This window comes from Amycolatopsis jejuensis (genome assembly GCF_000717335.1).
Taxonomy (GTDB): domain Bacteria; phylum Actinomycetota; class Actinomycetes; order Mycobacteriales; family Pseudonocardiaceae; genus Amycolatopsis; species Amycolatopsis jejuensis.
The window spans coordinates 453582-510383 of sequence record NZ_JNYZ01000012.1; the positions used below are offsets into that span (position 1 = coordinate 453582).

At 69.3% G+C, this 56802-nt stretch carries 58 protein-coding genes (2 of these 58 running past the window's edge); 35 read left to right on the forward strand and 23 right to left on the reverse strand.

Going from position 1 to position 56802, the window contains the following annotated elements; all coding sequences use genetic code 11:
* Both OO71_RS19665 and OO71_RS19670 read left to right on the forward strand, forming a co-directional pair.
* On the forward strand, positions 1 to 176 hold the 3' portion of the coding sequence (locus OO71_RS19665; protein WP_051791709.1) for a WXG100 family type VII secretion target. The gene continues 145 nt to the left of window position 1, outside the view; 176 of the gene's 321 nt are visible here — the last part of the coding sequence; the start codon falls outside the window, past its left edge; the stop codon is at positions 174 to 176.
* Between the two features lie 54 nt (positions 177 to 230).
* Positions 231 to 521: a WXG100 family type VII secretion target gene (locus OO71_RS19670; protein ID WP_033291216.1), complete on the forward strand. Its 291-nt coding sequence runs from the start codon at positions 231 to 233 to the stop codon at positions 519 to 521.
* Positions 522 to 953: 432 nt separating this feature from the next.
* On the opposite strand, the gene OO71_RS51660 is transcribed toward OO71_RS19670, so the two are convergent.
* Both OO71_RS51660 and OO71_RS19680 read right to left on the reverse strand, forming a co-directional pair.
* Positions 954 to 1436, reverse strand: a complete 483-nt coding sequence (locus OO71_RS51660) for a DUF4333 domain-containing protein (RefSeq protein ID WP_051791710.1) — start codon at positions 1434 to 1436, stop codon at positions 954 to 956.
* A gap of 640 nt (positions 1437 to 2076) precedes the next feature.
* The gene (locus OO71_RS19680; RefSeq protein ID WP_051791711.1) at positions 2077 to 2970 is read right to left on the reverse strand and encodes a hypothetical protein; all 894 of its coding nucleotides are present in this window, start codon (positions 2968 to 2970) and stop codon (positions 2077 to 2079) included.
* Between the two features lie 234 nt (positions 2971 to 3204).
* Here OO71_RS19680 and rplM point away from each other — a divergent pair, with 234 nt between their 5' ends.
* The 6 genes from rplM (at position 3205) to OO71_RS19710 (ending at position 8955) form a co-directional block, all read left to right on the forward strand.
* Positions 3205 to 3657 (forward strand): 50S ribosomal protein L13, encoded by a 453-nt coding sequence (gene rplM / locus OO71_RS19685; protein WP_009072361.1) that lies wholly within the window; start codon positions 3205 to 3207, stop codon positions 3655 to 3657.
* An 11-nt stretch (positions 3658 to 3668) separates the two neighbouring features.
* Positions 3669 to 4307 (forward strand): 30S ribosomal protein S9, encoded by a 639-nt coding sequence (gene rpsI / locus OO71_RS52955; RefSeq protein ID WP_033291347.1) that lies wholly within the window; start codon positions 3669 to 3671, stop codon positions 4305 to 4307.
* Positions 4308 to 4500: 193 nt separating this feature from the next.
* Positions 4501 to 5838, forward strand: coding sequence for a phosphoglucosamine mutase (gene glmM, locus OO71_RS19695; protein WP_033291217.1), 1338 nt, complete (start codon positions 4501 to 4503; stop codon positions 5836 to 5838).
* 103 nt (positions 5839 to 5941) lie between these two features.
* Complete coding sequence (locus tag OO71_RS19700) at positions 5942 to 6256, forward strand: hypothetical protein (protein ID WP_051791712.1); 315 nt, start codon at positions 5942 to 5944, stop codon at positions 6254 to 6256.
* On the forward strand, positions 6256 to 8556 hold the full coding sequence (locus tag OO71_RS19705) for a hypothetical protein (protein WP_033291218.1): 2301 nt from the start codon (positions 6256 to 6258) through the stop codon (positions 8554 to 8556). The genes OO71_RS19700 and OO71_RS19705 overlap by 1 nt, the downstream gene beginning before the upstream one ends.
* 18 nt (positions 8557 to 8574) lie before the next feature.
* Positions 8575 to 8955, forward strand: a complete 381-nt coding sequence (locus OO71_RS19710) for a hypothetical protein (protein WP_033291219.1) — start codon at positions 8575 to 8577, stop codon at positions 8953 to 8955.
* A gap of 4 nt (positions 8956 to 8959) precedes the next feature.
* On the opposite strand, the gene OO71_RS19715 is transcribed toward OO71_RS19710, so the two are convergent.
* Positions 8960 to 9790 (reverse strand): alpha/beta hydrolase family protein, encoded by an 831-nt coding sequence (locus OO71_RS19715; protein WP_033291220.1) that lies wholly within the window; start codon positions 9788 to 9790, stop codon positions 8960 to 8962.
* A 194-nt stretch (positions 9791 to 9984) separates the two neighbouring features.
* On the opposite strand from OO71_RS19715, the gene glmS reads away from it, so the two are divergent.
* A complete protein-coding gene (glmS, locus tag OO71_RS19720) occupies positions 9985 to 11847 on the forward strand; it encodes a glutamine--fructose-6-phosphate transaminase (isomerizing) (protein ID WP_033291221.1) in 1863 nt (620 codons plus the stop codon).
* Positions 11848 to 11864: 17 nt separating this feature from the next.
* Positions 11865 to 13340 (forward strand): bifunctional ADP-dependent NAD(P)H-hydrate dehydratase/NAD(P)H-hydrate epimerase, encoded by a 1476-nt coding sequence (locus tag OO71_RS19725; RefSeq protein WP_033291222.1) that lies wholly within the window; start codon positions 11865 to 11867, stop codon positions 13338 to 13340.
* A gap of 91 nt (positions 13341 to 13431) precedes the next feature.
* Here OO71_RS19725 and OO71_RS19730 read toward each other — a convergent pair whose 3' ends face one another.
* Positions 13432 to 14952, reverse strand: a complete 1521-nt coding sequence (locus OO71_RS19730; protein ID WP_051791713.1) for an MFS transporter — start codon at positions 14950 to 14952, stop codon at positions 13432 to 13434.
* A gap of 58 nt (positions 14953 to 15010) precedes the next feature.
* Between OO71_RS19730 and OO71_RS19735 the strand changes: the two genes are divergently transcribed.
* The 7 genes from OO71_RS19735 to tsaE are packed head-to-tail and all read left to right on the forward strand — an operon-like array spanning position 15011 to position 21711.
* Positions 15011 to 15634 (forward strand): TetR/AcrR family transcriptional regulator C-terminal domain-containing protein, encoded by a 624-nt coding sequence (locus OO71_RS19735; RefSeq protein ID WP_051791714.1) that lies wholly within the window; start codon positions 15011 to 15013, stop codon positions 15632 to 15634.
* A 51-nt stretch (positions 15635 to 15685) separates the two neighbouring features.
* Positions 15686 to 16489 carry a DeoR/GlpR family DNA-binding transcription regulator gene (locus OO71_RS19740; RefSeq protein ID WP_033291223.1) on the forward strand — a complete coding sequence of 268 codons (804 nt, stop codon included), beginning with the start codon at positions 15686 to 15688 and terminating at the stop codon, positions 16487 to 16489.
* The gene (gene xylB / locus OO71_RS19745) at positions 16479 to 17912 is read left to right on the forward strand and encodes a xylulokinase (RefSeq protein WP_033291224.1); all 1434 of its coding nucleotides are present in this window, start codon (positions 16479 to 16481) and stop codon (positions 17910 to 17912) included. Before OO71_RS19740 ends, xylB begins: the two co-directional genes overlap by 11 nt.
* Before the next feature lie 4 nt (positions 17913 to 17916).
* Entirely contained in the window at positions 17917 to 19026 is a 1110-nt protein-coding gene (locus OO71_RS19750; protein WP_033291225.1) for an ABC transporter ATP-binding protein, read from the forward strand.
* Between the two features lie 29 nt (positions 19027 to 19055).
* The gene (gene alr, locus OO71_RS19755) at positions 19056 to 20174 is read left to right on the forward strand and encodes an alanine racemase (protein WP_033291226.1); all 1119 of its coding nucleotides are present in this window, start codon (positions 19056 to 19058) and stop codon (positions 20172 to 20174) included.
* Complete coding sequence (locus OO71_RS19760) at positions 20171 to 21259, forward strand: alpha/beta fold hydrolase (RefSeq protein WP_033291227.1); 1089 nt, start codon at positions 20171 to 20173, stop codon at positions 21257 to 21259. The genes alr and OO71_RS19760 overlap by 4 nt, the downstream gene beginning before the upstream one ends.
* Positions 21247 to 21711, forward strand: a complete 465-nt coding sequence (gene tsaE, locus OO71_RS19765) for a tRNA (adenosine(37)-N6)-threonylcarbamoyltransferase complex ATPase subunit type 1 TsaE (RefSeq protein WP_425388688.1) — start codon at positions 21247 to 21249, stop codon at positions 21709 to 21711. The genes OO71_RS19760 and tsaE overlap by 13 nt, the downstream gene beginning before the upstream one ends.
* Positions 21712 to 21760: 49 nt before the next feature.
* On the opposite strand, the gene OO71_RS19770 is transcribed toward tsaE, so the two are convergent.
* The 7 genes from OO71_RS19770 to OO71_RS19800 all read right to left on the reverse strand — a co-directional run bounded on the left by OO71_RS19770 (position 21761) and on the right by OO71_RS19800 (position 29327).
* Positions 21761 to 23143, reverse strand: a complete 1383-nt coding sequence (locus OO71_RS19770; RefSeq protein WP_033291352.1) for an MFS transporter — start codon at positions 23141 to 23143, stop codon at positions 21761 to 21763.
* A gap of 283 nt (positions 23144 to 23426) precedes the next feature.
* The gene (locus OO71_RS19775) at positions 23427 to 24743 is read right to left on the reverse strand and encodes a carboxyl transferase domain-containing protein (RefSeq protein ID WP_033291228.1); all 1317 of its coding nucleotides are present in this window, start codon (positions 24741 to 24743) and stop codon (positions 23427 to 23429) included.
* Positions 24740 to 26161 carry an acyl-CoA synthetase gene (locus OO71_RS19780; protein WP_033291353.1) on the reverse strand — a complete coding sequence of 474 codons (1422 nt, stop codon included), beginning with the start codon at positions 26159 to 26161 and terminating at the stop codon, positions 24740 to 24742. The genes OO71_RS19775 and OO71_RS19780 overlap by 4 nt, the downstream gene beginning before the upstream one ends.
* A gap of 97 nt (positions 26162 to 26258) precedes the next feature.
* Positions 26259 to 27005 (reverse strand): ESX secretion-associated protein EspG, encoded by a 747-nt coding sequence (locus OO71_RS19785; protein WP_033291229.1) that lies wholly within the window; start codon positions 27003 to 27005, stop codon positions 26259 to 26261.
* A 3-nt stretch (positions 27006 to 27008) separates the two neighbouring features.
* On the reverse strand, positions 27009 to 28253 hold the full coding sequence (locus tag OO71_RS19790; protein ID WP_033291230.1) for a hypothetical protein: 1245 nt from the start codon (positions 28251 to 28253) through the stop codon (positions 27009 to 27011).
* On the reverse strand, positions 28253 to 28840 hold the full coding sequence (locus OO71_RS19795; protein ID WP_033291231.1) for a DUF3558 domain-containing protein: 588 nt from the start codon (positions 28838 to 28840) through the stop codon (positions 28253 to 28255). Before OO71_RS19795 ends, OO71_RS19790 begins: the two co-directional genes overlap by 1 nt.
* A gap of 4 nt (positions 28841 to 28844) precedes the next feature.
* Positions 28845 to 29327: a hypothetical protein gene (locus OO71_RS19800; protein WP_211260557.1), complete on the reverse strand. Its 483-nt coding sequence runs from the start codon at positions 29325 to 29327 to the stop codon at positions 28845 to 28847.
* Positions 29328 to 29509: 182 nt separating this feature from the next.
* On the opposite strand from OO71_RS19800, the gene tsaB reads away from it, so the two are divergent.
* The 3 genes from tsaB to tsaD are packed head-to-tail and all read left to right on the forward strand — an operon-like array spanning position 29510 to position 31700.
* Entirely contained in the window at positions 29510 to 30175 is a 666-nt protein-coding gene (gene tsaB / locus OO71_RS19805) for a tRNA (adenosine(37)-N6)-threonylcarbamoyltransferase complex dimerization subunit type 1 TsaB (protein ID WP_033291232.1), read from the forward strand.
* Entirely contained in the window at positions 30172 to 30654 is a 483-nt protein-coding gene (gene rimI, locus OO71_RS19810) for a ribosomal protein S18-alanine N-acetyltransferase (protein ID WP_033291233.1), read from the forward strand. Before tsaB ends, rimI begins: the two co-directional genes overlap by 4 nt.
* Positions 30654 to 31700 (forward strand): tRNA (adenosine(37)-N6)-threonylcarbamoyltransferase complex transferase subunit TsaD, encoded by a 1047-nt coding sequence (gene tsaD, locus OO71_RS19815; protein WP_033291234.1) that lies wholly within the window; start codon positions 30654 to 30656, stop codon positions 31698 to 31700. The genes rimI and tsaD overlap by 1 nt, the downstream gene beginning before the upstream one ends.
* On the opposite strand, the gene wecB is transcribed toward tsaD, so the two are convergent.
* The 3 genes from wecB to OO71_RS19830 all read right to left on the reverse strand — a co-directional run bounded on the left by wecB (position 31697) and on the right by OO71_RS19830 (position 33882).
* Positions 31697 to 32845, reverse strand: coding sequence for a non-hydrolyzing UDP-N-acetylglucosamine 2-epimerase (gene wecB, locus OO71_RS19820; protein ID WP_033291235.1), 1149 nt, complete (start codon positions 32843 to 32845; stop codon positions 31697 to 31699). The two genes, tsaD and wecB, sit on opposite strands and share 4 nt — an antisense overlap.
* Before the next feature lie 69 nt (positions 32846 to 32914).
* Complete coding sequence (locus OO71_RS19825) at positions 32915 to 33094, reverse strand: LPXTG cell wall anchor domain-containing protein (RefSeq protein ID WP_033291236.1); 180 nt, start codon at positions 33092 to 33094, stop codon at positions 32915 to 32917.
* A gap of 20 nt (positions 33095 to 33114) precedes the next feature.
* Positions 33115 to 33882 carry a choice-of-anchor protein CoaP gene (locus tag OO71_RS19830; protein ID WP_033291237.1) on the reverse strand — a complete coding sequence of 256 codons (768 nt, stop codon included), beginning with the start codon at positions 33880 to 33882 and terminating at the stop codon, positions 33115 to 33117.
* A 378-nt stretch (positions 33883 to 34260) separates the two neighbouring features.
* Between OO71_RS19830 and xrtP the strand changes: the two genes are divergently transcribed.
* Entirely contained in the window at positions 34261 to 34767 is a 507-nt protein-coding gene (gene xrtP / locus OO71_RS19835) for an exosortase P (protein ID WP_033291238.1), read from the forward strand.
* Positions 34764 to 36149: an XrtP-associated glycosyltransferase gene (locus OO71_RS19840; RefSeq protein WP_033291239.1), complete on the forward strand. Its 1386-nt coding sequence runs from the start codon at positions 34764 to 34766 to the stop codon at positions 36147 to 36149. Before xrtP ends, OO71_RS19840 begins: the two co-directional genes overlap by 4 nt.
* A gap of 39 nt (positions 36150 to 36188) precedes the next feature.
* Here the strand turns inward: OO71_RS19840 and OO71_RS19845 are convergent, their stop codons facing one another.
* The 5 genes from OO71_RS19845 to OO71_RS19865 form a co-directional block, all read right to left on the reverse strand.
* The gene (locus OO71_RS19845; protein ID WP_033291240.1) at positions 36189 to 38102 is read right to left on the reverse strand and encodes an N-acetylmuramoyl-L-alanine amidase; all 1914 of its coding nucleotides are present in this window, start codon (positions 38100 to 38102) and stop codon (positions 36189 to 36191) included.
* A gap of 159 nt (positions 38103 to 38261) precedes the next feature.
* Positions 38262 to 40211, reverse strand: a complete 1950-nt coding sequence (locus tag OO71_RS19850; protein ID WP_033291241.1) for an N-acetylmuramoyl-L-alanine amidase — start codon at positions 40209 to 40211, stop codon at positions 38262 to 38264.
* Positions 40212 to 40449: 238 nt separating this feature from the next.
* The gene (locus tag OO71_RS19855; RefSeq protein WP_051791727.1) at positions 40450 to 40788 is read right to left on the reverse strand and encodes an arsenate reductase/protein-tyrosine-phosphatase family protein; all 339 of its coding nucleotides are present in this window, start codon (positions 40786 to 40788) and stop codon (positions 40450 to 40452) included.
* 44 nt (positions 40789 to 40832) lie between these two features.
* Positions 40833 to 41906, reverse strand: coding sequence for an ACR3 family arsenite efflux transporter (gene arsB / locus OO71_RS19860; protein WP_033291243.1), 1074 nt, complete (start codon positions 41904 to 41906; stop codon positions 40833 to 40835).
* Positions 41903 to 42238, reverse strand: coding sequence for an ArsR/SmtB family transcription factor (locus tag OO71_RS19865; RefSeq protein WP_033291244.1), 336 nt, complete (start codon positions 42236 to 42238; stop codon positions 41903 to 41905). The genes arsB and OO71_RS19865 overlap by 4 nt, the downstream gene beginning before the upstream one ends.
* Positions 42239 to 42302: 64 nt before the next feature.
* Between OO71_RS19865 and OO71_RS19870 the strand changes: the two genes are divergently transcribed.
* On the forward strand, positions 42303 to 42710 hold the full coding sequence (locus tag OO71_RS19870; protein ID WP_033291245.1) for an ArsI/CadI family heavy metal resistance metalloenzyme: 408 nt from the start codon (positions 42303 to 42305) through the stop codon (positions 42708 to 42710).
* On the opposite strand, the gene OO71_RS19875 is transcribed toward OO71_RS19870, so the two are convergent.
* Entirely contained in the window at positions 42686 to 43219 is a 534-nt protein-coding gene (locus tag OO71_RS19875; protein WP_342669935.1) for a DinB family protein, read from the reverse strand. The genes OO71_RS19870 and OO71_RS19875 overlap by 25 nt on opposite strands.
* Positions 43220 to 43696: 477 nt before the next feature.
* Here OO71_RS19875 and groES point away from each other — a divergent pair, with 477 nt between their 5' ends.
* Together groES and groL are read left to right on the forward strand one after the other, a co-directional pair.
* On the forward strand, positions 43697 to 43990 hold the full coding sequence (groES, locus tag OO71_RS19880; RefSeq protein WP_033291355.1) for a co-chaperone GroES: 294 nt from the start codon (positions 43697 to 43699) through the stop codon (positions 43988 to 43990).
* A 100-nt stretch (positions 43991 to 44090) separates the two neighbouring features.
* The gene (gene groL, locus OO71_RS19885; protein ID WP_033291247.1) at positions 44091 to 45707 is read left to right on the forward strand and encodes a chaperonin GroEL; all 1617 of its coding nucleotides are present in this window, start codon (positions 44091 to 44093) and stop codon (positions 45705 to 45707) included.
* Positions 45708 to 45835: 128 nt separating this feature from the next.
* On the opposite strand, the gene OO71_RS19890 is transcribed toward groL, so the two are convergent.
* Entirely contained in the window at positions 45836 to 46138 is a 303-nt protein-coding gene (locus tag OO71_RS19890) for a WhiB family transcriptional regulator (RefSeq protein WP_033291356.1), read from the reverse strand.
* A 208-nt stretch (positions 46139 to 46346) separates the two neighbouring features.
* Here OO71_RS19890 and OO71_RS19895 point away from each other — a divergent pair, with 208 nt between their 5' ends.
* The 6 genes from OO71_RS19895 (at position 46347) to OO71_RS19925 (ending at position 51405) form a co-directional block, all read left to right on the forward strand.
* Positions 46347 to 47291 carry a MerR family transcriptional regulator gene (locus OO71_RS19895; protein ID WP_033291248.1) on the forward strand — a complete coding sequence of 315 codons (945 nt, stop codon included), beginning with the start codon at positions 46347 to 46349 and terminating at the stop codon, positions 47289 to 47291.
* 9 nt (positions 47292 to 47300) lie between these two features.
* Positions 47301 to 48476 (forward strand): hypothetical protein, encoded by a 1176-nt coding sequence (locus OO71_RS52270; RefSeq protein ID WP_425388689.1) that lies wholly within the window; start codon positions 47301 to 47303, stop codon positions 48474 to 48476.
* 131 nt (positions 48477 to 48607) lie between these two features.
* Complete coding sequence (locus OO71_RS19910; protein ID WP_020662719.1) at positions 48608 to 49204, forward strand: response regulator transcription factor; 597 nt, start codon at positions 48608 to 48610, stop codon at positions 49202 to 49204.
* Positions 49205 to 49534: 330 nt separating this feature from the next.
* Positions 49535 to 50107 (forward strand): sigma-70 family RNA polymerase sigma factor, encoded by a 573-nt coding sequence (locus OO71_RS19915; RefSeq protein WP_033291249.1) that lies wholly within the window; start codon positions 49535 to 49537, stop codon positions 50105 to 50107.
* Positions 50108 to 51043 carry an anti-sigma-D factor RsdA gene (locus OO71_RS19920; protein ID WP_033291250.1) on the forward strand — a complete coding sequence of 312 codons (936 nt, stop codon included), beginning with the start codon at positions 50108 to 50110 and terminating at the stop codon, positions 51041 to 51043.
* Positions 51044 to 51102: 59 nt separating this feature from the next.
* Positions 51103 to 51405, forward strand: a complete 303-nt coding sequence (locus tag OO71_RS19925; protein WP_033291251.1) for a hypothetical protein — start codon at positions 51103 to 51105, stop codon at positions 51403 to 51405.
* Between the two features lie 74 nt (positions 51406 to 51479).
* Here OO71_RS19925 and OO71_RS19930 read toward each other — a convergent pair whose 3' ends face one another.
* Positions 51480 to 51875, reverse strand: coding sequence for a DUF5319 domain-containing protein (locus OO71_RS19930; protein WP_033291359.1), 396 nt, complete (start codon positions 51873 to 51875; stop codon positions 51480 to 51482).
* Between the two features lie 139 nt (positions 51876 to 52014).
* Here OO71_RS19930 and guaB point away from each other — a divergent pair, with 139 nt between their 5' ends.
* Positions 52015 to 53526, forward strand: coding sequence for an IMP dehydrogenase (guaB, locus tag OO71_RS19935; protein WP_033291252.1), 1512 nt, complete (start codon positions 52015 to 52017; stop codon positions 53524 to 53526).
* Positions 53527 to 53575: 49 nt separating this feature from the next.
* Positions 53576 to 54013, forward strand: coding sequence for a DUF3574 domain-containing protein (locus OO71_RS19940; RefSeq protein WP_033291253.1), 438 nt, complete (start codon positions 53576 to 53578; stop codon positions 54011 to 54013).
* Here OO71_RS19940 and OO71_RS19945 read toward each other — a convergent pair.
* Entirely contained in the window at positions 53965 to 55200 is a 1236-nt protein-coding gene (locus tag OO71_RS19945; RefSeq protein WP_033291254.1) for an MFS transporter, read from the reverse strand. The two genes, OO71_RS19940 and OO71_RS19945, sit on opposite strands and share 49 nt — an antisense overlap.
* 161 nt (positions 55201 to 55361) lie before the next feature.
* On the opposite strand from OO71_RS19945, the gene OO71_RS19950 reads away from it, so the two are divergent.
* The gene (locus OO71_RS19950) at positions 55362 to 56501 is read left to right on the forward strand and encodes a GuaB3 family IMP dehydrogenase-related protein (protein ID WP_033291255.1); all 1140 of its coding nucleotides are present in this window, start codon (positions 55362 to 55364) and stop codon (positions 56499 to 56501) included.
* A gap of 148 nt (positions 56502 to 56649) precedes the next feature.
* A protein-coding gene (locus tag OO71_RS19955; protein ID WP_033291256.1) for a GMC family oxidoreductase N-terminal domain-containing protein crosses the window boundary here: on the forward strand, positions 56650 to 56802 show its 5' end (the start). It continues 1542 nt past the right edge of the window; 153 of the gene's 1695 nt are visible here — the first part of the coding sequence; the start codon lies at positions 56650 to 56652; its stop codon lies off the right edge, out of view.

The following is a 56802-nucleotide window of genomic DNA, read 5'->3' on the forward strand; positions in this document are numbered from 1 at the left end:
AGCGCGCATTCGACAACGTGATGCGCCGCTTCGACGAAACCGGCAAGGGTCTGAACCAGGCGCTCGCGGACATCGGCCACCTTCTTCAGGAAGCCGGTTCGAAGTACCAGCGCAGTGAGGCGCAGAACAACGAGATGGTGCAGGCGTTGAACAAGGGTTTCAACGTACTCGGCTGATCCGGTTCTTTCCGTTCACTTCACCACTTTTCAGTTCTTCGATGGGAGTAAGCCATGCCTGACGGCCGTATTGTTGTCGATCCGGGAACCATCCACCGCGCGGCAGACGACTGCACCGCCACCACCAAGCAGCTGCAGGTCCTGTTCGACCGCCTCAAGGACGACCTGAACCCGCTGGTCCACGACTGGACCGGTGAGGCGAAGGACCAGTACATGCAGAAGCAGGCCGCGTGGGACCAGAAGTTCGCCGACCTGAAGCAGCTTCTCGCGCAGATTGCCTCCGCCCTGCCGCAAATCGCCGACGGCTACCAGTCGACCGACCGCTCGGTGCAGAACCTGTTCTGAGCAAGCTCCGAACCACGGCGGGCACGCACCGGGAAACCGGTGCAGGCCCGCCGTTTTCGTGCTCTGGGCACCGGTGCGGACCTGCCGTTTTCGTGCTGGGGGAACTGGTGCGGGCCAGCCGTTTCGTGCTGGGGGAACTGGTATCGCTGGCCGTTTTCGGGGCGGGAACCAGTGCCTGGCTCGCCGTTTTTCGCGGGCGGGGAATTGGTGTAGGTCCGCCCCTTTTTGCGCATGACGAACCGGTGCTGGGCCGCCGATTTCGTGGTGCGGGGGGCAGGCGTCACCGATTTCATGCCCGGGGAGTTGGTGCTGGCCCGCCGTTTCCGGGCTCGTCGTCGTTGATGTTCCGCGCGCGGGGCCGTTTGCATGCATGCTGCCCCGAATGTGATGCAGGTGCCGAGCCGTGATTCGGGCAACCAGTGGGTCGCCGGGTCAGTGCGGCGCGCCGACCGAGTATTCCGGCTTGTCGTTGAGCACCCGGACCGTCACTTTTTTCGGCTGGCCACCGACCTGGACCGTGCAGTCGAAAGTCGTCCCGTTCGTGATCGGCTGGCCTGTTGGGCAGGAGACATTCTTCACGTCCGGTTCGCCGTAGTTCTCACCGAGGACACGGGAAACGCCGTCCTGTAACGACTTCTGCTCCAACGTATCCCCGCTGAAAGCGCCGAACCACCACGCCGCCCCGACCCCCAGTGCCGCTACGAGAACCCCGGCCCCGGCGATCAGGAACGGCTTCTTCGACCGGGGTTTCTTCGCGTCGGCACCGGAAAACGCGCCGAGGCCGCCGTAGTGGGACGGTTGAAACCCGCCACCGTAAGGAGTTTCCTGCCCGTGCGGGGGAGTGCCGGGCTGGTGCGGAGGCTGGGTGCCGGTCCACTGCGAGGGTCCGGCGGGTTGCCAGGAGGAACCGTCCATTCCGGACTGCTGCGTCGGCTGCCACCCGCCGGGGTTCTGCTGACTGCCCCAGCCGGTGTGCGCAGGTGTCGCTTGTGGACTCGACGCAGGGGGAAGCGGCGTCGGCTGCGAGCTGGGTGCGCCGGGGTTCTGCCGGACATCCCAGCCCGGCGGGACCTGCTGCGCCTGGGGCTGCCACCACTGCGGCTGTCCAGGATGGACTCCGGGCTGCGGAACCTGCGGCGAGACCGGTTGCGCGCCGGACTGGGGTTGCGGCGAGCCAAGCGGCTGGGATAGCTGCGAGCCGGACTGCGGAACCGGTGGCGAGCTGGGTTGCGGGACCGGTTGCGCGCCTGGGTGTGGAACTGGCGGAGAGCCAGGCTGGTGGGGGTGCGGTGCGCCGGGCTGCAGAAACGGCGGCGAGCCTGGGGCTTGGGCGTGCTGCCAGCCGGGCTGTCCCGGCGTCGACGCTTCCGGTCCCGGTTGACCGGGCGTCCACGCAGGCGGCCCCGGCTGTGCGGCCTGTGGCCACGACTGACCGGCCACCCCGGGCTGCTCCGGTGGAGTCCCCTCCTCAGACGGTCCGCTCACCACTCATCCCCCAACCGCTCGTTCACCGCACCCTGCACCGTCCCGGCAAGCATCGCCGTCACCAGCACCGTCACCGCCCCTGCAGGTCGCCAAGGCGGCGGTAGAAGTCCTGTTTTGCCTCGTTGTCCGGGAGGACCGTCACCTGGGCCGCGTCCGGGACCTTCGGCAGATCCTGTGCCGTCGCTTGGCCCGTGAACCGGAAGTTGTACTTGAGTTCGATCTTGTGTCCATCACCCTCGAACTGGGCTGCCATCACGAACTCCGACAGGGACCCGTCCGGTTTCAGCGTGATCGTCGTCGGTACGACGGCCTTGCGCAGTTCCGGGCCCACCTTCGACAGCAGGCTGTCCGGCAGCACCTCCACCCGCTGCTCCAGGAACCGCGAGAACGCCACGTTCACCGTGAGCTCCTCGCTCCCGTCCGCGGAGCTCTTCGCGCCTCGGACTGCCTTCTTGTCCGCCTCGTACGAGCTGCTCGCCGCGTCGGCCATCTTGCACGCCACCTGGACTCCGCCCCACGCGCACGGCTGGACCAGTCCGCCCTCCGGCTTCGGCATCGACACCCATGGCGTCGGCGCCAGTGACTTGTACGCCGGGCCCAGGTACAGGTACTCGACCGTGCCGTCGGCGGGCGTGAACGAGTCGATGATCTCGTCCGGGTTCTTCTGTGACCGGTTGTGCACCACGCGGCTCTCCGGGCTCCCCGTGCGGGCCGACGTGATCGTGTGGTGGACCCACTTGTCGTCGAAGCGGAAGTACGCGTCTGCCGAATTCGTCACATTCCTGGCGTCGAGGATGGAGTCCCCGAGCTTGGACATGGCCTTCTCGAACTTCGCGCCGACGTACGCGGCCGCCTGGTCGCCGTCCGGCAGCGCGGTGCCGGCGCGGGCTTGGCCGCACGCTGTCGCCAGCGCCAGTACTGCGACGGCGGCGCAGGCGCGCGTCGTCCTCGATCGTGTCTTCACCTGCGTGTCCCCAGTGGTCGTCGTGCCCGGTGTCCGATCGTCTCATCCCGGCGGGGTGCGCGCGGCTTGATCCCGGGCCGCTACACTCCTCACCGGACCGGTGCGGTGGCTACCCACCCCCGCTGCACACCAGCGGGAACCACAGGGGTATCTTCATATGTCGTTGTGCGTTGCGGCGCGTCAGCGCTCGGCCCGCACAGAACCCACACGCAATGTTGACGACGAGGTAGACCCTTGCCCACGTACAGCCCCAAGCCCGGCGACGTCACTCGTGCCTGGCACGTGATCGACGCCGAGGATGTCGTGCTCGGACGGCTCGCGACCGAGGTCGCCACGCTGCTGCGCGGCAAGCACAAGCCGACCTACGCCCCGCACGTGGACACCGGTGACTTCGTCATCATCGTCAACGCCGAGAAGGTCGCTCTCACCGGGAACAAGCGCGAGCAGAAGTTCGCGTACCGGCACAGCGGCTACCCCGGCGGCCTGCGGAAGCGCTCCTTCGGCGAGCTGCTCGACACCAAGCCAGAGCACCTCGTGGAGAAGGTGGTCAAGGGCATGCTGCCGAAGAACAAGCTCGGCCGCGCCATGGCCAAGAAACTGAAGGTGTACGCCGGCCCGCAGCACCCGCACGCCGCGCAGCAACCGCAGGCGCGCGAGATCACCAAGATCGCGCAGGTCGCGCAGTGAGTGAGGAACAGTTGACCAGCACCGAGACCGACGCCGAGGCTCCCGCGGCCACCGAGGTTTCCGAGGCCCCCGAGGCGGTTGCCTCGACCGAGACTCCGGAGACCCCGGAGACCCCGGCCGAGACTTCGGAGGCCCCGGCCGCCACGGACACCGCCGCCGCCACCGAGCCCGCCGCCGCCCCTGAGCCCGCCGCCGCCCCTGAGTCCTCTGAGGCCGTCGCGACCAGCGAGTCTCCCGCCGCGCCGCGTCCGTCGCGGGCTGCGGGCGGCAACGCCCAGACCGTCGGCCGCCGCAAGGAGGCCGTGGTCCGCGTCCGCGTCGTGCCCGGTACCGGTGAGTTCAAGCTCAACGGCCGCACCCTCGAGGAGTACTTCCCGAACAAGGTGCACCAGCAGCTCATCCGCGAGCCGCTGGTCACCGTCGAGAAGCCGGACTCCTTCGACATCTTCGCCAACCTCCACGGCGGCGGGATCTCGGGCCAGGCGGGCGCGCTGCGTCTGGCCATCGCCCGTGCACTGGTCGAGGTCGACGCCGACGACCGCCCGGCGCTGAAGAAGGCCGGCTTCCTCACCCGTGACGCCCGCGCCACGGAGCGGAAGAAGTACGGCCTCAAGAAGGCCCGCAAGGCTCCGCAGTACAGCAAGCGCTGATTCCACGCTCAGGCGCAACCTCGGAAGCGCCCATCCGTCCATCGGATGGGCGCTTCCGTCGTTTTCCGGACCGGGCTGATGCGTTTTGCCCGTCCCGCGCGACTCTCTGGGGTGGGGACCGGCTCACCTGCCGGCGCCATTAGGTTGACGGGCGCCGTCACGACTCGACGTTAAGGACCAAGGAGGTCGAGAGATGGCTCGACTGTTCGGCACCGACGGGGTACGCGGTCTGGCCAACGCCGACCTCAGCCCGGAGCTGGCACTGTCGGTCGCTGCGAGTGCCGCTCGGGTGCTCGCCGCGCACGATCGCTCGCACCGTCCGGTGGCCGTGGTCGGCCGTGACCCGCGCGCCAGCGGCGAGATGCTGGAGGCCGCCGTGGTGGCCGGCCTCGCGTCCGCCGGCGCCGACGTGCTGCGGCTCGGCGTCCTGCCCACGCCTGCCGTCGCGTACCTCGTGGGCGCGCTCGAAGCCGACCTCGGCGTGATGATCTCCGCCTCGCACAACCCCATGCCGGACAACGGCATCAAGCTCTTCGCCGCGGGCGGGCACAAGCTGCCGGACAGCATCGAGGACGAGATCGAGGCCGGTCTCGCCGCGGCAGGCGTCACCCGCCCGACCGGGTCCGGCGTCGGCCGGGTCACCGACGTCACCGACGCCCTCGACCAGTACGTCGACCACCTCGTCACGGCCACGCCGCATCCGCTCACCGGCCTCAAGGTCGTCGTGGACTGCGCGAACGGTGCGTCGTCGGTGGCCGCGCCGGAGGCGTACCGCAAGGCCGGGGCCGAGGTCGTGGCCCTGCACGCGGAGCCGGACGGCATCAACATCAACGAGAACTGCGGGTCGAACCACCCTGACCTGCTGCGGGCGGCAGTCGTCGAACACGGCGCTGACCTGGGCATCGGCCACGACGGTGACGCCGACCGCTGCGTGGCCGTCGACGCCTCGGGCGAGCTCGTGGACGGTGACCAGATCATGGCCGTCCTCGCGCTGGCGCTCGCCGAAGAGGGCGAGCTGGTCAAAGACACCCTGGTCGCGACGGTGATGAGCAACCTCGGTCTGCACCTGGCGATGAAGGCGCACGGCATCACGGTGGTCACCACGGCGGTCGGTGACCGTTACGTGCTCGAGGAGCTGCGCGCGTCCGGGCTGGCCCTCGGTGGCGAGCAGTCCGGCCACGTCGTCCTCCCGGCACACGCCACCACCGGCGACGGCCTGCTCACCGCCCTGCGCCTGATGGCCCGGATGGCCGCCACGGGCAAGCCGCTGGCCGAGCTGTCAGCGGTGATGAACCGGCTCCCGCAGGTGCTGGTCAACGTTCCGGTCGCGGACAAAGCCGCGGTCGCCGGGTCGGCCGAAGTCCGCGACGCGGTGGGCGAGGTCGAAGCCGAGCTCGGCGAGGAAGGCCGGGTCCTGCTGCGTCCGTCGGGTACCGAGCAGCTCGTGCGGGTGATGGTGGAAGCCCCGGCGCATTCCACGGCACAGGCCGCGGCCGACCGCCTGGCCGGAGTGGTGTCCGCGGTCTCCTGACCGAACTGCCCCGAACCGCCCCGAACTGCCTGAATCGCTGCGCCCCTCGTCACGCTCCGGGTACATTCCGTTGGCGGGTACTCGGAGGAGGGGCGGAGCGATCGTGGCGAAGCGACAGGACGTCGATCCGCAGATGCTGGAGTCCGCGGGCGGGTTCGTCCGGGACGTGGCCAAGGACAAGCTGCAGACCACCCTGGCCGCGCTGAAGCAGCTGCAGATCACCGAGGCGGACTTCGGCCGCAAGCACCACGGGTCCTTCCAGCTGTACAAGACGGGCGTCGAGAAGGTCGGCAAGTGCGTCGACAGCTACGTGAAGGCGTCCGAGGACTTCGGGACCAACCTCGGGTCGGCGAGCAAGAAGTACTCGGCCAACGAGGCGGGCAGCGCGGACGCCGTGCGGCGAAGCGGTAACCGCTGATGGCCGAGCGCAACGGGACCATCCCGTCCTTCCAAGAGTTCCAGCAGTTGATGAACGACCCGAGCATCGACCCCAACACCAAACGGGGGCTGGCGCTTCGCTACTTCGACTACGTCGAGGACGAGGAAGAAGAGGGCGACGCACAGAGTTACGGCTTCCAGAGCGACGAAGACCGCAACCACTGGCGGGACTTCTACAAGCAGCAGCTGTCCATTTCCGAAGGGGACATGGACTGGGAGACGTCCAGCGCGGGCGACGTCTACAAGTGGTACGGCATGGCCAAGGACAAGGCCGACCAGGGCGCCAAGGACCGGGCCGCGAGCCAGCAGCAGGCCGTCGACGGCGACCGGCAGAAGCTGAAGGACCAGGGCGCCAAGAACAGCGATACCGACCCGGGTGTCGCGAACTCGAACGAGATCCTCGACCTCGGGGTCTCCGGCCTGCAGCCGTTCCGGAACCTGCTGCCGCTGTACAACCGGGCCCGCGGGCTGGTCGCGCAGAACCTGCCCGAGCATCCGTTCCAGCAGGACGTCGGCGACCCGTTCGACGAGCAGCGCGACATCCCGTTCGCCAAGTTCAAGGCAGCCGCGCACGAGTTCACCGACGTCAACGCCTCGATCGTGGACGCCGCCGCCGACCAGGACAACCGCATGGCGACGGTGCTCGCCAACTGGTCGGGCAACGCGAAGGATTCGGCTCAGCAGTCGTGGAAAGGGATCACCGACGGCACGAAGAACGTCGAGGGGACCCTCAAGGGCGCGGCGGACGCGGTCGACCGCGCCATCGCCTCGATCGCCAAGCTGTGCCGCGCGAAATGCCAGTGGCTGCAGGAGTACTACCTCACCGAGTACCCCAAGAAGGGCGACCTCTCGCCCGGCGACATCGACCGCCTCATCCGGGTCGCCGAGATGGGCCGCAACGCCAGCGACGACGACTTCAAGCACTTCGTCCGGTTCATGCCGGAGGACGTGAAGAACCAGGTCAGCAGTGACAAATGCGACCTCGGCGACGACACCAAGGACGCCGGGCAGGACTGGGCCAAGAAGTGGCTGGCCGGGTTCTGCGGGTTCATGGACAAGCACGTCACCAACTGGAAGCAGGTCTGCGAGAACACGCGGACCGGGGTCGACCAGGTGTGGAACGGGCTCGGCGCCACGTTGAACGGGGCTCGCGAGGATCTGTTCACTACGGCTTCGAAGCCTGCCGAACCGGTTGCGCACCAGCAGACCCGTGCGTCGTCTGCGGGCGGTGGTTCGCATTCGGCACCTGCTGCACCACCGGCTTCGGCTTCGGCTCCCGCTGCTCCGGCTCCGGCTTCGGCTCCGGCTGCGGTGAAGGCTCCCGAAGTGCCGCCGCCGACTGCTGAGGGGCTCAACCCAGCGAAGGCGGGTACGGCGCCCAAGGCGGAGGAGCCGGACGCGGTGACCGTCGAGCACGGCGGGCGGCGGATCTCCCTGTCCGAGCCGGGTACCGACGGGCGGATGGGCGTGCACGTCGACGACGGCAACGGCCAGCCGAAGAAGTACGACCTCGACTTCGGTGACCAGTCCCACGGCAAGATCCACATCGAGGACGGCAAGCTCTCGATCGTCGCCGAGCGGCCCGGCGGTGCAGACGGTCCGACGGTCGTGACCATCGACGACGGTTCCGGCCAGCCGACGAAGTACACCCTCGGCGAGGACAGCGCCCCGACTCCCGGCGGCCAGGGTGGTGGACAGGGCGGTGGCGGACAGAGCGGTGGTGGACAGCCGGTCTCCGGACTGCCGCCGACCGGGGCGGCAGAGCAAGCCATCTCACCTCCCGGCCAAGCCGTTCCGGAGCACTCGGTGCCCCAAGCTGTGCCGGATCACTCTCCGCCCCAGGCCGTGCCGGAGCACTCCGGGTCCGAGCAGGCGATTTCCCCTGCCCGCCAAGGGATTCCGGAGCAACACGAGCTGCCCGTCACCCACAGCGAGGCACCGGACGATTCGACGACAGCCCAGTCCGTGGTCGATCCCTTCGACACCAACGACGGGTTCGACAGCACGCCCGACGGCGGCGACCCGATGGCCGCGTCGCCCAGCACACCGCACGACGACACCGCGGAACTCGGGACCACGCCGGTTCATCCGACGCCGGGCACCGACACCCCGTCGATGATGGGGGGCGGCATGATGGGTGGTCTCGGCAACGCGCCCGGAGGAGCGCAGGAGCGCATGGCGAGCGGGTACCGTCCGGATGGCGGTCTCTTCGGTGCCATGGCCGGGGCGGACCGGATCAGCGGGTCGCTCTTCGACGAAGACGATCAGCCGGGCCGCTAGCGAACGGGGGAGGACGCGGTGACCGAAGACCTCGCGGCGGGTTTCCGCAGCAAGCTGGCCGACATCGAGCGCGAGAACTCGGAGCGGCTGGCGTTGATCGGCAGCCGGGTCACCAAGGAACTCGACGCCGGCAAAGAAGCCAGTGACAAGCAGCTGCGCACTGTCGGCGAGGTGATCGTCCGCGTTCAGGAGAACGCGCGGCGGGCGCAGAAGGCCGGTGGCTGGGTCATGGAGTCCACTGTGGGCGACAAGGCCGACGGCGAGGTCAACTTCGTGTTCGACGACGAGGAAGCAGGCACGGAACGGGCCGAGCACCCGGCACCGGAGCCTAAGGGGCGGCATCGCCGCGCTGCCCACGATGACGACAACTTCGCCGACACCGACTGGCTGGCGACCTGATCGCTCAGGCGGCTTCCTCGTCCGGTACCTCGATGGGCGCGCGTTTCACGTCCGAGTCCAGGAGCGGCAGGTACTTGTCCGTGCCGGTCAGGTGGGTCAGGAAGAACGCCGTGAACAGGGCTTTCGTGAGCTGCTGAGTCGCGCGTTGCGGTTTGCCCTGCAACAGGAGCTGGCTCCAGTGCCGTCCTTCGGTCACCGCGAGGTGTGTCGACTTCGACAGCGTGCGCAGCTGCACCGGCCCCGCCCAGGCGTGCGCGATGGCCTCGGCGTGGCCGACGGCCGGGGCGACCAGGTCGCCGTCCACGGCCAGGTGCAGGCCGGGGGCGCTGATCAGCTGGGCAGCGTTCGTGGCGGGCGGGAAGGTCTGGGCGGCGGCCACTGTCGCGACCGCGCGGACCCGCGGGCGTGCGTCGTCACCGGCTCGCGCGGACTGGGCCGCGGCCAGCACCGCCGCGCCGCCGCCGGTGGAGTGACCGGCGAGACCGAGTTTGTCCGGGTCGACGCTGATGCCGTCCGGGCCGAGCCGGACCGTGGTGATCACGTCGAGCGTGGTCAGCAGGTCCCCGGCCAGCAGGCGGTGCGACGGCAATGGGCCGAGCTGCGTTGCGGGGGCGGCGGCGACCACACCCCAGCTCGCGAGGTGGTGCAGCAGCTGGCGGTACCGGGTGGCCGGCTGCAGCCAGCCGTGCCCGAAGGCGAGGGCGGGCAGGCCGAGGCCGCGGCGCGGGGTGAACACGACGCCGGGCAGCCCGACCAGGGCGAGGTTGCCGCGCAGGACCTCGTGCGGACCCGGGTGGGACAGCTCCGTGAGCAGCTGCTTGGGCTTGCTGGCCATGCGCGTGACCTTACTGCCCGTGCCCGGCCGTGGCCCGGTGCGCCACCCCGAGCGGGACGGCGGCATGCCACCACACTGCCGCCGGACCCGGTAAACCGTTGCCCGGCGCGGTCCCCGCCCAGGTCAGAGCCGGTGAAAACCTCGCCGAAGGGACCGGAGCAGGGGACTGGACATCCCTCGTTACGCTAGTTCGCGTGTGTGGAATCGTGGGATACGTCGGACACCGCCCGGCCCTGGACGTCGTGCTCGGTGGACTGCGCCGGATGGAGTACCGCGGCTACGACTCGGCCGGGGTGGCGGTGCTGGACGGCGCCGGGGCGCTGAACGTCGAGCGCAAGGCGGGCCGGCTGGCGAACCTGGAGGCCCGGCTCGACGAGGTCGGCCGCGGCAGCTTCACCGGTACCGCAGGCATGGGTCACACGCGCTGGGCCACGCACGGCGCGCCGGTCGACCGCAACTCGCACCCGCACCGGGACACCACGGGACGGGTCGCGGTGGTGCACAACGGCATCATCGAGAACTTCGCCGCGCTGCGGGCCGAGCTCGAGGCCAGTGGCGTCGAGATGGCCAGCGACACCGACACCGAAACCGCCGCCCACCTGGTCGCTCGTGCGTACACCGACGGCGACACGAAGGGTGACCTGGCGGCCAGCGTCGCCGCGGTGTGCCGTCGCCTCGAAGGCGCGTTCACGCTGGTCGTGACGCATGCCGACGAGCCGGACACGATCGTCGCGGCGCGCCGGTCGTCGCCGCTGGTGGTCGGGGTCGGCGAGGGGGAGCACTTCGTGGCCTCCGACGTCGCGGCGTTCATCGAGCACACCCGCGAGGCCGTGGAGCTGGGCCAGGACCAGCTCGTCGTGATCACCCGCGACGGCTACGAGGTCACCGACTTCCACGGCGACGCCGCGCAGGCCAAGCCGTTCACCGTCGACTGGGACCTGTCGGCCGCCGAAAAGGGCGGCCACGAGTACTTCATGCTCAAGGAGATCGAGGAGCAGCCGGAGGCGCTCGCGAACACGCTGCGCGGGCACTTCGAGGCAGGTCGGATCATCCTCGACGAGCAGCGCATTTCCGACCAGGACCTGCGTGACGTCGACAAGGTCTTCGTAATCGCCTGTGGTTCGGCGTACCACTCGGGTCTCGTCGCGAAGTACGCCATCGAACACTGGTGCCGGTTGCCGGTGGAGGTCGAGCTGGCGTCGGAGTTCCGCTACCGCGACCCGGTCCTCGACCGCGACACGCTCGTGGTCGCCGTTTCCCAGTCCGGCGAGACTGCGGACACCCTCGAAGCCGTGCGGCACGCGCGGGAGCAGAAGGCGCGTGTGCTGGCGGTGTGCAACACCAACGGCGCACAGATCCCGCGTGAGTCCGATGCGGTGCTGTACACGCATGCCGGGCCGGAGATCGGCGTCGCGTCCACGAAGGCGTTCCTTGCCCAGATCGCGGCGAACTACCTCGTCGGCCTCGCGCTGGCGCAGGCGCGCGGCACGAAGTACCCGGACGAGGTCGCGCGCGAGTTCGCCGAGCTGGAAGCCATGCCGGCGGCGGTGCAGAAGGTACTGTCCACTGTGGACCAGACCCGCGACCTGGCCCGGCGGATCTCGGATTCGCGCGCGGTGCTGTTCCTCGGCAGGCACGTCGGGTTCCCGGTGGCGCTGGAAGGTGCGTTGAAGCTCAAGGAACTCGCGTACATGCATGCCGAAGGCTTTGCCGCCGGTGAGCTGAAGCACGGTCCGATCGCGCTGATCGAGGAGGGCCTGCCGGTCGTCGTCGTGATGCCTTCGCCGAAGGGCCGCGCGGTGCTGCATTCGAAGCTGGTGTCGAACATCAGTGAGATCCAGGCCCGTGGTGCGCGCACGATCGTGATCGCCGAGGAGGGCGACGAGACCGTGCGCCCGTTCGCCGACGAGCTGATCGAGGTGCCTGCGGTACCCACACTGCTGCAGCCGCTGGTGTCCACGGTTCCGTTGCAGGTGCTGGCCGCGGAGATCGCGCGCTCCCGCGGGTACGACGTGGACAAGCCGCGTAACCTGGCGAAGTCCGTCACTGTCGAATAGCTGCGGAGGTCGCCGCCGTGCAGGGAATCTGGACCACGGAACGGATTCGCGCGGCGGAAGACCAGCTGCTCGCGCGCACGCCCGACGGCGAGCTGATGCGCCGGGCGTCGTTCGGCCTGGCCACGCAGGTGGCCGGATTGCTGGCGGAAGACACCGGAGGCGTGTCCGGACGGCGGGTCGTGCTGCTGGTCGGTTCGGGCAACAACGGCGGGGATTCCTTGTGGGCCGGTGCTTTCCTGCGTCGGCGCGGAGTTGCCGTCACCGCCGTGTTGTTGAACCCGGACAAGGCGCATCCGGCGGGATTGGCTGCGTTGAAGCGTTCCGGCGGGCGCGTGGTGTCCGCAGTGGACAGTCCACAGTGGATTGAGCGGGCGGACGTGGTGGTCGACGGCATCGTCGGCATTTCGGCCCGTGGCCCATTGCGACCGGAGGCGGCGCGGCTGGTCGAGCTGATCGACGCGCCTGTGGTCGCGGTCGACCTGCCCAGCGGCGTGGACCCGGACACCGGCGCGGTTGATGGCCCGCACGTCACTGCCGCGCGCACGGTCACCTTCGGCGCGCTCAAACCCGTGCATGCCTTGGCCCCACAGGAATGCGGCGAGGTCGTGCTGGTGGACATCGGCCTGCGGCCGGAGCTGGGCGACCCGGATCTGTCCCGCCTCGAACTGGCCGATATCGCTGCGGTGTGGCCGATTCCGGGTCCGGAGGACGACAAGTACACCCAGGGCGTGGTCGGCATCGCGGCCGGTTCGGCGACGTATCCTGGCGCGGCCGTGCTCGCGTCGGGATCGGCGGTTCACGCGACTGCGGGCATGGTCCGCTACGCCGGGCACGCGGCGGACGTCGTGCGCTCGCGCTGGCCGGAGATCGTCGCAACGGGTTCGGTGACCGATGCTGGACGGGTGCAGGCGTGGGTGGTCGGCCCTGGCATCGGCACCGGCGGGGACGGCCGCGAGGTGCTGCGGCACATCCTCGGCCAGGGCGTCCCGGTGTGCGCGGACGCCGACGCCACCACGATCATCGCGCACACCCCCGAAGTTCTCGACGCCCGCGACCCGGACACGCCGCTCGTGCTCACTCCGCACGCCGGTGAGTACGAACGCCTGATGGGCCGCCGCCCGGGCGCGGACCGGGTCGCCGCCGCACGAGAGGCGGCGAAGAAGTACGACGCGGTAATGCTTTTGAAGGGCCACTGCACGGTGATCGCCGCCCCGGACGGCCGTGTCGCGGTGAACCAGCCACACGGTTCGTGGCTGGCCACCGCAGGTTCCGGCGATGTCTTGACCGGTCTGGTCGGCTCGCTGCTCGCGGCGGGCATCGACCCGTGGCTCGCCGCCGCAGCCGCCGCCCAGGTGCATTCGCTGGCCGGCGCCCTCGCGGCCGAGGATGTCCCGACGTCCGCCTCGGGTTTGGTCGACGCGATCCCCGCTGCCCTCCGCCTGATCCGCGCGGTCGCCTCCAGACCACCCCAATGTGGCATTCGCTGCATCTGACGCACCCAATGTGGCGTTGGGTGCATGTGACGCACCCAATGTGGCGTTGGGTGCATGTGACGCACCCAATGCCACATTGGGGTGATGTGGCTCAGGCAGCGGCGGTGGCCAGTTCCGGTTCCGGTGCCGCGCGGCGCTTCGTGCGCACCAGAAGTACTACCAGCAAAGCGAATCCGGTGATCACGGCGGCGACCAGGTTCGTCAGCTGCATGGCGTCCAGGAAGGACGGACCGGCGGCGCTGACCGCGGCCGGGTCGCCCGTGGCCAGAGCCGCGTTGAGCGACTTCGTAGCCGTCTGCCGGACGGCGTCGGGAGCAGCGGCGAGCTTGTCGGTCATCGTGGAGCCGTAGCTCGACCACAACACCGAACCCAGCACTGCGACCCCGAGCGCACCGCCGATCTGGCGCAGCGTGTTCAGCAGCGCCGACCCGGCACCGGAGCGTTCGGTGGGCACTGTGGACGTCGCCAGGGTGGTGCCCGGCGTCAGAACGAGTGCGAAGCCCAGCAGGAGCAAGAAGCAGTCGGCCATGAACCACGCGATGTGAGTGTCTGCACCAAGGGGCATTGCGGCGAGGAAGGCCGCGGTCATCGCCAGTAGCCCGGTCGCCATCGTTGCGCGGTCGCCGATCTTCGCCGCGACCCAGCGCGACAACGGGGCGCCGAAGGCCGAGCCGATCGTCGGCGGGAGCAGGACCAGACCGGCTTGCAGTGGTGAGAAGCCGAGCTCCGTCTGCAGGTAGAACACCGTGTAGTACAGGTAGCCGTAGAGGACGACCGAGACCACGGTCAGCGCCACGGTCGCCATGGTGAACGAGCCGTGCCGGAAAAGCTGCACGTCCACGAGCGGCTCGCGGTGCCGGACTTCCGTGGCGAGCAACGCGGCCAGCACTAGAATTCCGGCGGCAATCGGCAGCCAGGTACCCGGTGAGCCCCAGCCGCCGTTGTTGACGTGCACCACGCCGAGCACCAGCAGGCCGATCCCGGCCAGCGAGCCGAGTACCGGCATCATCCGCAGCTTTCCGGTGCCACTGCCGGGAATTTCCGGGATCCACCGCAGTGCCGCGACGAGACCGAGCACGGTGAGCACGGCAATGAGCTCGAGCACCGATCCCCACCACAGGCCCGAGCTGAGCATGGCTCCGGCCAGTACCGGGCCGAATGCGGTGGCCACCGCGGACGACGCGGCCCAGGTCGCGATGGCGCGGGCGCGCTTTTCGGCAGGGAAGGTCCGCAGGATGATCGCGAGGCTCGTCGGCATGATCGTCGCCGCGGCAATTCCGGAAAGTGCCCGCAGCACGATGACGGCCGTCGGGGAGCCGAGGAAACCGGTGATCGCCGAGGTGAGCGCGAAAGCGGCAAGGCCCCAGACGAGCAGGCGCTTCAGCCCGAACCGGTCGCCCGCGGTTCCCGAGACGAGCAGGAACCCGGCGAAGGTGAGCGAGTAGGCGTTCAGGATCCACTGCTGTTCGGTGGTGCTCGCGCCGAGGCTCTTCTGGATCGTCGGCAGCGCGACATTGAGGATCGTGGTCCCCAGCAAGACCACGACCACCGCGAGGGTGACCGCGGCGAGCACCCGGCCGGGCCGGGGCGTGGGTGGAGTTTCGATGCGCATGGCCCGCCCTCATTCTCTATCAGTGATCAAGTAAGTCCTCCTCTGGTATACTTGGTCGGTGACCAAGAGACAACCGATCAAGGCGGGGATCACACTCGGCCAGGTGGTCGCGGCCGCCTTCGCCGTGCTCGATCGCGGCGGCCTGGACAAGCTGTCCACCAGGGCGATTGCCGCCGATCTCGGGGTCAGCATGAACACTGTGATGTGGCATATCCGCACCAAGGCGCGGCTGCTGGACCTGCTGGCCGAGGCGATCTTCGTCGAGGTCGACGTGGACGGTCTGCCGAGCCGGTGGGACGAGCGGGTCGCCGAACTGCATCAGCGGCTGCGCGTTGCGATGCTCGGACATCGCGACGGCGCCCGGGTTGTGGCGGGGACCTTCGTCAACGGGCCCGGCACGCTCGGCGTCACTGAGCGGGTGGTGGACGCGCTGCTGGAGGGGTGTCCCACTCGCCGGACCGCCGTCTGGACGAGCTGGAGCCTGTTCTACTTCACCCTCGGTCTCGTCCAGGAGGAACAGGCCGCGGCGGAGATCGACCTGTCCGGGACCTACCAGGTGCCGGAGGAGTTTCCGGTGCTCAACTCGGTGCTGGACGAGTTCCGGTCGGTCGACTTCGACAACCGCTTCCGCTTCGGCCTCGAACAGATCCTGCGGTCCGCGCCGGTGCTCGAAGCGCCGTAAATTATCGAGTTATGTGTTAACTCGGGGCGAGATATCTGGTAAGAACTGAGCATGCCCAGGACGCGCCCGTCCGATGCTGCGGTCGAGCAGCGCCGTCAGGAGATCCTCGACCACGTCATCGAGCTGGGCGAGGTCCGGATCGACGACCTCACCGCGCGGTTCCGGGTCAGCCTCATGACGATGCACCGCGACCTCGACGACCTCGCCGAACGGCGGCTGCTGCGGAAGCTGCGCGGCAAGGTCGCGGCGTACCCGGCGCTCACCATGGAAACCGCGAGCCGGTTCACGCGGCACTCGGCCGAAAAGGACGCGCTCGCCGAGGCCGCGATCCGGCAGGTCGAGCCGGGTCAGACGGTGTTCGTCGACGACTCGACCACCCTGTTTCCGCTGGTCGAGCGGCTGGCCGGGGTCGAGGGGCTCACCGTGATCACCAACTCGCTGCAGGCGGCCCGGCTGCTCGGCGAGGGCGTCGAGGTGGTCGTTGCCGGTGGCCGCTACCACCCGGAGTACGACTCCTGCTCCGGCCCGGATGTGCTTGCCCTGCTTGAGAGAACCCGCGCGGACGTCGCGTTCGTCTCGGTCAGCGCGGTCGCCGTCGGCCGGTTGTTCCATCCCGTGCAGGACTACGCCGAGCTCAAGAAAGCCGTGCTGCGCGCGGCAAATCGCAATGTCCTGGTGCTCGACCACTCGAAGTTCGGCCGCACCGCCACGTACGCACACGGCACGGTCGGCGACTACGACCTGCTCATCACCAGCGAAGTCACGCCCACCGAGGAGATCGAGGCCGCGCTCAATGCGGGTACGGCCGTCGAGACCGTGGAGCACGTCGAGGAGGGGCAGCCGTATGACAGCTGAGCTGGTGGCCGGGGTCGATTCGTCGACCCAGTCGACGAAGGTGGTGGTCTGCGACGCGCGCACGGGCGAGATCGTGCGCACCGGCCGCGCACCGCATCCCGACGGCACCGAGGTCGATCCGGCGGCGTGGGGACAGGCCTTCGACGCGGCCACCCGCGACGTCCTCGACGGAGTCCAGGCCATCGGCATCGGCGGTCAGCAGCACGGGATGGTCACCCTCGACGAGCGTGGCGAGGTGGTCCGTCCGGCATTGCTGTGGAACGACACGCGCTCCGCGCAGGCGGCCAAGGACCTCGTCGACGAGCTGGGCGGACCCGGGGTGTGGGCGAAGTCGGTCGGGCTCGTGCCGGTGGCCAGCTTCACCGTGACCAAGCTCCGCTGGCTCGCCGAGCACGAGCCGGAGAATGCGGATCGCGTTGCCCAAGTCCTGCTGCCGCACGATTGGCTCACCTGGCGACTGCTCGGGGGTCCGGAAACCGCTTTCACCGACCGCGGCGATGCCTCGGGTACGGGGTACTTCTCGCCGACTGAAAACGCGTACCGGCCGGACGTTCTCGCGCATGCGTTCGGCGGCCGTACCCCGGATCTGCCGACCGTGCTTGGCCCGGCCGAGGCGGCCGGGCACACCGCCGGCGGGATGCTGGTTTCGGCAGGCACCGGCGACAACATGGCGGCCGCGCTCGCGTTGGAACTGGAGCCCGGCGACGCGGTGATCTCGATCGGCACCAGCGGCACGGTTTTCGGGGTCACCGAGACCGGCGCGGCCGACGCGAGCGGCCTGGTCGCCGGATTCGCCGACGCCACCGGCCGGTTCCTGCCGCTCACCGCCGCCCTCAACGCCGCGCGCGTGCTCACCGCGGGAGCCGCGATGCTCGGCGTCGACCTGCCGGAGTTCGATCGGCTCGCGCTCGCCGCGGAACCGGGCGCGGGCGGGCTCACGCTGCTGCCGTACCTCGACGGCGAACGTACCCCGAACCTGCCCGGCGCGACCGGGTCGATCCATGGCCTGACCAGGGCGAACATGACGCCGGAGAACCTCGCGCGGGCGACCGTCGAGGGCCTGCTCTGCGGTCTGGCCGCCGGGCTGGACGCGGTGCGCGCGCAGGGCATGGCCGTGCGGCGGGTGCTGCTGATCGGCGGCGGCGCGCAGTCCGCTGCGATACGGGCGGTCGCGCCGATCGTGCTCGGGCTGCCCGTGGTGCTCCCGCAAGTCGGCGAGTACGTCGCGCTGGGGGCCGCTCGACAGGCTGCCTGGGCGCTCGCCGGAACTGCCGAACCGCCCGCGTGGCAAGGAATCGAAAACCGGCTCGTGCTGGACGAGCCTGCCGGGGCGTTGCGCGCCACGGGCATCGAGATCCAGCGCCGCCACCTCGAGGCGCGCGAGGCCGCGCACGGGGTCCCCGCGAAATCCGGAAAGGACTGACCCGATGGCCACCATCACCTACGACAAGGCGACCCGGCGCTATGCCGGTACCGAGCGGCCCGCCGTGGACGCGCTGGAGCTGGAGATCGCCGACGGCGAGTTCCTGGTGCTCGTCGGGCCGTCCGGGTCCGGAAAGTCCACCGCGCTGCGGATGCTCGCGGGGCTGGAGGACATCGATGACGGCGCGGTCTGGATCGGCGACCGCGACGTCACGCATCTGCCGCCGCGCTCGCGTGACATCGCCATGGTGTTCCAGAACTACGCGCTGTACCCGCACATGACGGTGGCGCAGAACATGGGCTTCGCGCTGAAGATCGCCGGGCGGCCGGCGTCGGAAATCAAGCAGAAGGTGCTCGACGCGGCGAAGCTGCTGGACATCGAGCAGTACCTGGACCGCAAGCCGAAGGCGCTGTCGGGCGGACAGCGGCAGCGCGTCGCGATGGGGCGCGCGATCGTGCGTGAGCCGCAGGTGTTCCTCATGGACGAGCCGCTGTCGAACCTCGACGCGAAGCTGCGCGTGTCCACGCGTACGCAGATTGCCGCGCTGCAGCGGCGACTGGGCGTCACCACGGTGTACGTCACCCACGACCAGGTCGAGGCCATGACGATGGGCGACCGGGTGGCCGTGCTGTCGGACGGCCTGCTGCAGCAGTGCGACACCCCGCGCGCGCTGTACGACCGGCCCGCAAACGTTTTCGTCGCGGGTTTCATCGGTTCCCCGGCGATGAACCTGGTCTCCGCGAAGCTGACCGCGGACGGCGCCGAGGTCGGTGGCGTCGGTGGTGTCCGTGTGCCGCTGACGCCAGCGGTCCGGTCCGCGGCCGACGGCGACACGGTCACGCTGGGTTTCCGTCCGGAGTCGCTGGAGGTCACCACGGACTCCGCCGGCACCCTGCCGATCAAGGTCGAGCTGGTGGAGGAGCTGGGCTCGGACGCGTACGTGTACGGCAAGCTCGGCGCCGGGGTCGAGGAGACCGCCGAAGGGTCGTCACGCAACGTGGTCGCCCGGGTCGACCCGCGTACGCCGCCGGGCATGGGCGACACCCTGCACCTGCGGATCCGTCCCGACGAACTGCACGTGTTCTCCGGTACTTCCGGGCAGCGTCTGTCCTGAAGCCATGACGTGGGAAACTGGCACTCGCTATGATTGCCAGTTTCCCGCATGCCGAGACCGTGATCGACCTCGGCGCAGTGCGCCACAACGTGTCCCTGCTGGCCGCCAAGGCGGCTGGTGCCGAAGTCATGGGCGTGGTCAAGGGCGACGCCTACGGCCATGGCGCAGTGCCGGTGGCACGGGCAGCAGCGGAAGCAGGCGCAACCTGGCTGGGCACCTGCTCGCTGCAGGAGGCCTTCGACCTGCGGGCGGCCGGGCTCACCGGGCGGTTGTTCAGCTGGCTGGACGTGCCGGAGGTCGATTTCGCCCCCGGCATCGAAGCGGACATCGACCTCGGCGTCAGCTCCGTCAGCGAGCTGGCGCGGATCGCCGAGGCCGCCGTGCGGGTGGGGAAACCGGCTCGCGTGCACCTCAAGATCGACACCGGGCTGTCGCGCAACGGCTGTCCGCCCGCCGACTGGCCCCAGCTGGTCGAGGCGGCGGCTCGGGCGCGGAACGTCGAGGTGGTGGCCGTGTGGTCGCATCTGGCGCGCGCGGACGAGCCCGGGCACGAATCGATCGACGCGCAGGCGAAACTCTTCGCCGAGGCGTACGACACCGCCCGCGCCGCCGGTCTCGATCCGATGCGGCACCTGGCGAACTCCGCGGCCACGCTCACCCGGCCCGACCTGCACTTCGACGTGGTCCGCCCGGGGATTGCGATGTACGGCCTCAACCCGGTGCCCACCGAAGACGACCTGCGTCCGGCGATGTCGTTCCGCTCCAGCGTGGTGCTCACGAAGCGGGTGGCGGCGGGCGAATCCGTGTCGTACGGGCACACCTGGACCGCGCCGCAGGACACCACGCTGGCGCTCGTGCCTGCCGGATATGCCGACGGCGTGCCGCGTTCGCTGTCCGGGCAGATGGACGTCCTGCTCGGTGGGCAGCGGCGGCCGGTGGCCGGGCGGATCTGCATGGACCAGCTGGTGGTCGACTGCGGGGACGACGCGGTTCGGGTCGGCGACGAGGTCGTGCTTTTCGGCAACGGCCGCTCCGGTGAGCCGACTGCGCGCGAGTGGGCGGATAAGCTGGGCACCATCGACTACGAGATCGTCACTTCGATGTACCGGCCGCGGGTCCGCCGCCGGTACGTGGGGGAGCAGGTGTGACACCTTCGGCGCGGCTGTGGGCGATCGTCGGCGGGGTCGGAGCGGTGGTGACGGGTGCGGCAGCGGCCGTTGTCGCGGCGCAGCAACGCAAACCGGTCGAGGACCCGTTTGCCGACGAGCCATTGGGCGAGCTGAAGCCGGACCGTACGTCCACTGTCGCCGCCGAAGACGGCACGCCGCTGTCAGTCGAGGAGATCGACCCTGACGACGGTGAAGCACCGGAGCTGACTCTCGTCGGCGTACACGGCTTCGCGCTTTCGCGGCGCTCGTGGCACTTCCAGCGCAGCGCGGTCGCTTCGCTGCGACTGCCGCGCGTACGGCAGGTGTACTACGACCATCGTGGCCACGGCCTGTCCGGGGAAGCGTCCACGGAGACGTCCACTATCGAGCAGCTCGCGCGCGACCTCGACGGCGTACTGCGCGCGATGGTGCCCGAAGGACCGATTGTGCTCATGGGACATTCCATGGGCGGCATGGTGCTCATGGAGCTCGCCGCGCAACGGCCAGACCTCTTCGACGAGCGCGTGTGCGGTGTCGTGTTCGTCGCGACCGCGGCGGGCGAAGTGGGGGCGCGCGGGTTGCCGCGGTCGTTGCTGTCGAAGTACAACCCGCTCACGCGCGGGGTCGGCGAGCTGGCCGGATGGCAGCCGGGTCTCGTCGAGTTCGTCCGTGCGGCGGGCGGACAGCTCACGCGACAGGCCGTACGGCGGCTCGCGTTCGGCAGTAGGGATGTCTCGCCGCGACTGGTCGACTTCATGCTGGAGATGCTTGCGGTGACGCCGGTGCGGGGGTTGGTCAACTTCGTCGGCACCCTCGGCAGCCACAACCGCTACGCTGCGCTGGCCGGGTTGAAGCATGCGCAGGTGCTGGTGATCGGCGGTGATTCGGATCGGTTCACGCCGTTCGCGCATGCGGAGCGGATCGCGGCCGAGCTGCCGGACGCCGAGCTGGTGCGGGTGCGGGGGGCCGGGCATCTGGTGCAGCTCGAGCAACCTGAGCTGGTGAACAGCGCGCTCATCGATTTGCTGCAGCGGTGCGGAGGCAGTGCCGCGCCGAACCGGCGGAACTGGTGGTGGACAAGGTGATTCTGGAGACTCCCGAGGACACGATGGCGTTCGGGCGGGCGCTGGGGGCGGTGTTGCGGGCGGGGGATCTGGTGTTGCTGGACGGTCCGCTCGGTGCCGGGAAGACGACGCTCACCCGGGGGATTGCGGATGGGATGGGGGTGGGTGGCCGGGTGAGTTCGCCGACGTTTGTGCTTGCCCGGGTCCATTCCGCGGGTGCTGGTGGGGTGCCGCTGGTTCATGTGGATGCGTATCGGCTCGGCGGGGATTTGACGTTGCTGGACGATCTTGATCTGGATACGGATTTGGAACGCTCCGCGGTGGTCGTCGAATGGGGCGAGGGGAGCGCGGAGCGGCTTTCCGAGGACCACCTGGTGGTCCGGCTGGAGCGGCGGGAGGATGACACGCGGGTCATGCGCCTTGAGCCCCACGGCACCTGGACCGAGCGGGTCGGCCTGGTCCCAAGTCCGTGAAGGGAACCATGAGGGAATCAGATTCCCTGATGGTTCCCTTCACGGACTTTCAGCGGGGCTGGGTGGCAGCTTCCTCACTGGAGAGCGAAGGGGTGGACCCCGGCAGTGGTTTGCCCGAGTTTTCCTTCAACCGCAGCAAAGTGATTACGCCGACGAACCCGGCTGCCATCAAGTAATAGCCGGGCCATTTCAGGTCTCCCGTGGCCAGTACCAGTGCACTCATCACCAGCGATACGGTGCCGGCGAAGGCGGACACGAAGATGTTGAACGAGATCGACAAGCCGCCGTAGCGGACTTCCGTGGGGAACAGGGCCGGGAGGGTGGACGGGCAGGTGGACGAGAAGCAGATCAGCAGCAGTCCCATCAGGATCAAGCCCAGCAGCACCGCCGCCATCGAGCCGCTCTTCAGCAGTAGCACCATGGGGATGCCCAGCACGATCAAGCCACCCGCGCCGACCCACAGGATGGGTTTGCGGCCGATCTTGTCGCTCAGCCTGCCGAGGAACGGGATCAGCAGCACGCCCAGCCACAACACCGCAATCTGCAGCCACTCGGCCGCCGTGGACGAGATTGCGTGGCCGCCGTTCGCGGCCATGGTGTCGGTGTCCTTGAGGTAGGTCGGCATATAGCTGGTGAGCATGTAGTTCGTGACGTTCCAGGTGACCACCAGGCCACCGGCCAGCAGCATCGTCGGCCAGTATTTCGCGAAGATCGTGCGGACGACGTGAGTGTTCTCGCGTTCGCCCGATTCGTCCAGCAGTTGTTGGAACGCAGGCGTTTCCTCGAGCCGCATCCGCAGGTACACCCCGACGATGCCGAGCGGGAGCGCGACCATGAACGGGATCCGCCAGCCCCACGAATCCATGAACGCCGGCGTCGACACCAGCGGCAGTACCGAAGACACGGTCGCGCCCAAGGCGTACCCGATGAACGTGCCGAATTCCAGGAAGCTGCCGAAGTAACCGCGGCGGCGGTCCGGGCTGTACTCGGCGATGAACGTCATCGCGCCCGCGTATTCGCCGCCGGTGGAGAAGCCCTGCAGGATTCGCGCGCACACCAGCAGGATCGGTGCGGCGAGACCGATCGAGGAGTACGACGGGATCAGCCCGATCAGGAATGTGCCGGTTGCCATCAGGATCACCGTCACGGCCAGCACTTTCGTCCGGCCGATCCGGTCGCCGAGCGGCCCGAAGAAGAGCCCGCCGAGCGGGCGCACGAGGAAGGCGACGGCGAAGGTGGCGAACGTCGCGAGCTGGGCCAGCGCGGGGTGGTCCGGCGGGAAGAACTGGGCCTCGATAGTGGTGGTGAGATAGCCGTAGACGCCGAAGTCGAACCACTCGGTGATGTTGCCGACCGCGGCCGCGCCGACTGCCCGGCGCATCGTCGCGCTGTCTGTGACGGTGCTGCCGCCCGACGGCCCTGCGTGTGTCACATCGCTCCCTTCGCGTCCCAGGCTCACCTCGCAGAGCCCGATCACCACTTACCGCAAGCGACCGGCAGCCTAACGTGACACGTCTCACCCCCGCATCGGGGTGGCGGCGGTAACGCACGCCGGGGACCATGCGCTGTAGCAGGTGAATACCCATGCACCGGGTGAGGAGGAGCCGCAATGACGGCAGTGTTCGTGGCCATCGCAAGCTGTGCAATCGCGGGAGTCGCCGTGGCGGCCACCCTGGCGACCTATGCCCAGCGCAAGTGGCGGGTCCGCGCCTGAGCTACGGCTCCACGATGCCGCGGGCCAGGCCTAGGGTGACTAGGTCTTGCGGGCGCAACAGCAGCTGGTCGGCTACGGCCGGTACCTCGGTGAGCGGGCGTTTCAGAATCGCCGCTGCGGCTTCTGGCGAGGTCACGGAGAAGTAGGCGTCTGGCGCGATCCACGTTGCGTCGGGGGTGGTTGCGAAGGCTAGTGCGCCGCCGGAGCCGCCTTCGCCGATTACTAGTGTGGTGACCGGTACTGCGGCGGTGGCGATCGCTTCGAAGAGTTCTGCGATTGCTGGGCCTACGCCGCCTTCTTCGGCTTCGGCGTCGTTTGCTGCGCCTGGGGTGTCTACCAGGGTCAGCACTGGGATCCCTAGGCGTGACGCTAGCCGTACTAGGCGTGCGGCGGTGCGGAAGCCTGCTGGACGCGTTGCGGTGCCGCACTGTGTTGCGTACGCGAGCGCGCGTCCTTCGCGCCAGCCGAAGCCGCATTGCACGCCTTCGTCGACGTGACCGGCTCGGTCGCCTTGTACGTTCTCTCGCCAGTCGAAGTACGCGTCGAGGTACTCCGGTGCGCGCGCTCGCGAAGACGCGCGCGCGGTTCGTACTGCGTCCCAACCGGTTTCGGGGGGCGTGACGGCGCGAAGGGCCGAAGGCGGCGGAGCGGCTTCGGTCGATCGGGACGTCAACAGCTGCAGCCAGCGGGTCAGTACGTCGCGCAGTTCCTCCGGCTCGACGACACGGTCGACCTGTCCCCACTCCAGTTTCGCTTCGACGCTGTACGCCTCCGCGGGTGACGTCCTCGGGCGTACGCGCGAGCCGGCGAAACCTACCTGTGCCAACGGAAGTCCGAGCACGACGTCGGAACCGGCGCCGAGTGTTGCCCAGCCGCCGCCGGTGGTTGGGTCGCGTAGTACGGAGATCTGTGCGACGCCTGCCGCGCGCGCGTCTGCGGAGAGCCGCGCGATCCGCTGTAGCTGCGAAAGCGCGCGCATTCCGTGCTGCATCCGGCTGCCGCCGGTCGCGAGCAACGACACCACCGGTAGTCCGCGGTCTTTCGCGCGGGCGAAGGCGGCTTCGATCCGGTCGCCGGTCTGCTGGCCGATGGAGCCGCCGAGAAATCCGAACTCCCACGCGACAACGACCGTGGGTACCTCGCCGATCCGGGCCTCGCCGACAATCACCGATTCGGTTTCGGCGGTGCGGTTTGCCGCCTTCGTGCGCGACTCCGGGTAGCCCGGCCAGCCGATCGGGTCGTCCGCCTCGGTGTCCGCCAGGGACAGTTCGGTGAAGCCCGTGGTGAGGCCGGCCAGCAGCTCGCGCGCGGTGGTCATCCCAGCGCTCGTTTCATGATCTTGCCCATGTCGTTGCGGGGCAACGCGTCCAGGTACCGTACGACGCGCGGGCGCTTGTGCGGGGCGAGCAGTTTCGCCACGTGGTCGGCCAGTTCCTCGGCGGTCGGCTGGGTACCCTCGGGCACGACCCAGGCCACGATCCGCTCGCCGAGGTCGTCGTCCGGCTCGCCGGTCACCGCCACCTCGGCCACCCCGGGGTGCTCCAGCAGGGCGTTCTCGATCTCGCCCGCGCCGATCTTGTACCCGCCGCTCTTGATCAGGTCGGTGGCCTTGCGGCCGACGATCCGCACGTAGCCGTCCGGGTCGCGGGTCGCCATGTCGCCGGTGCGGAACCAGCCGCCGTCGAGGGCGGCCGCCGTCGCGTCGGGACGATTGAGGTACTCGGTGAACAGGTTCGGCCCGCGGACCTGGATTTCCCCGACGGTGTCCGGCTCGGTGAGCTCGCCGCCGGACTCGTCGACCAGCCGCAGGTCGACCCCGGCCAGCGGCACGCCGACCGACCCGGGTTTCCGCTCACCATCGGCGCGGACGCTCGTGTTCATCAGCGTCTCGGACATCCCGTAGCGCTCCACGACCTGCTGTCCGGTCGCCGCCGCGATCCGCTGGTGGTCGTGCACCGGCAGCGCGGCCGAGCCGGACACGAGCAGCCGCGCACCGCGCAGGGCGTCCGCCAGCGGCCGGTCGGTGGCGACGGCCTCGGCGATCCGGTGGTACATCGTCGGGACGCCGAACAGCATCGTCGCGCCTGCGGAGAGCTCCCGGGTGACGCCCTCGGTCGAGAACCGGCCGAGGTGCCGCACCGAACCGCCGCGGCGCAGCGGGCCGAGGATGCCGAGGATCAGGCCGTGCACGTGGAAGAGCGGCAGCCCGTGCACGAGCACGTCGTCGGCGGTCCACTGCCAGGCGTCCTCGAGCGCGTCGAGGGTGGCCGCGATCGCGCGGCGAGGCAGCACGACGCCCTTGGGCGGGCCGGTGGTGCCGGAGGTGTAGACGATGAACGCCGGAGCCTCCTCGTCAGGTTCGGTGGCCGGCGGCGTACCGGTGCCGTCCAGCGAGATGTCGCGCCGGGGCAGGCCGGCCAGCCCGGCAGGCAGCTCGGCACCCGGTTCGGCGAGCACCAGCGCGGGGGCGCTGTCGGCGAGGATGTGCGTGATTTCGCGCTCGCCGATCTTGGGGTTGAGCGGCACCACGGGAGCCCCGGCGAGCAGCGCGGCGACCACGGCGACGCTGGTGTGCATCGTCGGCGTCGCCCACACCGCGACCCGGCCGGCAGGCAGCTCGGCGGCCAGCGCGCCGGCGACCGCGCCAAGGTCGGCGTAGGTGAGGGACCGGTCGCCGAAGCGCAGTGCTTCCTTGGCGGAACCGGCGGCGACTGCGGGAAACAGCGGATCGGGCACTTCGCGGACCTCCTGCGTCACCGGCACCTGGATTCGCACCGTACCGCGACTCGCCGGTACCCACCTGAGACACGATTCACATCCGGCAGGGGTTGCCTCAGCGGAGGCGATCCAGCAGGTCGCGCAGTTGGCCGGCCAGCGTTTCCGGGCGAGCCGGGGCGACGTTCACGTGGCGGTCGCAGCCTGGTTCGCCGCTGAACCAGAACAGGTAACGGCCTTGCGGAGTGTCGTAGTAGGTGCAGACGTCGTTGCCGCTGGATCGGCGGCCACTCAGCCAGTGGCGGGTGTTCGCGGTGATCTGACCGGCTCCGGTGCGGGGCCGCATCACCACGTCCATCACCCGTCGCACGTCACGCCGTGCCGCTCCGCCGTTCGCGGCCAGGCTCAGGTCGCCTTCCGGCACCGACATCGCCGGCCCGGTTGCCGCAGGCACGGCAGGCAGTTCGCTGATCATCTCTTCGGCCAGTGCCTCCGGCCGCGCGGGGCGGACCAACACTTGCCCGGACGCAGGCACGTGGCAGGCCAAGACCCCGTCCACCCCGGCAGCCGATACCACCAGCCGGTAACGGCGTGCGGGCTGGGATTCGACGGTCGCGGACAGTTCGATGTCGCCACGGCACAACACAGTCATCGTGCGGACGAAGGCCTCACGCAGACCGCCGCCAACCCACAGCCCTCGTTCGGTCAGGCTCTGCACTGCGACGTCGCGGTACTCGCCGGCTTCCCCCGGCTCCCGCCACCGCGGGGTGGGCGCGAGCGCCGCCGGAAGGGACACGCCGGCCAGCTCGGCCGCCAGCGGCAGGCAGTCGACCGGCAGCAGCAGTTCGCGATTGAGCACGAGCACGGACTACAGGCCGATCACCGGCGGAACTGCTTTCGGCAGCTTGCCCACCAACGCGTCGTCGGGGTCGGCCTCGATCAGGTAGTCAGCCCTCTTGTGCTCCTTGTCCTCATCGTTCTTGCCACCGCCGCGACCCATCCCGGCCATCCCGGGTGAGCCTGGTCGTCCGTTCGCTGCGGCCGTGCCCGCGCCACCTCGCGGGGCGGACTGACCGCCGCCCGGCGTGCCGGAACCGGTCCCGGCGCCCCGGCCGAGGTTGTTGCTACCACCGGCTCCGCGGCCGCCACTGCCACTGCCACTGCCACTGCCCGAGCCGGTGGCCCCGCCGGAGCCGAACCCATTGCCAGGGGCGAACCCATTGCCGGGGGCGAACCCACTGCCGGGGGCGAACCCACTGCCGGGTCCGACCGAGCCCGGCCCGAAGGTCGTGCCGCTGCCCGGGTAGCTGCCGGTGGCCGGGTTCGATGCGGTTGGCGGCAGCGTGGCGCCGGAGGTGGTCGTCGTATTGCCTGGGACTGTCCGGTCGACCTGCGGTGCACCCGGCTCGAGCCAGTTCTGCGAGCCGGGGTTGTGTCCGTCGCCGGTGGAAACGCTGTGGTCGCCTGGGCCGGTCCCAGTCCCGCCGCTGTCGTGGCCCGGGCGGCTGCCGGTCTGACCGTGATGCCCGTCGGAATAGCGCGACGGCAGGTGCCCGGTCCCGGTCTCACCGGGCGGCGTGATGGAGAAATCTCCGCCTGCCGACGGCAACGCCAGCTCCCCGTACTGCGACGGATCCGCCCATCGGCTGGAGTTGTCCGTGGATTGACCGTGGTAGCTGCCGTAGCTCTCGGTGACGATCTTGGCCTTCTGGTCCCATGCATCGATCTCGTCGGCCCGGTTGGACAGGAACGACAACGGGGTGTCGCTGACCCAGTCGTCGGCAGGCCGGTCACCGAGGTTGCCGACGGATTTGATCTTGCCGTTCAGGTCGGCGAACGAGCTGCCCTGGCCGGTGTAGAGCTGCTGGGCCTGCGCGAGGTGCCGGCCGCTGACCTTGGAGGCCTGGACGAGCGGGCCGGCACCGGCATAGGCCTGGCCTGCGGCGTCCCCTTCCCAGTACTGGCTCATCTTGCCTTGCAGCTGCAGCATCCGGTCGGCGATGTCGTTGTGTCGCTGGGACAGCCCGTTCGCAACGTGCGCGCCGTCGTACATCCCGGCCGGCCCTTTGCCGCGGTTGATCAGGTCGATGATCTGTTGCGGAGTGAGTCCCATCAGGCACCTGCCTTGATCGTGGCCAGCGCGGCTTCGGCAACCTTGGTCACCAGTGCGCACGGATCGCGGTAGGAACTCGAACTCGGGCGGAGATTGGACGAAACCGAGAACGTTTCCTCGTTGGTGACGCCGACGAACACCTGGCATCCTCCGCTCTGGCGGTCGTCGTGAACGCCGGAGAATGCAGCTGGATGGTCAGAGATGGCCGGAGATGGTTCGAAGTATCCGCCACCTGCATCGATGCTGTTCTTGTAGACAGTCTGCAGTCCTCCTTGCCCGGGGAGGAATCCGAGGTGAATGCTGCTGTTGTCGCTGTCGTTCCAGGCACAAGCGGGTGCGACGTTGCCCGGGGCTTTCCTGTTTCGCACTGCGCCGAATACCTCGGTGGCTTGCGCCTGAGTCAGGGCGGCGCAGGGGTCCTGTTCGTATTTGCCGACGTTGAGCGGGTTGGCTACCTGGGGGACTTGCGGGCCGGTGCTGGACGGCGGCGCGGTACTCGCAGGCGGTGTGCCGGGGGTGGACGAGCAAGCCGTGGCCGCGAGGAGCACGAGGCCGATCGCCGCGGCGCGGTTGATGGTTTTCGTCACCGGGTCATCCTCGCTTGTCCAGGCCGTGTGCGTTTGCCTGGTCTTGTTGCTCGTACTTGGCGATGGCTTGCTTCAACTGGTCTGCGTAGCCTTGTGCATAGGCTTGTTGCTGCTGGAGGCTCGCGACATAGGCATCGGCGTGGCTGTCGGCTGCCTTCTTCTGCAAAGTGCTCGCGGGGTCTTCGGCGGGTTTGGTGACGCCTCGCAGCTGCTGCCCGTCGTTGATCATGTCATTCAGTTCGTCTGCGATGCCCTGCCACTCCGGGAGCAGGGATTTCATCGCGTCGATGTCCATCGTGAACCCGCCGCCTGCCGCAGCGGCGTCGACCTTGGCGTCGTCGGCGGCGCGCTGCTGGTAGATGCGCGTGCCTGCCGTGCTCATGGCCTCGTTGAACCGCTTGTCCTGTGCGTCGCGTTTCGCCTGTTCTTCCGGGCTGAGATAGCCGGCCCGGTGGTGCCTCGCCCCGGAGGACTGGTCGTCGCTCACGATTGCGCTCCCCTTCGCCTCGTGATCGCAGTAGCACTGTCTGCAACTGCCGACAATGTGACCGAGGATAGCCAAATGTGGTTCCCCACGGCGGCGAATTCGCCCGATGTCGTGGTGCCGGTGCCGCCGGTTGCAGGGCGGGTGACCAGTGCGGGCGATGGGCAGGACTACGCTGGGACACCGTGCTGGTACTGGCGATCGACACGGCGACCCCGGCGGTGACCGCGGGCATTGTCGCCGTCGACGAGGCGGAACTCGTCACTCGGGCGGACCGCGTCACGGTGGATCCGCGGGCGCATGGTGAGCTCATCGCCCCGCATGCGCTCGCCGCGGCCGAGGAAGCCGGGGTCACGCTGCGAGAGCTCGACGCGATCGTCTGCGGGGTCGGCCCTGGGCCGTTCACCGGGCTGCGGGCCGGGATGGCCACTGCGGCGGCGTACGCGCACGCGCTCGGCATCCCCGCGTACCCGGTGTGCAGCCTCGACGCCATCGCCGCCGACGTCGTGCGTACGGACAAGCCGTTCCTCGTCTTCACCGACGCGCGCCGCCGCGAGGTCTACTGGGCTGCGTACGACGCTTCGGGCGCTCGGGTCGACGGTCCGCACGTCCAGCGTCCCGCTGAGGTCGACACCGGTGTACGCGTCGCTGCCGGTGACGGTGCGCTGCAGTATGCGGACGCGGTAGGCGTGGTCCCGATCGAGCCGCGGTTCCCTTCGCCGTCGGGGCTGGTGCGCGTCGCGCGTACGGCGCTTCTGTCGCGCGCGGAGCCGGAGCCGCTCACGCCGCTGTACCTACGTCGTCCGGACGCTGTCGAGCCCACAGCGCGCAAGAGGGTGACCGCGCCGTGAAACTCGACCAACTGCGCCGCGCTGACGTCGCGAAGTGTGCGGAGATCGAGAAGATCCTCTTCCCCGGCGACGACCCATGGAGTGCGCGCGCGTTCCACTCCGAACTCGACCAAGGCCACTACTACCTAGCCGCGCGTACGGACGACGGTACGCAGCTGCTCGGGTACGCGGGCCTCGCCGTCGTCGGCCATCGCGGCGACTACGAAGCGACCGTACACACCATCGGCGTTGTGCCGGAGGCGCAAGGACAAGGCGTCGGTAAGACGTTGCTTCGGGCGCTTCTGACACGCGCCGACGAGCTGCGCGCACAGGTGTTCCTCGAAGTGCGTACGGACAACGACACCGCTGTCGGCCTGTACGAGGCACACGGTTTCCAGAAGCTAGGTATCCGGAAGCGCTACTACCAGCCGTCCGGTGCAGACGCGTTCACCATGGCCCGCCCCGCGCAGGCCCCGGCACGAGACGAGGTGGCCGGCTGATGTCGCGCGTCATCATGGGAATCGAAAGCTCCTGCGACGAGACCGGCGTCGGCCTCGTCCGGCTGCACGACGACGGCGCGGTGGAACTGCTCGCCGACGAGGTCGCCTCCAGCGTCGAGCAGCACGCGCGCTTCGGCGGCGTCGTACCCGAGGTCGCCAGCCGGGCGCACCTCGAAGCGATGGTGCCCACCGTTGAGCGGGCGTTCGCCACGGCCGGGCTGAAACTGTCCGATGTGGACGCCATTGCCGTCACCGCCGGGCCGGGCCTGGCGGGCGCTTTGCTGGTGGGCGTTTCCGCCGCGAAGGCGTACGCGACCGCGCTGGACGTTCCGCTGTACGGCGTGAATCACCTCGCCGGGCACATCGCGGTGGACACGCTGCAGCACGGTCCGCTGCCGTCACCGGTGCTGGCGCTGCTGGTGTCCGGCGGGCACACGCAGCTGCTGCGCGTGGACGACATCGCGTTGAGCATCACCGAGCTGGGGTCCACTGTGGACGATGCAGCGGGGGAGGCGTACGACAAGGTCGCGCGCGTGCTGGCCCTGCCGTACCCGGGCGGCCCGCCGATCGACAAGGCAGCCAAACAGGGTAACCGCAAAGCGATCGCGTTCCCCCGCGGAATGACCGGCCCCCGCGACGCGAAGTTCGACTTTTCCTTCTCCGGCTTGAAAACCGCCGTGGCGCGATGGGTGGAGAACGCCGAACGCACCGGCGCCGAGGTCCCGGTGAACGACGTCGCCGCGTCGTTCCAGGAAGCAGTGGCGGACGTGCTGACGGCGAAAGCCATCCGCGCGGCCCGCGAGCAAGGCGTCGGCACGCTGGTGATTTCCGGTGGGGTGGCAGCGAATTCGCGCCTGTCCGAGCTGGCCGCGGAACGCTGCGCCGAGGCAGGCATCGAGCTGCGGGTCCCGCGGCCGCGGCTGTGCACGGACAACGGCGCGATGATCGCGGCGTTGGGTGCACACGTGGTGGCCGCGGGCCGGCCGGTGGCGCCGCTGGACTTCTCCGCGAATCCAGGCCTGCCGGTGGGTGTGGTGTCGCTCTAGCTGGTGGCCTGAAGCCCCGCGGCCGCGGAGATACCCAGCAACGCTTCGATCGCCACCACAGAACGCTCAGCCGCCGACCCGTCACCGTACGGATTGGCCGACGCCGCAGCGCAAAGATCCCCGCGGAGGATGCGCGCGGCCGTTTCCGTGATCAAGCCCTCGTCAGTCCCCACTAGCCACGCGCAACCTGCCTCGACGCCTTCCGGGCGTTCCGTCGTGTCGCGCAGTACCAGCACTGGCGTACCGAACGTCGGCGCTTCCTCCTGGATACCACCCGAATCCGTGAGCACCAGCGACGCCAGCCGCAGAGCGCGCACCAGATCCGGGTACTCCAGCGGCTCGGTGACAGTGACCCGCGGGACTCCGCCCAAAGCTTCCTCGACCTGCGTCCGCACCGCCGGATTCGGATGCACCGGGAACAACACCTGCACGCTCGGATGCGCATCGACGATCCGGCGGACCGCAGCGAGCGTGCGCGCCATCGGTTCGCCCCACGACTCTCGGCGATGCGACGTGACCAGCACCAACTGCTCGCCCGCCTCGGCAATCCCCATCTCCAGCAACGCAAGCGCTTGATCCCGCGCGGGCAGGTCGCGGGCGGCCACCGCCAGCACCGCGTCGACCACCGTGTTGCCGGTGCGCACGATCCGTTCCGCGGGCACGCCTTCGGCCCGCAGGGCAGCCGCCGCGGCGGGCGTGGGGACCAGGTGCAGGGCCGCGATCCGCGAGATCATCTGCCGGGTCCCCTCCTCGGGGAACGGCGACGTCAGGTCGTTCGTGCGCAGCCCGGCTTCGAGGTGTACCACCGGAATGCCGAGCCAGAACGCGGCGAGCGCGCCGGCCAGCCCGGTGGTGGTGTCGCCCTGTACGACGACCGCTGACGGCGCGTACCGGCGCAGCGTTTCGTCCAGCGCGGGTAGCAACCCGGACACCAGTTCGGCCTGCGTGCCGGACACCCGTGGCGGTACGTCCAGCCACGCGTCCACGGTCACCCCGAACGGTACGAGCGCCTGCTCGACCATGCCCTGATGCTGTCCGCTGTGGACGACGAGCGGCCGCAGCCCTGGCCGGGCGTCCAGCGCCAGCGCGAGCGGGGCGAGCTTCACCGCCTCCGGTCGCGTACCGGCCAGCAGCATCACATCCACTACGTTCACCCTTCCGAGTGTCCCCGAAAACCGGGCTGCCGGCGGGGGAACGCCGGCAGCCCGGGTGATTCAGCCGTCCGAGCGGGCGAACCGCCGGTTGCGGCGGTGGACGGCGATCAGCGCGGCGATCCCGAGGATCACCAGCAGTACGCCCATCGTGACCCACCAGCCGACGTCGGCACCGGTGGCGGCGAGGGTACCCACCCCGCCACCGGCGACGCCGACTCCGGCGCCAGGCATCTTGTACATCGATCCATCACCTCACGGGATCAGGCGGCCGAACGCCGCCGGGTGAAGCGAAGACCGACCGGTACGGCGATGGCGGCGAGCACGCCGAAGCCGACCCACATGCCTGCTCCCGAAGCGAGCGGCATCGGCGGCGCGGCCGGGCCGCAGGTCGCCGAGGACAGGATCACGTCACCCGAACCGATCGCGCCGAGCCCGGTGCCGCCGAGCAGCTTCAGGTGCAGCGCGTTGACGGTGAGGCTGCCGTCCTTGTTCTTGATCTGCTCGTTGAGGATCAGCGTCGCGATGTGCAGCGGGCCGATCGCCACCTTGAGCTGCGTGTTCGCCGCCGGGTTGGCGTCGATCTTGCCAAGGCTGCCCAGGTTCGCGTCGGCCAGCGTGCTGCTGCCCTTCACACCTTCCTGGGTCGCGGTGCACACGGCCTCGACGGCCTTCACGCCGACCTTGCCGAGCGCGGCCTGCAGCAGCGGCACGCCGACGTCGGCGACCGAGGCCTTCGACGTGACCGCACCGGAGTTGTCGTCGCGCACGGCGGACGTCTTGATCACGCCTGCGGTCAGGATTCCGGGCACGTTCGCGTTCACCGCGGTGTTGCTGGTCGGGCCGTTGGTGTTCGACGCGGCGATCGGGCCGAGCTTCACCGCGGGCTGCCCGAGCAGCTTCACGTCGACGTCGACGCCGTAGGCCGACCCGTCACCGGGAGCGGCGCTGGCCGGAACGGCTCCGGCCAGGGCGATGCTCGCCACGACAGCGGCGAGCAATCCGCCTCGTCGCACGAGGTGTCTCTTCACTGGTCCTCCGATTTTTTGTCAGGCCGAGCCGCTGCACGGACGAATCCCGCTGAGCAAGAGTCGGCACGCGAATCGAATATCGGTGCGGCATTGAAAAATGGCACGCTTTTTTCGCCGGATCACCGCATCGAGTGATAAATCTGCGGTTTCTCCCAGGTCGAGTGAATCTTCACCCGAACGGCCTAGCAAGGTTTTCTCTAAATGTGCCGAAGGCTGCTCGGACGTCCCCGGAAAGGGGACACCCGTCGAATGGGGGGACCGCCGTGTTCTAGGCTCGCACACGGGGTCCACATCGTTTCCACTGGGTTTCGACCGGAGAGGTTCGTCGTGACAACAGTCAACGCGCCGGTGTCGAGCGCATCCCGGTTTCCCCTGCGTATGGCGGTTTTCGGGGTGCTCGCCGCCGGGGTCGTGCTCGTGCTTCTCGAGCGCGGATACCGGGAACTCGAGGTGCAATTGGCCGGGCTCATCCTTCGGGTGATCACCTCATCGGGGGTCTATGTCGCTGGTGATCGGGAATCGGTCTACTTTGGGTTGTCCAGCGATACTCCATTCGGGTTGCGAATGACCCCGGAATGCTCCTCGGTATTCCTTCTTCTTCCGTTGCTATTGGTAACCGCGGTGATGCTCTGGTTCCGTCCGCAGAATGCACGCCGGCTCTTTTTTTCGCTGGGAATTTCCGTGATTGCGGTCATTCTGGTTAATCAGTTGCGAATTCTCACCATCGTCGGTCTCGTCAACGGTCTCGGCACCGACGAGGGCTATTACTGGGGCCACACGCTGCTCGGCTCGATGGTCAGCGTGCTCGGCGGCGCGGTGTCGCTGGTGCTCTTCGTGTGGCTCGCCACCCGCAGGTCGAAGGCCGAGAAGCAGGCCGCGTCGTGACGGGTTCCGGCCTCAAGATCCTGCTGTCCATCACGCAGGCGTTCGCGCTCACCATGAGCGTCGCGTTCATCGTGTACGTCGTCGTGATCGTGGTGCCGTACCTGCGCCGCAAGCCCGCCCCGCTCGGCGATCCGGACGACTTCTCCTGGCACTTCTTCGTCCCCTGCCGCGACGAGGAGGTGGTGATCCGCGAGACCGTGCGGTACCTGCGCACCACGTTCCGCCGCGCGCACGTGTGGGTCGTCGACGACGATTCCGACGACCGCACCGCCCGCGTCGTGCGCTCGGTGTGGCGCCGCAACGGCGGGTACGACCCGCATCTGCACCTGGTGGCCCGCCGCCGCCCGGAAGCGCGGACCGGCAAGGGAGACGCGCTCAACGCCGCGTACCGCGAGCTCGACGAGTGGCTGGAGCCGGACGTGGACCGCGACCGCGTGGTGGTCGTCGTGGTCGATGCCGACGGCCGACCCGCGCCCAACTGCCTCGAGGTGTGCGCGGCGGACCATCTCTTCGGCGACGAGACCGTCGGCGCCGTGCAGCTCGACGTCCGGATGAGCAACGCCCGCACCCGCCCGCCGGGGCGCACGTGGTTCTCCCGCGCGTTCGGGCTCAAGCTGGCGCAGCTGCAGGACCTGGAGTTCCGCACGGCGATCGCGGCGATCCAGACGTCCCGCGGCTTCACCGGCACGATTTCCATGGGCGGCAACGGGCAGTTCACCCGGCTGTCCGCCTTGGACTCCATCGCGGGCGAGGATCTCGAGCCGTGGCGCGGGTCGCTGCTGGAGGACTTCGAGCTCGGCGTGCACCTGCTCACCGCGGGCTGGCGCACCGGGTTCACCCCGGACTCGCACGTGGCGCAGGAGGGGCTCTACAGCCTCCGCCGGTTCCTCGTGCAGCGCACCCGCTGGGGGCAGGGGACCATGCAGTGCATGCGGTACCTGCGCCGGATCTGGGACTCGCCGCACGTGTCCACGCTGGGCGCTGCCGAGATGATGTACTACCTGGCGCAGCCGTGGATGCAGCTGCTCGGCTCGCTGCTGTACCCGGTGCCGTTCATCCTGCTGCTGGTGAGCACGGCAGGCGACCCCGGCCAGGTGTGGACGTGGTTCACCGGCGGCGCCTGGATCCTGTTCGCCATCTACGGGTCGTTCGGGCTGCTGCCGTTCATCGTGTGGGGCCCGATCTACCAGATGAAATGCCTGCGCAGCCGCAACATCTTCCGCGGTCTGGGCATGGGCCTGCTGTACGCGGGCTACATCTACACGTTCTACATCACGTCGTGGCGCGCGCTGTTCCGCCTGATCCGCGGGCGCAACGGCTGGGCCAAGACCCGGCGCAACACCGAGGCGTCCGCGGGCGTGAAGGTGGCGCTGGACTCGTGAGTGGCTGTGCCCGGTCCGGCACAGCCACCCACGAGACCGCTAGCGGAAGTCCACGTCGTCGCGGTTGACGTACGCGACGCGGTGGCCCAGCTGGATCTCCACGTACTCCGCCTCGCCCTCCACCACCTGGTTCTTGGTGGTGTCGAAGCCGGACGAGTAGTACTCCGAGCCGGTGGTCCCGCCCACGGTGTACTGCTGACCCGCGCCGAGCTGGTACGGCAGCGGCTTGAGCTCCTGCGCCGGGACGCCCTTGGGATAGGCGCTCGCCTCCGGGTACGCGCTCCCGTAGACCGCGACTTTTTCCTTGCCCGGCTTGGGAGTCACGACGTGCCCGCTGGCCGGATACGCCGTCGGCGCGTCGCCCGGGTTGCGGAACCAGCCCTTCTGACCGAGGTACCAGATCGCGGTCCAGTCGTCCTTCGTGTCCGCGACGACGTACTTCTGGCCGGTGGCCACCCGGCTGGCGACGTCCGCGACGTCCATTGTGGACGGGTTCGGGCCGTGCATGCCGACGTCGGGCAGCAGTGGCGCCGAGTCACTCGGCTCGGTGTGCAGCACGACCGCGCCGGAACCCCGCTCCGGACAAGGCTTCCCGGACCCGATCTTGTCACAGCCGGTGAAGGAGGGGCGGTTCACCGAGACGTCCGGATCGATCATGACCACGCGCGAGTGCGGCGAGCCGTAGTGCCGCAGCGGGGCGCCGAGCAGGTCGAAGTAGTGCGCCCAGTCCCAGTACGGACCCGGGTCCCAGTGCATGTCCTTGATCCGGTCCGCGGTGGGGCCGGGCACGTTGTCGTGGCCGAGGAGGTGCGCGCGGTCGAGCGGAACGCCGTAGCGGCGGGCGAGGTAGCCCACCAGCTTCGCCGACGACCGGTACATCGCCTCGGTGTACCAGGTGCCCAGCGCGGCGTAGCCTTCGTGCTCCACGCCGATGGACTTGGTGTTCACGTACCAGTTCCCGGCGTGCCAGCCGACGTCCTTGGTCGGGACGTGCTGGGCGACCATGCCGTCGGACGAGCGCACCGTGTAGTGCCACGCGAGCTGGCCAGGGGTCTTGGCCTGGTTCATGACCGCGTCCCAGGTGCCCTCGGTGTCGTGGATGACGATGTAGTCGATCTTCTGGCTGCTCGGCCGCTCCGCCTTGTCGTAGTTGCCGTAGCCGTTGCCGACCTTTTCGAACGGCGCGGGCACCGACTCGCACGACAGCGACCGCGGACACTCGGTGGCCGGCTTCGCGCCGACGCGCAGCCCGAGCCGGTCCGCCTGCGCGCGGTCCGGCGTGACCCCGGCCGCCGCCGCGAGCTTCAAGGACTGACCGTCGTCGGTCCGGCGGGCAATGCCGCTGGTAATGGTGCTGAAGACCTCATCGGCGAACGTACGCGCACCCGCCAGGTCTTCGGCACCGCTGTAGCGCGCGACAGCGCCGTACCAGTCCTTCGCGTTGTCGCTCTTTACGCCGAGCTGTTTCTGGTAGTCCGCGAGCAGGGCAGCGCCGCCGCGGATGTTCTGTACCGGGTCCGTACGCAGCGTCGCCACGTCTTTGTCGAGCAGTGCGGCTGCCTTGTCGATGGTCTGGCTACTGGGTGGCGGCGCGACCGGTTTGAGGGGTTTCAGCCGGAGGTTAGGCCGGGAATCGTCGCCACGGGGGTCTTCGTCGGGGTCGTCGAACTCAGTGCCGCTGAGGCCGGCCGTACGCACGTCGGTGAGGTGCATCGGCCCGTACCCGGCAGCAGTGCTGGGCGCGCCGGCGTGCGAGTCCCAGCGGGACTCGAGGTACGACACGCCGAGCAGCACGTCGAGCGGGACCCCGAACTCGCTGGCCGCGTCAGCGAACGCCCGCTGACGAGCTTCGTCGGCAGGCTGCGCGGTAGCCGGCACCGCCACCGCAACCGCGGCGAGGGCCAGTAACCCGGCAGTGACGGCGCCGAGCCGCCACGGGACAGATCGGGACATGGAATGGCTCCAGGTTGGGAAAGTGTTCCGCGCAAATCCAACCAGGTGGGGCCATATCGGGTGAGGTTTCGGCGCGCGGATGGCGCGAAGGGGCACCGGGCGTGCCTGTACAGGGGCTGTGCCGGTCCACCATCCCGGCACAGCCCCTCGAAGAGACGGTCAGCTCAGGTCGACGTCGTCCTGGTTGACGAAGGCCGTGCGGTACCCGATCTGGACCTGTACGTACTTCGTCTTGCCCTTCACCAGCTTGTTCGTTGCGCTGTCGAAGGAGGCCTTGTAGTACTCCGAGTCCACGATCGGGCCGGCCGCGTACTGCTGACCCGCGCTGAACTGGTACGGCAGCGGCGCCAGCTCCTGTGGCTTGATGTCCTTCGGATAGGCCTCCGCCTCCGGGTACGCCCGTCCGTAGACCGGCACGTTTTGCTTACCCGCCTTGGGCGTTGCGATCCGGCCGTTGGCCGGGTACGCGGTGGGCGCGTCGCCCGGGTTGCGGAACCAGCCCTTCTGGCCGAGGTACCAGATTGCCGTCCAGTCGCCCTTCGTCTCGGCGACCACGTACTTCTGGCCGGTCGTCACGCGGCTGGCCATGTCGTCGACGCGCATGGTGGACGGGTTCTTGCCGTGCATGCCGACGTCGGAAAGCAACGGTGCGGTGTCGTTCGGCTCGGTGCGCAGCACCACCGCCGAGGAACCCCTTTCGGGGCAAGGCTTTGTGTCGTTGTCCCCCTCGCATGAGGTGAAGGCGGGCTTGTTGATCGAGAAGTCCGGCGCGATCATGACCACCTTCGAGCCCGGCGTGCCGTAGTGCTGCAGCGGGGCGCCGAGCAGGTCGAAGTAGTGCGCCCAGTCCCAGTAGGGGCCCGGGTCCCAGTGCATCCCCGGGATGTGGGCCTTGTCCGGCCCCGGCACGGTGTCGTGGCCCAGAATGTGCTCGCGGTCCAGCGGAATCCCGAAGCGCTTGGCGAGGTAGCCGACGAGCTTCGCCGATGCTCGGTACATCGCCTCGGTGTACCACGTGCCCTTTCCTGCGAAGCCCTCGTGCTCCACGCCAACGGACTTCGAGTTCACGTAGAAGTTGCCTGCGTGCCAGCCGATGTCCTTGGTGGCCACGGCCTGGGCGACCAGCCCGTCCCTGGAACGCACCATGTAGTTCCACGCGGCCAGCTTTGGGCGCGGCGTCTGCACATCCTTGAGGGTGCCGTCCCAGGCGCCTTCGGTGTCGTGGATGACGATGTACTCGATCTTCTGGCTCTTCGGCCGGTCTGCCTTGTCGTAACCGACGTACGTGCCGTCGTCCAGCTTCTGGAACGGTGCAGGCTTCCACTCGCACGTCAGCGACTGCGGGCACTCGGCCGCGTTCGTCGCGTTCGTCGTGTCGGCGCGCAGACCGAGCCGGTCCGCCTGCGCACGGTCCGGAGCCGCGTCGGGCTTCGGAGCGAGCTTGACCGACTGGCCGTCGTCGGTCCGGTGCGCGATGCCGCTGCGGATGGTGTTGAAGACCTCGTCGGCGAAGGTGCGCGCACCATTGAGGTCGTCAGAACCGCTGTAGCGGGCGACCGCGCCATACCAGTCCTTCACGTTGGCGCTCTTGATACCCAGCTGGCGTTGGTAGTCCGCCAGCAGTGCAGCGCCGCCGCGGATGTTCTCGGCGGGGTCCTTGCGCAGGGTGTCCGCGTCGGTGCCGAGCAGTTCGGCAGCCTTGTCGATCGTCTGGCTGCCGGGAGGCGGAGCGCTCGGCTTCGGTGGTTTGCCCTGCTTGCGCGGTGCTACCTGCAGCATCGGGCGGGACGTGTCGCCGCGCGCATCGCCGTGGTCGTGCTCGGACTCGGTGGTGTCGTTGCCGACCGAGCGCAGATCGGTGAGGTGCATCGGCCCGTAACCGCCGGCTTTGCTGGCCGAACCGGGATGGGAATCCCAGCGGGACTCGAGGTAGGACACGCCGAGCAGCACGTCGAGCGGGACCCCGAATTCGCTGGCCGCGTCAGCGAACGCACGCTGACGGGCTTCGTCGGCGGGCTTCGCCTGTGCAGGCACCGTGACCGCGACCGCCGCGAGCGCCAGCAACCCGGCAGTGACGGCGCCTAATCGCCATGGAACAAAACGAGACATGAAAAAACTCCAGAATCGACAGGGAATCTGCGAAAATCAAACCAGATGTAGCAAAATCGGGCGGGATTTTCCGCGCATCGATATCCCCGGCGGGCATTGGACCTGCCTACCTGGTGAATCAGTTCAGTCCTATGGAATCGGCCACGGAGATGCGGCTGTCGGCTCGGGAGCCCGCAGCAGACGGTCCGGAGTGGACAGTCTCCAATCACCGTTGTGCTTCGGGAGCCTCGCGGGCGCGTCAGAGTTCGGCGAGCAACGCGCGCACCCGGCGGTCGATCTCGTCACGGATCGGGCGGATCTGTTCCACCGGCAGGCCTGCCGGGTCGTCCAGTTGCCAGTCCAGGTAACGCTTTCCGGGGAACACCGGGCATGCGTCACCGCAGCCCATGGTGATCACGACATCGGCGGCGTCGACCGCGTCGGTGGTCAGGCGCTTGGGGAATTCGCGGGAAACGTCGATCCCGAGTTCCGTCATGGCTGCGACCACCGCCGGGTTCACCTCGCTCGCCGGGGTCGATCCGGCCGAGCGGACCGCCACGCGACCGGCGGCGTGGTGGTGCAGCAGCGCGGCCGCCATCTGGGACCGCCCGGCGTTGTGGACGCAGACGAACAGGACTGTCTTCACGGCGTGACCTCCACTGGGGCCGAAGCGAAACGGCGACGCAGCGCGAGTGACACATACACCAGCGCCACCAGCACGGGAACCTCGATCAACGGCCCGACGACCCCGGCCAGCGCCTGTCCGCTGGTGGCGCCGAACGTGGCGATGGCAACGGCGATCGCGAGCTCGAAGTTGTTGCCCGCAGCGGTGAACGCCAGCGTCGTGGTGCGTTCGTACGACAACCCGGCCGCGCGGCCGAAGGCGTACGACCCGGCCCACATCAGTCCGAAGTAGACCAGCAACGGCACCGCGATCCGGACCACGTCCATCGGCCGCGCGGTGATCTGATCTCCTTGCAGGGCAAAGAGAATCACGATTGTGAACAGCAGCCCGTACAGCGCGGCCGGGCCGATTTTCGGCAGGAACTCCGATTCGTACCAGGCACGGCCGCGGGCGCGTTCGCCGAGACGGCGCGTCAGGTACCCGGCCACCAGCGGAATCCCGAGAAAGATCAGCACGCTCTTCGCGATCTGCCATCCGGACACGGCGAGGTCGGCCTGCGGGAGACCGAGCCAGCCGGGCAGGACGGTGAGGTAGAACCAGCCCAGCAGGCCGAACGCGACCACCTGGAACACCGAGTTCAGCGCGACCAGCACAGCGGCGGCTTCGCGGTCGCCGCACGCGAGGTCGTTCCAGATGATCACCATCGCGATGCACCGGGCGAGCCCGACGATGATCAACCCGGTGCGGTACTCCGGCAGGTCGGGCAGCAGCAGCCAGGCGAGCGCGAACATCAGCGCCGGGCCGACCAGCCAGTTCAGCACGAGCGACGGCCACAGCAGCCGCCGGTCGCGGGTGACCGTGCCGAGGCGGTCGTAGCGGACTTTCGCCAGCACCGGGTACATCATCACCAGCAGCCCGAGCGCGATCGGCAGGGAAATCCCGTCCACCTGCACCGCGGACAGCGCCGTGTCCAGCCCGGGAATCCAGCGCCCGGCGAGCAATCCGGCGACCATCGCGGCGGCGATCCACGCGGGCAGGAAACGGTCCAAAGTGGACAGTTTGCCGACGACCCCGTTCGCGGTGCCGGTCATGCCGGAACCGGGATGAGCACGGCCGAAAGCCGGGCCAGCACCTCGGGATGGACGCGGTAGTACACCCACGTACCGCGCCGTTCGCCGGTGATCAAGCCGGACTCGCGCAGGACCTTGAGGTGGTGGGAGATCGTCGGGCCGGTCAGCTCGAACGCGCCGGTCAGGTCGCACACGCACGCCTCGCCGCCGTCGTGGGACGCGATCAGCGACAGCAGCCGCAGCCGGACCGGGTCGGCCATCGCTTTGAACAGCCTGGCCAGCTCGGCGGCCTGCTCCTCGCCCAAGGGTTCGCGGACCAGCGGGGAGCAGCAGGCGTCCACCTGTTTCGACATGTGTCTATCTTGACAGACTTCTAAACAAGGAGCAATCATCATTCGGCTGCCGAAGGAGGCGGGGATGTCACGAATACAGCTCGCACTGCGGGTCGGGGATCTGGAAGGCTCGATCGCCTTCTACGCCAAGCTGTTCGGCACCGAACCGGCCAAGCTTCGCCCCGGTTACGCGAATTTCGCCATCGCCGAACCCGCGCTGAAGCTCGTCCTCCTTGAGGGCGAGCCAGGCCAGGCGACGGTGATGGACCATCTGGGCGTCGAGGTCGAGTCGACGGAGGAGGTGAGCGCGGCCAGTGCGCGCCTCACCGGGGAAGGCCTGGAAACCTTGCCCGAGAACGACACAACGTGCTGCTATGCGGTGCAGGACAAGGTGTGGGTGCACGGTCCTGGCCAGGAGCCGTGGGAGGTGTACACGGTGAAGGCCGACTCGCGGACCTTCGGGCCTGCTCAATCCGAAGGCTGCTGTTCCTGATCACCGTCCGGCAAGGTCAGCTGGGCACGGTGGAACTCGAAATGCCGGGCCGGGAACCGGTAGACGTCCGCCAAGGTCATGCGGTCCCGGAAAAACGGATCCCACCGGGTGGGATAGTGCATGCCCCGGTCGAGTTCGACGTCGGTTTCCCGGTCGAGACGGCGGTGCAGCGCCGCGATCGTCCGGTCGAACAACGTCAGCATCCACCGCCTCGGCAGCACCGCGCCACCGAGCCAGGACCCGGCGAAGTTGACCACGTCGAACGGCGCGGTGCCCGCGTTCAGCAGCCGCGAATACGCGCGACTCACCCCGTCCGGCAGGCGATCGAACAGCCGCACCAGCCGGAGCAGGGCGCGGATGATCAGGTAGCCGAGCAGCATGTGGAACAGCAGCTGACGGTTGTTCCACCGGGTGCCTGCACTCGGCCGCCGCAGGTCGCTCTCGCTCGCCCGGTCCAGCAGCTGGTGAAAGCTCCGGCGGGCCTGCTCCATCTCTTCGTGAACGGCCACTCTGTCCACCTGGTCAGTGTCCGCCGCCGGGGCTGAGAAGGCCAGTGCTGCTGCAGTGGCCGAACTTCACGCAGTACGGCCAGCCCTGCCAGCCCGCACGCGAGATAGCCGAACGCGACCTCGGGCCGCAGGCCGGCTGGCAACCAGGGCGTAGGACAACAGGAAGGCGACGACGCCGACGACCAGGAGTGGCCCGCGGTCGGAGATCTTTCCCGCCGGGAAGGAGACCACGGTGGCAGCTACGTGGTACGCCGGGTACCGGTGGACGATTTCCCGGCACGGAACAAACCCGCCGGTCAAACGCTCGCAGGCCAAGTTTCCCCAGCGTAAGCAGACCCTCCTTGCGAAGCTGGCACTCCCGTGGCTAGAGTGCTAATCGAACGGCCCGGACAGCCCCGGCACCCGCGACGGCGGGGGTGGTATGAGCCGTAACAAGTCATATTGCCGACGCTTTCGACGACCGTGGAGGTCAACCCGGTGAGCGTGAACATCAAGCCGCTCGAGGACAAGATCGTTGTCCAGACGAGCGAGGCCGAGGAGACGACCGCTTCCGGCCTCGTCATCCCCGACACTGCCAAGGAGAAGCCCCAGGAGGGCAAGGTTCTGGCCGTTGGCCCGGGCCGCATCGACGACAAGGGCAACCGCGTTCCGGTGGACGTGGCTGTCGGCGACGTCGTCATCTACTCCAAGTACGGCGGTACCGAGGTCAAGTACAACGGTGAGGACTACTTGATCCTCTCCGCCCGCGACGTGCTGGCCGTCATCAACTGACAGTCACTCGCAGCGCAAGGACGCCCCGGGCCCCGCACCAAGCCGGGGTGCGGGGCGTTCTTTGTGTCGCACGACAACCGAAAGGCAAGCGGAAAGCGTCATGCCCAAGCAGATCAGTTTCGACGAGGACGCTCGTCGCGCGCTCGAGCGCGGGGTGAACAAGCTCGCCGACGCGGTCAAGGTCACCCTCGGCCCGCGCGGTCGCCACGTCGTCCTCGACAAGAAGTTCGGCGGGCCCACGATCACGCTCGACGGCGTCACCGTCGCCCGCGAGATCGAGCTCGAGGACCCGTTCGAGAACCTCGGTGCGCAGCTCGCCAAGAGCGTCGCCACGAAGACCAACGACGTCGCCGGTGACGGCACCACCACCGCAACGGTGCTGGCCCAGTCGCTGGTGAAGCACGGCCTGCGCAACGTCGCCGCCGGTGCCAACCCGACCGCGGTCGGCAAGGGCATCGAGGCGGCCGCGGACAAGGTCGTCGAGATCCTCAAGGCCAAGGCCACCCCGGTCAAGGGCCGCGACAACATCGCCCAGGTCGGCACCGTCACCTCGCGCGACGCCACGATCGGCCAGCTGCTCGGCGAGGCCGTCGAGCGCGTCGGCGAAGACGGCGTGATCACCATCGAGGAGTCGTCCACCCTGGCGACCGAGCTCGTGATCACCGAGGGTGTCCAGTTCGACAAGGGCTTCCTGTCGGCGCACTTCGCCACCAGCCCCGAGGACCAGAAGGCGATCCTCGAGGACGCCTACATCCTGCTCCACCGCGAGAAGATCTCGGCGCTGGCCGACCTGCTCCCGGTGCTGGAGAAGGTCGTCGAGGCGAAGAAGCCGCTGCTCATCATCGCCGAGGACGTCGACGGCGAGGCGCTGTCCACCCTCGTGGTGAACTCGCTGCGCAAGACGATCACCGCGGTCGCGGTCAAGGCGCCGTTCTTCGGCGACCGCCGCAAGGCGTTCCTGGACGACCTTGCCGTCGTCACCGGTGGCGAGGTCATCTCCGCCGAGATCGGCCGCAAGCTGTCCGAAGTGGACCTCGGTTCGCTCGGCAAGGCGCGCCGGATCGTCGTCACCAAGGACGACACCACGATCGTCGACGGCGCGGGCACGAAGGACGCCATCGCCGGGCGGACCGCGCAGATCCGCAAGGAGATCGAGACCACCGACTCCGACTGGGACCGCGAGAAGCTGCAGGAGCGGCTCGCGAAGCTCGGCGGCGGCGTGGCCGTGATCAAGGTCGGCGCGGCCACCGAGACCGAGCTGAACGAGCGCAAGCACCGCATCGAGGACGCCGTGGCTTCCACCAAGGCGGCCGTCGAGGAGGGCATCCTGCCCGGCGGCGGGTCGGCGCTCGTGCACGCGGTGAAGGAGCTCGAGGGCGACCTCGGCCTCACCGGTGACGAGGCCACCGGCGTGGCGATCGTCCGCGACGCGCTCACCGCCCCGCTGTTCTGGATCGCGTCGAACGCGGGCCACGAGGGTGCGGTCATCGTGAACAAGGTCCAGGAGCAGAGCTGGGGCCATGGCTTCAACGCGGCCACCGGCGAGCTCACCGACCTGATCGCGGGCGGCATCGTCGACCCGGTCAAGGTCACCCGCTCGGCAGTCGCGAACGCGGCTTCCATCGCGCGGCTGGTGCTCACCACGGAAAGCTCCGTGGTCGAGAAGCCTGCCGACCAGGAGCCCGACGCAGGTCACGGCCACGGGCACGCGCACTGACGCAACCCGCGGCACCGGGGCGGCACTCGAGAGAGTGCCGCCCCACTGTCTTTTGCGGACTGTCCACATCGGGCAAGCGAAGGGGCGGTGTCCGATGTGGACACCGCCCCTTCCGCGCCGGGAGAAAATCAGCTGTGCGCCATGGTCAGCGCGCGTTTGTCCTGTTTGATGATGTGGTCCCGTTCCGATTCGGACAGTCCGCCCCAGATCCCGTACGGCTCGTGCACGGCCAGCGCGTGGCTTCGGCACAGGTCCAGCACCGGGCACGCCAGGCAGATCGCCTTGGCCCTCGCCTCACGCCGTGCCCTCGCCGGTCCCCGCTCTCCGTCCGGGTGGAAGAAAGACGCGCTGTCCATCCCCCGGCACGACCCCTCCAGCTGCCAGTCCCACATGTCCGCATTGGGTCCGGGGAGCCTGCGCGTGTCTGCCATCCTGACCGCCTCCGTCATCCGGTCGATGCCATTAGCTGCTCTGCTGTGGTGCCGATACTCCATTCGGTGCAACGGCGGTAACGTTAGAAGCGCGCCAATAGTTGTTCAATAGATCCGCGGCGATTCAGCCGTTAGGCATCCCCCGGATGTGTGAGCTGGGCTTTTGGCTCGGGTTGCCGTGACCGCGAGCGGGCAGGATATTGGCCGGGTGGGATCCGGATCGGGCGATGGAGAACCCACCCTGCCGGTGGCCTCGGTCGCCCGCCGGCTCGGGGTCGCGCCGTCCACCCTGCGTACCTGGGATCGGCGCTACGGTCTCGGCCCCAGCCGGCACACCGACGGCAGGCACCGGCGCTACGGAAGTTCCGACATCGGCCGTCTCGAGCTCATGCAGCGCGCGTTGCTTCGCGGAGCTTCGACAGCGGAAGCCGCGCGGTACGCGTTGGAGCAGATGCCGCGCGCGGACGCCGTACCGGCGCCGACAGAGCCCACAGCGGAATCAGCGGGTAATTCTGCCTCTGACGACGGCGAAGTCCCTTCGCGCCTCGCGCGCCGGTTGAGCACCGCGGCGTTGGCCATGGACGTCGGCGCGGTACAGCGCATGCTCGCCGAAGCGATAGCCGAGCTGGGCGTGCTGTCAGCGTGGTCCGGCGTCATCGACCCAGTTCTTACGGCACTGGGTGCGCGGTGGCGTGGTGTGCACGCGGGCGCCGAGGTCGAGTACCTGCTCGCCGAGTGCGTGTACGCGGCACTGGTGCGCGCGACACCCGTCCTAGACGAGCCGCGCAACCAGCGTCCGGTGCTACTCGCGTGCGTACCCGAGGAACGGGACACCATGTCCGTGTACGCGCTGGCTGCCGCCCTCGCGGGACGACGTATCGGCGCGCAGTTCTTCGGTGTGGCGCTGCCGCCGGAGGTGCTCGCGGTGGCCGTACGGCGAAGCGCGCCAGCCGCAGTGGTGCTGTGGGCACACCGCGCTGTCGCCGACCCACGCCTGTTCGCGCGCGTCTCCCGCGGACGGCAACGCAGCCGCCTCTTCGCCTGCGGCCCCGGCTGGGATCCGGCAATGCTGCCCCCGAAAGTCGAGCTGCTGGCCGATCTTCCGGCCGCTGCCGACCGCGTGGAGCACGTTCTTGTCGGTGCGCCGCGATAGAAAGGTCACGTGGACGAAGAAGCGCTGGCGACCCTCGCCTTCGGCACGTGCGCCGCGCCGCCCGGTCCGCTACCTCGGACGGGCACCCCGCGGCAACGCCTGCTGTCGGCCATCGTGCTGGGCGCGCGGGGGTGGTACGCCGCGGCGTCGGCACTGCTGGACCCACTGCGCCGGAACAGCGACCCGGTGATGGCTTCGCTGGCCGCCAGCACGCTCGCCTCGCACCGCCGCCAGCTGGGCGGGCACGTACTGGCGAGGAGATTGGACGGGGAGGCCCTGCTGGCGACCATCCGCGGCGCAGGCTCGTCCGATCCGCACGGTCTTGGCGTTCCCGGCTCGTGCGGTCTCGGCCTTCCCGGCGCGCCCGGCCTTGGCTTGCCCGATCCGCACGGTCTCGGCTTGCCCGATCCGCACGGTCCTGGCCTCCCCGGCCCACCCGGCCTCGGCCCACCCGACCCGCGCGGTCTCGGTCCGCCCGGCCCGCCCGGCCTCGGCCCATCCGGCCCGCACGGTCTCGGCCTTCCCAGTCCGCGCGGTCTCGGCCCACCCGGCGCGCACGGCCCTGACGTCCCTGACCCGCGCGGTCTCGGTTCCCCCGATCCACATGGCCTCGGCACGCCCGACCCGCGCAGCCTCGGCCCACCCGACCCGCACGGCCTCGACCTCCCCGGTGCCCAAGCCGACGCACTCCTCGGGCTCGCCGCGGACAACCTCGCCATCGGCCGCCTCCCCGCTGCCCGGCGGCTCGCGGCCCGGGCGGCGCAGGTCGACCGGCGATGGCGCGCCACCGTCCGGGGCGGCTGGGTCGGGGCCGAGATCGAGCTCGCCGCCGGACGGCCCGAAGCGGCCGTCGAGCCCGCTCGGCTGGCGTACGACACCGCCGTCGCCCACAAGGCGCAGCGGCATGCCGTCAAGTCCGCCATCGTGCTCGGCGTCGCCTTGCACGCGGCCGGGCAGGAGGGCGCCGCAAAGCTCGTCGTCGAAGCCGGAGAAACGGCCGAGAAATGCGAGCTCTATTCACTTATTTGGGTGGCTGCGCGGGTCGGGGCAGATCTGGTTCACGACCGGGCCGAGGAGTATCGATTCAGGAGCCGGGAAGTGTTGCACGCAGTGTTACGGCACGCGGATCCTTGCGTGATGCGCATCGCACGGGAATCGCCGTGGGTCCCCGCCGGACCCGGGTAGGCCTGCGGGAACGCCCGTTCCGGCATCCGGGCTAAGAAACTTCAAAAAAAGCCACCGGATCGTGTCAAGGTTCGGGCTAAAGCGTCCGATAGGGGAAGTGGAATGTCACCCGGCTGCAGGAAGGAAACCCCGTGACGACGGTCTTGATCTGCGACGACCGACGCAGTGTCCGCGAAGGGCTCACCCGTGTGATGTCCGCGGTCCCAGGGGTCAGTCGCATCGACTGCGTAGCGCACGGTGACGAGCTGCTGGCCCGGTACACCCGTCAGCCGGTCGACGTCGTACTGGTCGGGACGCAGCGCGCGGTCCCGACGGGCGTCGAGGCCACGCGCCGGCTCGTCTCCGCGAACCCCCAGGCGAACGTCATCGTCTTCGGTGCCCCGGACGACGCGGGCAGCATCGCCGCCGCGATTGCCGGCGGGGCCCGCGGTTACCTGCGCTGGGACGCTTCGCGGCCGGAGCTCGTCGCCGCGCTGGCGCACACGCTCGCCAGCACCTCGGTGCCCGCGCCGCGGCAGCCGTCCGACCCGGGCGTGCAGCTCACCGAGCGCGAGCTGCAGGTGCTGCGCGGCATGAGCCAGGGCAAGAGCAACGGCCAGATCGGCCGTGAGCTGTACCTCTCCGAGGACACGGTCAAGACGCACGCGCGGCGGCTCTTCCGCAAGCTCGGCGTCCGCGACCGCGCGCAGGCCGTCGCGCACGGCTTCCGCCGCGGTCTCGTCTCCTGAACCACCGCTCCACCAGCAGCACGGGACTTCCGATCCGATCATCACGGTGACGACGGGCCAGGGCCGCAAGCCCTGGCCCGTACCTGTGTGCTGCTGCCGAAATACCCGCCAGTACCCGCCGCCGCGTCCCCACCGGCTCTTCCCGCCCCGCCCACCTGCGACAATCGCCGGTGCCCCGCGCGCGAGCCCCCCTCGGCGCGCCGGTCACCACCTCTGGCGGTTGTCTGGTAGGACTCCGCCGGTACGGTAGCTGTGACCGGCGCACGGCGGTAACGACCACGCGCCGGATTCTTTGCACGCCTACACGTAACGCTGGGACTGTTGTCTGCGATGGCCACTGTGGGGGATGGACTGGACGAGCCGGTCGCCGCCGCTGTCGAGGGAGACCCTCAGGCAGTGGAGCGGTTGCTGGCGGCCATTCGTCCCCTTGTGGTGCGGTATTGCCGCGCCCGGGTTGGCAGGCAGGAGCGTTCGTTCGCTTCGGCAGACGACGTTGCGCAGGAGGTGTGTCTCGCGGTGCTCACGGCATTGCCTTCGTACCGTGACCAGGGCCGCCCTTTCCTGGCATTCGTTTACGGGATCGCCCAGCACAAGGTGGCCGATGCGCATCGAGCCGCCGCGCGCAACCGGGCGGAGCCGGTCGCCGAGATCCCCGACGAGGTCGAGAACGGCGTCGGCCCCGAGCAGCGTGCGCTGCAGGGTGAGCTGAACGAGCGGATGGCCCAGTTGTTGCAGGTACTGCCGGACAAGCAGCGGGAAATCGTCGTGCTGCGGGTCGTGGTGGGGCTGTCGGCGGAGGAGACGGCGGAGGCCGTCGGATCCACGCCGGGTGCCGTCCGCGTCGCCCAGCACCGGGCCCTTGCCCGCTTGCGTAAGGTGCTCGCCGCCGAGGAGGTGATCTGAGTGACCGACCGCGAAGACCGGGACCGCGACTTGTCGCCGTCCGCGCAGACGAGCGGAATGACCGGATACGACGCGGAGGCCGACGGGGACCTCACGGCCATCCAGGCCGACGACGCGCTGCTCGACGCGCTCGGCGGGACGGATCCGGCCGTCGCCGACGGACTCGGGGACCAGGAGCTCAATGCGCTCCTGCTGGCCTGGCGCCGAGACATCGACAGCGAGCCGCTGGCCGAGCTGGTCGACGTCGACACCGCTGTCAGCACGGTGAAAACCGCCACGCTGGCGCGCAAGTACTCCAGCCGCAGCCGCCGTCGCCGCATTCTCGTGCCGGTGGCCGCCGCGTGCGCCGCCGCAGCCATCGCCTTCACCGGCACCGGCCTCGCCGCGCGTGACGCCCAGCCCGGCGACACGCTGTGGGGCCTCGCCAAGGTCCTGTACGCCGACCACACGCGGTCCGTCGAGGCCGCCGCGGCCGCGAAGCTCGACCTGGAGAAGGCGAACCTGGCACTGGCCGACAACCGGCTCGCCGACGCCCGCCGCGCCCTCGACGACGCCAAGGCCGCGCTCAACCAGGTCGCCGATTCCGAGAACCGCGACCTGCTCCTGCAACAGCACCGGCAGCTGGCCGCGCAGCTCGGCACGCCAACGGCACCCCCGTCGGGCCAGACGCCCACCACGTCGCCCCCGGCGTCGGCGGCGCACGACCCGGCCAGCAGCACGGCACAGCAGTCCACCGGGCGGCCGACGTCGCTTCCGGGCACCGGCACCACGAGCCTGCCGCCCACCTCGGTCACGCAGCAGCCGCCACCGCCGACCACGTCCACCACGACCCCGCCGCCGGCCACCACCAGCGCCACGGCGAACGACCCGGGCGGCAGCCCGCGCAACGAGTCGTCGCAGGGCGCGCAGGTACCGAACGGCACCGGCGGGGCGTAACTTCAGCGAGCGCCCGGGTTTTCGTGGCACCGTGGTTCCTCCGAGATGAGGGAGGCACAGTGCTGGTATTCGGAGAGCCCTACGAGACTTCCGGCGGGACCGTGCTGGTCACCGTCACCAGGCAGGGTCGCCGCGGGGGACCTGGCCGCGCGGTCGGCCTGTACACGATCACCGCGGACGGCGTCACCTGGACACCGGCAACGGATGAGAGCCGGATCGCCCTGATCGGCGTTTGCACGGGCTTCGTGGCGGCAGCGTTCTCGACGCTCGCGCTGGTCCATCGTCCGCCGTGGCCCGCGCTCACCGAGCGCGTGATGACCGCGCAGGCGGAGGCCCGGATCGCGGAGGCCCGCCGCCGGTGACGCAAAACGAGGTCCTGGTGGCGAAACTCACCAGGACCTCGTCGTAAAACCGGCAAATCAGGGCAAAAACCCGGTCAGTAAGCGCTTTCGTTGGCCGTGACCCCGTCCGCGAAGCCGCGGCAGTAGTCCCAGCTCACGTAGTCGCCCGGGTTCGGGTCGAAGGCCGGCTCGTGCGGGCGCATCCGGCCGTCCGACAGCAGCTGCTCCAGGCTGGCCCGCAGCAGGTGCCAGTCGTGGTAGTGGGGTTCGTCGCATTCACCGCAGTCGACCACGATGCCGCGGACCCCGCGTGGCTCGAGAAGAGCCTGGTACACGGCGAGATCGGACAGGTCGGCCAGCAGCTCGGTGCGTTCGTCCGCGCTGATCGGCTCTTCGAGGTGGTCGTCGGGGTCGGGGATGGCCCGGGCCGGATCGTCCGGGTCGTCCGCGAACGGATCGGGGGGCAACACTTCGTGCGGCACGGCCTGCACGGTACCGGGCCGGGCCACCTGCCCGGGCCGGGGCCCCGGCCCGGATATCATGAGGGGAAGGCCCGACCACCCTCGGCCGTGTCAGGCAACGCCGCCCGCGACTTCCGCCCACTCCCGCCAGGAAGGCCCTTCGCCCGCAATGACCAGCGAAAGCATCACCACCGCCGTGCCCAGCAAGTTCGCGATGCTCGGCTTGACCTTCGATGACGTGCTGCTGCTGCCTGCCGAATCGGACGTGGTGCCGAGCGGGGTCGATACGAGTACCCGGCTCAGCCGCAACATCATGCTCAACGTGCCGCTGGTCTCCGCCGCGATGGACACCGTCACCGAGGGGCGGATGGCGATCGCCATGGCCCGACAGGGCGGGATCGGCGTGCTGCAGCGCAATCTGCCGATCGAGGAGCAGGCGGCGGCGGTCGAGGTCGTCAAGCGGTCCGAGGCGGGCATGGTCACCGACCCGGTCACCTGCGCTCCCGACGACACTCTCGCCGAGGTCGACGCGCTGTGTGCGCGCTTCCGCATTTCCGGCGTTCCGGTCACCGACGCCTCCGGCCAGCTGGTGGGCATCATCACCAACCGCGACATGCGGTTCGAGGTCGACCACACGCGCCCGGTGAGCGAGGTCATGACGAAGGCGCCGCTGGTCACCGCGCAGGTCGGGGTCACCGCGGAGGCCGCGCTCGGGCTGCTGCGCCGGCACAAGATCGAGAAGCTGCCGATCGTCGACGGCGCGGGCAAGCTGCGCGGGCTGATCACGGTCAAGGATTTCGTGAAGACCGAGCAGTATCCGCGGGCCAGCAAGGACCCGGACGGCCGGCTTATCGTCGGCGCCGCGGTCGGCGTAGGTCCGGACGGGCACAAGCGCGCGATGGCGCTGGCCGAAGCAGGCGTAGACGTGCTGATGGTCGACACCGCGCACGGCCACTCGCGCGCGGTCGTCGACACCGTGCGGCTGCTGAAGAAGGAACTCGGCGAAACCGTCGACATCGTGGGCGGCAACGTCGCCACGCGTGCTGGGGCGCAGGCGCTCGTCGACGCGGGCGTGGACGGCGTGAAGGTCGGCGTCGGCCCGGGTTCGATCTGCACCACGCGCATCGTCGCGGGCGTCGGCGTACCGCAGATCTCCGCGATCTACGAGGCCGACCAGGCGTGCCGTCCGGCGGGTGTCCCGGTGATCGGTGACGGCGGCATCCAGTACTCCGGCGACATCGCGAAGGCCATCGCGGCCGGTGCGTCCACGGTGATGCTGGGCAGCCTGCTGGCCGGTACTGCCGAATCGCCCGGTGACCTGATCCTGGTCGGCGGCAAGCAGTTCAAGGTCTACCGCGGCATGGGCTCGCTGGGGGCCATGCAGTCGCGCGGCGAGGCGAAGTCGTACTCCAAGGACCGCTACGCGCAGGACGACGTGCTCAACGAGGACAAGCTCGTGCCCGAGGGCATCGAAGGCCGCATCCCGTTCCGCGGTCCGCTCGCGAACGTGGTGCACCAGCTCGTCGGCGGCCTCCGCGCGGGAATGGGATACGCGGGCGCGGAGACGATTCCGCAGCTGCAGGAGGCGCAGCTGGTGCGGATCACCGCGGCCGGGCTCAAGGAGAGCCACCCGCACGACGTCACCATGACCGTCGAGGCGCCGAACTACACGACGCGGTGACGCCGTTCCGCCACACTGGCCCTCCAGCCACACGGGAGGGAATGGGCGGATGCGGGTTTCACGGCGGTTCGTGCTTGCAGTGACGACGGCGGCGGTGCTCGGCGCCGGGGGAGGGGCGGCGGTTTCCACGGCGACGGCAGCCGAGCCGGTCGCGGCGCCGGGGCAGGTGTGGAAACGCACCGAGCTGTACTTCGGCACCTCGAAGCCGAACGGCGGCGAGGTCACCGACAAGGAGTTCGCGGACTTCTCGGCGAAGGACATCACGCCGCGGTTCCCGGACGGCTTCACCCAGCTGGTCGGCACCGGTCAGTGGCGTTCCGGCGCGGGCACAGTCGTGCGGGAACGGTCGGTCGTGCTCGTGGTGCTGTACCCGTTCTCGAACCAGCACGCGAACGACGACCTCGAGCAGATCCGGACCGACTACAAGAACCTGTTCGATCAGGAATCCGTGCTGCGCACCGATTCCGTCGAGCGGGTTTCGTTCTGACGGTTCCATCCGGCCAGCAGCAGCGGGGTCACCAGCATCAGCGCGCCCGCGAGACCGAGCGCGCCGCGGGTGCCCAGCCACGCCGCCACCGCGCCCCAAGCCATGGTCAGGGCCGCGGTGGTGGCGCTGCTGCTGATCCGCCACGCCGACAGCATGCGGCTCACGTACCGGTCATCGGTCTGTTCGAGGCGGTAGGTCGCGAGGACAGTGTTGTACATCGCAGCGCAGATGATCAGCGCGAACTCGACGATCATCACCCAGGCCAGCCCGGCGGTCCCGTCCGGGACGAATGCGAGCAGCACCACCCAGCAGGTCCGGAGGGTGGCCAGGATCGGCAGCAGCCGGGCCTGGCCGTAACGGGGTACCAGGCGCCGGGCGAGCCGTGACCCGAGGAGACCGCCGAGACAGGGCACGCCGAACGCGAGCCCGTACTGCCACGTCGGGAAGCCGAGCTCGCCGAGCAGCAGTACGGCCAGGATCGGTGCGGTTGCCATGATCAGGGCGTTGACCAGGCAGGTGTTGAGGAACAACATCCGCAGCCGGGCGTGCCGGAAGAGGTAGCGCCAGCCTTCGGTGAGGTCGGCGGCCCGGAACGCGGCCGGGCGGTCGGCCGGTTTGCGCTCGGTGCCGCGGATCGTGCCGAGGGTGAGCGCGGACAGCAGGTAGCTCATCGCGTCCAGGACCACCGTGACCAGCGGGCCGAACAGCCCGATTGCCGCGCCACCGGCAGGTGGGCCGATGGCCGTCGCGGTCCACTGCGTGGTCTCGAAGCGGCCGTTGGCGACGAGCAGGTCCGGGCCGGACGCGAGTGACTTCAGGTACGCGCCGCTCGCCGCGGTGAAGGCGATGTTCGCCGCCGCCACGACCACCGAAACGGCCACGAGCTGGCCGAACGTCAGCGCGTCGAGCAGGTACGCCGGAAGCAGCGTCAGCAGGGCGAGGAAGCGGATCACGTCCATCGCGACCAGCACCGGCCGTTTCCGCCGGAACTCCACCCACGGCCCGAGCGGCAGCGCCACCAGTGCACCCACCGCGAGCCCGGCTCCGGCCAGCAGCGACACCTGCGCGGCGCTGCTGTGCAGGACGCGGACGGCGATCACGGAGAAGGCGTCGAAGGCGAGGAAGCTGCCCGAGGTGCTCACCGCGAAAGCCAGCCACAACCTCTGGAAGTCCTTGCCCAGAGCCAATTCCGTCCCCCTCGGTCCAGCGAAGCAGCCAACCATCCGGCGCCCGCGGTGGCAAACAACCACGCCCACCACCGGTGGTTGTGGCCCCCCGTGCGCAGGTCACCCACGTCCACTGGCGACAATGGACACTGTTCGACGTCAGGTGCGAGAAGGGACATCACGTGCGGGATCTGGTCGAGATCGGCATGGGCCGCACGGCGCGGCGGGCGTACGGCCTCGATGACGTGGAAATCGTCCCGTCACGGCGCACGCGGTCCTCGTCGGTGGTGTCCACGGCCTGGCAGATCGACGCGTACCGGTTCGACCTGCCGCTGGTCACGCACCCGACCGACGCGATCGTGTCGCCGGGCACCGCGGTGGCGATCGGCGAGCTGGGCGGGCTGGGCGTGCTCAACGCCGAAGGCCTGTGGGCCCGGCACGGAGGTGTCGAGGAAGCGATCTTCCGCCTCGTCCGCGCGGCCGAGGACAGCGAGGACCCGACGGCCGTCGTACGTGAGCTGCAGGAGCTGCACTCCGCACCGATCCGCCTCGACCTGCTGTCCGAGGCGATCAAGACCGTGCGGGAGTCCGGGGTCACGGTCGCCGCGCGGGTGAGCCCGCAGCACGCCTCCGAACTGACGCCGGACCTGCTCGCCGCAGGCGTCGAGATCCTGGTGGTGCAGGGCACGATCATCTCGGCCGAGCACGTCCAGCGCGACGCGGAACCGCTCAACCTCAAGGAATTCATCGGCCGCCTCGACGTCCCGGTCATCGCCGGCGGCGTGAGCGACTACCGCACCGCCATGCACCTGATGCGCACCGGCGCGGCAGGCGTGATCGTCGGCCACGGGTACACCGAGGGCGTCACGAGCACCGACCGCGTGCTGGGTATCGGAGTCCCGATGGCAACGGCAATCGTCGACGCAGCCGCTGCCCGCCGGGACTATCTGGACGAAACGGGCGGCCGCTACGTACATGTCCTGGCCGACGGCGGCATCACCACCTCCGGTGACATCGCCAAGGCCATCGCGTGCGGCGCAGACGCGGTAATGCTGGGCGCCCCCCTGGCGACGGCCTCGGACGCCCCCGGCCAGGGCCTGTACTGGACGGCGGCCGCCGCACACCCGTCGCTGCCGCGCTCGCGCGTGGTCGCAGGCCCGGACTCGGACTACGCAGCCGACCTGAAGACGCTGCTGTTCGGCCCGTCGTCGGACGCGGAGGGCGTGGTGAACCTCTTCGGTGCCCTCCGCCGGGCCATGGCCAAGACGGGCTACTCGGACCTGAAGGAATTCCAGCGAGTGGGCCTGGCCGTACGCGGCTGAACCCCCTTCAAGTCCGTGAAGGCCACCTTCAGGGAATCAGATTCCGTGAAGGTTCCCTTCACGGACTTTCCCCGCCCCGGCTGCGCGACCGAACTCGTCGGTAACTTACCCCTGGTCAGAAGAGCTGACCGGGGCTACCCTGCTATCTGTGACTGCCAGTAACACCACCACGCGAGTTGACCCGGACTACGACGTCCTCGTCGTCGGCTCCGGCTTCGGCGGCAGCGTCGCCGCCCTGCGACTGACCGAAAAGGGCTACCGCGTCGCCGTGGTCGAAGCAGGTAGGCGATTCGCCGACGAC

Excerpts from the sequence above, each read along its gene's own strand:
- OO71_RS19670 (WP_033291216.1), top strand. The coding sequence starts at position 231 with ATGCCTGACGGCCGTATTGTTGTCGATCCGGGAACCATCCACCGCGCG.
- OO71_RS51660 (WP_051791710.1), bottom strand. The coding sequence starts at position 1,436 with ATGGACGGTTCCTCCTGGCAACCCGCCGGACCCTCGCAGTGGACCGGC.
- glmM (WP_033291217.1), top strand. The coding sequence starts at position 4,501 with ATGGCTCGACTGTTCGGCACCGACGGGGTACGCGGTCTGGCCAACGCC.
- OO71_RS19705 (WP_033291218.1), top strand. The coding sequence starts at position 6,256 with ATGGCCGAGCGCAACGGGACCATCCCGTCCTTCCAAGAGTTCCAGCAG.
- OO71_RS19715 (WP_033291220.1), bottom strand. The coding sequence starts at position 9,790 with ATGGCCAGCAAGCCCAAGCAGCTGCTCACGGAGCTGTCCCACCCGGGT.
- OO71_RS19730 (WP_051791713.1), bottom strand. The coding sequence starts at position 14,952 with ATGCGCATCGAAACTCCACCCACGCCCCGGCCCGGCCGGGTGCTCGCC.
- OO71_RS19740 (WP_033291223.1), top strand. The coding sequence starts at position 15,686 with ATGCCCAGGACGCGCCCGTCCGATGCTGCGGTCGAGCAGCGCCGTCAG.
- xylB (WP_033291224.1), top strand. The coding sequence starts at position 16,479 with ATGACAGCTGAGCTGGTGGCCGGGGTCGATTCGTCGACCCAGTCGACG.
- OO71_RS19750 (WP_033291225.1), top strand. The coding sequence starts at position 17,917 with ATGGCCACCATCACCTACGACAAGGCGACCCGGCGCTATGCCGGTACC.
- alr (WP_033291226.1), top strand. The coding sequence starts at position 19,056 with ATGATTGCCAGTTTCCCGCATGCCGAGACCGTGATCGACCTCGGCGCA.
- OO71_RS19775 (WP_033291228.1), bottom strand. The coding sequence starts at position 24,743 with ATGACCACCGCGCGCGAGCTGCTGGCCGGCCTCACCACGGGCTTCACC.
- OO71_RS19790 (WP_033291230.1), bottom strand. The coding sequence starts at position 28,253 with ATGGGACTCACTCCGCAACAGATCATCGACCTGATCAACCGCGGCAAA.
- tsaD (WP_033291234.1), top strand. The coding sequence starts at position 30,654 with ATGTCGCGCGTCATCATGGGAATCGAAAGCTCCTGCGACGAGACCGGC.
- OO71_RS19825 (WP_033291236.1), bottom strand. The coding sequence starts at position 33,094 with ATGTACAAGATGCCTGGCGCCGGAGTCGGCGTCGCCGGTGGCGGGGTG.
- xrtP (WP_033291238.1), top strand. The coding sequence starts at position 34,261 with ATGGCGGTTTTCGGGGTGCTCGCCGCCGGGGTCGTGCTCGTGCTTCTC.
- OO71_RS19845 (WP_033291240.1), bottom strand. The coding sequence starts at position 38,102 with ATGTCCCGATCTGTCCCGTGGCGGCTCGGCGCCGTCACTGCCGGGTTA.
- OO71_RS19850 (WP_033291241.1), bottom strand. The coding sequence starts at position 40,211 with ATGTCTCGTTTTGTTCCATGGCGATTAGGCGCCGTCACTGCCGGGTTG.
- OO71_RS19855 (WP_051791727.1), bottom strand. The coding sequence starts at position 40,788 with ATGGCGGCCGCGCTGCTGCACCACCACGCCGCCGGTCGCGTGGCGGTC.
- arsB (WP_033291243.1), bottom strand. The coding sequence starts at position 41,906 with ATGACCGGCACCGCGAACGGGGTCGTCGGCAAACTGTCCACTTTGGAC.
- OO71_RS19865 (WP_033291244.1), bottom strand. The coding sequence starts at position 42,238 with ATGTCGAAACAGGTGGACGCCTGCTGCTCCCCGCTGGTCCGCGAACCC.
- OO71_RS19870 (WP_033291245.1), top strand. The coding sequence starts at position 42,303 with ATGTCACGAATACAGCTCGCACTGCGGGTCGGGGATCTGGAAGGCTCG.
- groL (WP_033291247.1), top strand. The coding sequence starts at position 44,091 with ATGCCCAAGCAGATCAGTTTCGACGAGGACGCTCGTCGCGCGCTCGAG.
- OO71_RS19890 (WP_033291356.1), bottom strand. The coding sequence starts at position 46,138 with ATGGCAGACACGCGCAGGCTCCCCGGACCCAATGCGGACATGTGGGAC.
- OO71_RS19915 (WP_033291249.1), top strand. The coding sequence starts at position 49,535 with ATGGCCACTGTGGGGGATGGACTGGACGAGCCGGTCGCCGCCGCTGTC.
- guaB (WP_033291252.1), top strand. The coding sequence starts at position 52,015 with ATGACCAGCGAAAGCATCACCACCGCCGTGCCCAGCAAGTTCGCGATG.
- OO71_RS19940 (WP_033291253.1), top strand. The coding sequence starts at position 53,576 with ATGCGGGTTTCACGGCGGTTCGTGCTTGCAGTGACGACGGCGGCGGTG.